General features: G+C 61.4%; 32 protein-coding genes and 1 pseudogene. 16 read left to right on the plus strand and 17 right to left on the minus strand.

Annotated features, from left to right (window positions below; all coding sequences use genetic code 11):
- The first annotated feature begins 104 nt into the window (after positions 1-104).
- Entirely contained in the window at positions 105-227 is a 123-nt protein-coding gene (locus E1958_RS21565) for a hypothetical protein (protein WP_279381372.1), read from the plus strand.
- 378 nt (positions 228-605) lie between these two features.
- On the opposite strand, the gene hisF is transcribed toward E1958_RS21565, so the two are convergent.
- Positions 606-2,228, minus strand: a complete 1,623-nt coding sequence (gene hisF, locus E1958_RS00780) for an imidazole glycerol phosphate synthase subunit HisF (protein ID WP_133510210.1) — start codon at positions 2,226-2,228, stop codon at positions 606-608.
- Positions 2,229-3,025: 797 nt separating this feature from the next.
- Between hisF and queC the strand changes: the two genes are divergently transcribed.
- The 7 genes from queC (at position 3,026) to E1958_RS00815 (ending at position 10,416) form a co-directional block, all read left to right on the plus strand.
- Entirely contained in the window at positions 3,026-3,727 is a 702-nt protein-coding gene (gene queC / locus E1958_RS00785; protein WP_133510170.1) for a 7-cyano-7-deazaguanine synthase QueC, read from the plus strand.
- The gene (locus E1958_RS00790; protein ID WP_133510171.1) at positions 3,724-4,818 is read left to right on the plus strand and encodes a 6-carboxytetrahydropterin synthase; all 1,095 of its coding nucleotides are present in this window, start codon (positions 3,724-3,726) and stop codon (positions 4,816-4,818) included. The genes queC and E1958_RS00790 overlap by 4 nt, the downstream gene beginning before the upstream one ends.
- Entirely contained in the window at positions 4,815-5,456 is a 642-nt protein-coding gene (queE, locus tag E1958_RS00795) for a 7-carboxy-7-deazaguanine synthase (RefSeq protein ID WP_133510172.1), read from the plus strand. Before E1958_RS00790 ends, queE begins: the two co-directional genes overlap by 4 nt.
- Positions 5,457-5,850: 394 nt before the next feature.
- Entirely contained in the window at positions 5,851-7,179 is a 1,329-nt protein-coding gene (locus E1958_RS00800; protein WP_133510173.1) for a porin, read from the plus strand.
- Between the two features lie 340 nt (positions 7,180-7,519).
- Complete coding sequence (locus E1958_RS00805) at positions 7,520-8,674, plus strand: AAA family ATPase (RefSeq protein ID WP_133510174.1); 1,155 nt, start codon at positions 7,520-7,522, stop codon at positions 8,672-8,674.
- A complete protein-coding gene (locus E1958_RS00810) occupies positions 8,671-9,264 on the plus strand; it encodes a hypothetical protein (protein WP_133510175.1) in 594 nt (197 codons plus the stop codon). The genes E1958_RS00805 and E1958_RS00810 overlap by 4 nt, the downstream gene beginning before the upstream one ends.
- Before the next feature lie 66 nt (positions 9,265-9,330).
- Positions 9,331-10,416, plus strand: coding sequence for a TRAP transporter substrate-binding protein (locus tag E1958_RS00815; RefSeq protein ID WP_133510176.1), 1,086 nt, complete (start codon positions 9,331-9,333; stop codon positions 10,414-10,416).
- Between the two features lie 177 nt (positions 10,417-10,593).
- Here the strand turns inward: E1958_RS00815 and E1958_RS00820 are convergent, their stop codons facing one another.
- On the minus strand, positions 10,594-11,190 hold the full coding sequence (locus tag E1958_RS00820) for a hypothetical protein (protein ID WP_133510177.1): 597 nt from the start codon (positions 11,188-11,190) through the stop codon (positions 10,594-10,596).
- Positions 11,191-11,624: 434 nt separating this feature from the next.
- Here E1958_RS00820 and recC point away from each other — a divergent pair, with 434 nt between their 5' ends.
- Positions 11,625-14,819: an exodeoxyribonuclease V subunit gamma gene (gene recC / locus E1958_RS00825; RefSeq protein WP_133510178.1), complete on the plus strand. Its 3,195-nt coding sequence runs from the start codon at positions 11,625-11,627 to the stop codon at positions 14,817-14,819.
- Positions 14,820-14,847: 28 nt separating this feature from the next.
- Here the strand turns inward: recC and ftsY are convergent, their stop codons facing one another.
- The 14 genes and pseudogenes from ftsY to E1958_RS00895 form a co-directional block, all read right to left on the minus strand.
- Positions 14,848-15,834 carry a signal recognition particle-docking protein FtsY gene (ftsY, locus tag E1958_RS00830; RefSeq protein ID WP_133510179.1) on the minus strand — a complete coding sequence of 329 codons (987 nt, stop codon included), beginning with the start codon at positions 15,832-15,834 and terminating at the stop codon, positions 14,848-14,850.
- 546 nt (positions 15,835-16,380) lie between these two features.
- Positions 16,381-16,849 (minus strand): annotated as a pseudogene (smpB, locus tag E1958_RS00835) (SsrA-binding protein SmpB).
- A gap of 860 nt (positions 16,850-17,709) precedes the next feature.
- Entirely contained in the window at positions 17,710-18,273 is a 564-nt protein-coding gene (locus E1958_RS00840; protein ID WP_133510180.1) for a hypothetical protein, read from the minus strand.
- A gap of 10 nt (positions 18,274-18,283) precedes the next feature.
- Complete coding sequence (locus tag E1958_RS00845) at positions 18,284-19,684, minus strand: hypothetical protein (protein WP_133510181.1); 1,401 nt, start codon at positions 19,682-19,684, stop codon at positions 18,284-18,286.
- A gap of 75 nt (positions 19,685-19,759) precedes the next feature.
- Positions 19,760-22,147 (minus strand): hypothetical protein, encoded by a 2,388-nt coding sequence (locus E1958_RS00850; protein WP_133510182.1) that lies wholly within the window; start codon positions 22,145-22,147, stop codon positions 19,760-19,762.
- Entirely contained in the window at positions 22,147-22,923 is a 777-nt protein-coding gene (locus tag E1958_RS00855) for a hypothetical protein (RefSeq protein WP_133510183.1), read from the minus strand. The genes E1958_RS00850 and E1958_RS00855 overlap by 1 nt, the downstream gene beginning before the upstream one ends.
- 87 nt (positions 22,924-23,010) lie before the next feature.
- Positions 23,011-27,201, minus strand: a complete 4,191-nt coding sequence (locus E1958_RS00860; RefSeq protein WP_133510184.1) for an acetate and sugar kinases/Hsc70/actin family protein — start codon at positions 27,199-27,201, stop codon at positions 23,011-23,013.
- A gap of 1,702 nt (positions 27,202-28,903) precedes the next feature.
- A complete protein-coding gene (locus E1958_RS00865; protein WP_165741764.1) occupies positions 28,904-32,770 on the minus strand; it encodes a VWA domain-containing protein in 3,867 nt (1,288 codons plus the stop codon).
- 270 nt (positions 32,771-33,040) lie between these two features.
- Positions 33,041-36,925: a vWA domain-containing protein gene (locus E1958_RS00870; RefSeq protein ID WP_133510186.1), complete on the minus strand. Its 3,885-nt coding sequence runs from the start codon at positions 36,923-36,925 to the stop codon at positions 33,041-33,043.
- 535 nt (positions 36,926-37,460) lie between these two features.
- Positions 37,461-40,634 carry a tubulin-like doman-containing protein gene (locus E1958_RS00875; RefSeq protein ID WP_133510187.1) on the minus strand — a complete coding sequence of 1,058 codons (3,174 nt, stop codon included), beginning with the start codon at positions 40,632-40,634 and terminating at the stop codon, positions 37,461-37,463.
- A 331-nt stretch (positions 40,635-40,965) separates the two neighbouring features.
- A complete protein-coding gene (locus E1958_RS00880; protein WP_133510188.1) occupies positions 40,966-43,242 on the minus strand; it encodes a vWA domain-containing protein in 2,277 nt (758 codons plus the stop codon).
- Positions 43,243-43,262: 20 nt separating this feature from the next.
- The gene (locus E1958_RS00885) at positions 43,263-44,642 is read right to left on the minus strand and encodes a hypothetical protein (RefSeq protein ID WP_133510189.1); all 1,380 of its coding nucleotides are present in this window, start codon (positions 44,640-44,642) and stop codon (positions 43,263-43,265) included.
- Between the two features lie 180 nt (positions 44,643-44,822).
- The gene (locus E1958_RS00890) at positions 44,823-46,835 is read right to left on the minus strand and encodes a hypothetical protein (RefSeq protein ID WP_133510190.1); all 2,013 of its coding nucleotides are present in this window, start codon (positions 46,833-46,835) and stop codon (positions 44,823-44,825) included.
- Positions 46,836-46,957: 122 nt separating this feature from the next.
- Positions 46,958-47,965, minus strand: a complete 1,008-nt coding sequence (locus E1958_RS00895) for a CAP domain-containing protein (RefSeq protein ID WP_133510191.1) — start codon at positions 47,963-47,965, stop codon at positions 46,958-46,960.
- A 674-nt stretch (positions 47,966-48,639) separates the two neighbouring features.
- Between E1958_RS00895 and E1958_RS00900 the strand changes: the two genes are divergently transcribed.
- The 4 genes from E1958_RS00900 (at position 48,640) to E1958_RS00910 (ending at position 50,773) form a co-directional block, all read left to right on the plus strand.
- Entirely contained in the window at positions 48,640-48,939 is a 300-nt protein-coding gene (locus tag E1958_RS00900) for a nucleotidyltransferase domain-containing protein (RefSeq protein WP_133510192.1), read from the plus strand.
- Positions 48,936-49,106, plus strand: a complete 171-nt coding sequence (locus E1958_RS20000) for a hypothetical protein (protein WP_165741759.1) — start codon at positions 48,936-48,938, stop codon at positions 49,104-49,106. Before E1958_RS00900 ends, E1958_RS20000 begins: the two co-directional genes overlap by 4 nt.
- Before the next feature lie 112 nt (positions 49,107-49,218).
- The gene (locus tag E1958_RS00905) at positions 49,219-49,857 is read left to right on the plus strand and encodes a c-type cytochrome (RefSeq protein WP_133510193.1); all 639 of its coding nucleotides are present in this window, start codon (positions 49,219-49,221) and stop codon (positions 49,855-49,857) included.
- Positions 49,858-49,981: 124 nt separating this feature from the next.
- The gene (locus E1958_RS00910; RefSeq protein WP_341534733.1) at positions 49,982-50,773 is read left to right on the plus strand and encodes an endonuclease/exonuclease/phosphatase family protein; all 792 of its coding nucleotides are present in this window, start codon (positions 49,982-49,984) and stop codon (positions 50,771-50,773) included.
- A 602-nt stretch (positions 50,774-51,375) separates the two neighbouring features.
- Here E1958_RS00910 and E1958_RS00915 read toward each other — a convergent pair.
- Entirely contained in the window at positions 51,376-51,936 is a 561-nt protein-coding gene (locus tag E1958_RS00915; RefSeq protein WP_133510194.1) for a hypothetical protein, read from the minus strand.
- A gap of 722 nt (positions 51,937-52,658) precedes the next feature.
- On the opposite strand from E1958_RS00915, the gene E1958_RS00920 reads away from it, so the two are divergent.
- From E1958_RS00920 to E1958_RS00930, 3 genes are all read left to right on the plus strand, one after another.
- The gene (locus E1958_RS00920; RefSeq protein WP_133510195.1) at positions 52,659-53,489 is read left to right on the plus strand and encodes a transglycosylase SLT domain-containing protein; all 831 of its coding nucleotides are present in this window, start codon (positions 52,659-52,661) and stop codon (positions 53,487-53,489) included.
- A gap of 204 nt (positions 53,490-53,693) precedes the next feature.
- Positions 53,694-55,589, plus strand: a complete 1,896-nt coding sequence (locus E1958_RS00925; protein ID WP_133510196.1) for an SPOR domain-containing protein — start codon at positions 53,694-53,696, stop codon at positions 55,587-55,589.
- A gap of 444 nt (positions 55,590-56,033) precedes the next feature.
- Positions 56,034-57,572 (plus strand): hypothetical protein, encoded by a 1,539-nt coding sequence (locus E1958_RS00930; protein WP_243725212.1) that lies wholly within the window; start codon positions 56,034-56,036, stop codon positions 57,570-57,572.
- The last annotated feature ends 99 nt before the right edge of the window (positions 57,573-57,671 follow it).

Raw genomic sequence — 57,671 nt, forward strand, 5'->3', positions numbered from 1 at the left:
TATGCCGGCCGCCGCCGTCGCCCTGGCCTGACCCGCCCTGCGGGCTTGCCGAGCCCTAAGCCCCCTCGCTGCGCTCGGGGCAAGCTCTCTCTCCCGGCGGGAGAGTGTCGCAAAAGCCCCTCTCCCGCCGGGAGAGGGGTTGGGGTGAGGGGGGAGGCGCCGGCAAGCCGGTGCCTGAGTGCATGCTGGACCACGGCCGCAACCGGCAACTGACCACTGACAACTGAACACAACTTGTTAATCGAAAAGAGATTAGCTCTTTATGGATTCCGGACTGCTTTAGAGTGCGCCGGCAAAGCGGCGCGTCCGAATCAAACCTCGACAACGGGGATATCAGCGGCGGTTGCCAGGAATCCGAGCACTTGAGGTTTCACCCGCGCCGCGGCGACGGCGCTTTCCCCCGGCCGCAGCGCCCTTACTTGGAACAGAGGTATCGCCAAATCCAAAGCGGCGGCGGGCTTGTGCCCCTTGGCCGACCCCCCGGTTATGCCAAGCGCTGTCGGTTCCGGTAAGCACTGGGGTAAGGTTGCCGCCGCACTCCAAAACGTCCGGTGGTACCCTTCCATGATCCTTGGCAGTCCGGAATCCATAAAGAGCCAAGAGATTTATACGCGCTTGCCCTGCGACGCATCGCGGGTCTCGATACCCCTGGCCTTCAGATGTGTCTTGACGGCTGCGATGGGGACCTCCCGGCGGTGAAAGATGCCGGCGGCCAGGGCCGCTTCCACGTCCGTGGCCTCGAAGACCTCGGAAAAGTGGGCGACCTCTCCGGCGCCGCTGGAGGCGATGACGGGGATAGTCACGGACCGGCTGACCGCTTCCACCAGTGCCAGATCGAAGCCGGTGCCGGTCCCGTCCCGGTCGATCGAGTTGAGCAGGAGCTCACCGGCGCCCAGTTGCTCGCAGGCCTGGGCCAGCTCGATTGCGTCCAGGTCCCGGCCTTCGCGTCCGCCCTTCACCGTGCATTGAAACCAGCAGAACTGCTCGCCGTTCGGCCCCGGGACCTGGGTCCGTACCGTGCGGTGGCGGGTCCGGTCCGGCGCGGCAACATAGACCCGGCGCGGATCGACGGAGATGACAACGGCCTGATTGCCATAGACCCGGGCGATTTGTTCGATGGCACTGGGCTCGATGGCGCTGTCGCCGGTCGCGCGCCCATGTTGCAGGTACTGCTCCACGGCGGCCACCGCATCGCTGCCGATGGAGATCTTGTCGGCCCCGGAGCGGAAGTAGGCCGCGGCCACGTCCAGCGCCGAATAGTGACGACCGTCCATGTCGGTGAAGGCGCGGATGCCTCCGCCGATGGTCAAGGGCACGAACACCTGCTCGGAGGTGCGTTCCAGGACCTCCAGCATCGGCTGATCCCCAAGGGGAAAATCGCGAAAGGCGGTGATGTTGAGGAAGGTGATCTCATCGGCGCCTTCCGCATAATAGCGCCGGGCCAGGTCTACCGGCTTACCGAGATTGCGTACCTGCCCCTGTTCGCGCACCTCGTACTGGTCACCCTTGGTAACCACCAGGTCGCCTGAATCGTTGGTGCGCACATCCAGGCAGGCGATGACGCGCTTGGCCAGCCGCGTCCGCTCCGGGCCCCGGTAGGGCGCGGCGGCGGTTTCCAGGGGCGCGTCCGACAGAAATCGATCCAGCAGGCCTAGCCCGACCTCGCCGCTCTTCTCCGGGTGGAACTGAACCGCCGCGACCTTGCCCTTCTGTACCGCGCTCAGGAACTCCCCACCATAGTCCGTACAGGCCAGTGACCAGTGCGCGTTGGCGGGCTCCGGCACCGCACGGTAGGAATGGACGAAATAGAGCTGCTCGCCGCGGTACCCCTTGAATAGAGGAGAATCCCGTTGGGGGCGGACCCCATTCCAACCCATGTGGGGGACCGAAAGACCACTCACGTCGAAACGGCGGATCGTCCCGGGAATGAGTCCCAGTCCGGCCACACCGGGAGATTCCTCGCTGCCCTCGAACAGGCACTGCAATCCGATGCAGATCCCGAGGAAGGGCCGGTCGGCCTGTAGATATTCCTTGAGTGGCTCCAGGTACCCCAGGGAATGCAGGCGTTGCATCGCAGCCCCGAAGCTGCCCACGCCGGGAAAGATCAGGCGTTCAGCCTTGAGGATGTCCTCGGGCCGCGTGATGTCGGTAAGCGCATAACCCAACCTGCCGATCGCGTTGCGCAGACTGCGCACATTGCCGGCACCATAGTCGATGAGGGAGATCATGTAGGTGCAGCCCGTCGGGTGGGAAAGTCGGCATTCTAATCCATCCGCCATTTTGCCTATGCGTTGGATCCTCGAGCGGACATTTGCTCGGCTTGGTCATTATTGACGATTGGCCACGGACTATGAAATCCTGGCCGGCACCGCAGAGAGCATGGTGCGGATCGCTAGGGGGCGTTCTCAATTAACAAATTATCCAGGGATAACAACCTGTTATGAACAACCCGCCGCCAGTTGCAGGGGCCTGATGTGCGTGATTCTCGCGAGCATTCGGCTCCATTGAGAACGCCCCCCAGGGGTGTTGACCTTCCGAAGGTCCGCGCAGCGGACCCTACTGACCACCTGATTGACTGTAGGGTCCGCTGTGCGGACCGCTGGGATGTTGCGGCCATCCAGCCTGTAAAAACCGTTGGTCAGTGCAGATAACAACCGGAAAGAGAACCACGGATGAACACGGATCGACACGGATGGAGACCAATCCGTGTCGATCCGTGGTTCGAGATAGCGAGGATTAGTTAGTTTGTTAATTGAGAACACCCCCTAGGCTGCGGATCCGGGTCGCCAAGTGTGTATAGCCTTTAACCGGGCAGCTTCTAAGTTTTGTTTTTGAAGCCTCTGGCTCCCACGCTCCAGCGTGGGAGCCAAATCCAGACGCTCCAGCGTCATGAAACCTTGTCCCGAGCGGAGCGAGAGATCGCGGCCGCTGGAGCGGCCACAACGGCATTCCCACGCTGGAGCGTGGGAATGAGCGCGAAATTTTTCGACAGCCTCTTAGTATCGGACTCAATGCAGGCGTATGTATGACCAAGGCAGTGGTTCTCCTCAGTGGCGGACTGGATTCCGCGACGACCCTGGCCATCGCCGAGGCAGAGGGGTTTGAGTCCTACGCCTTGTCCTTCAGATACGGCCAGCGGCACCGGATAGAGCTCGAGTCTGCGGCTCGGGTGGCACGGGCCTTAGCGGTAGCCGAGCACCTCATCCTGGACATCGATCTGCGCCGTTTCGGCGGATCGGCCCTCACCGGCGACCTGGCGGTACCGAAGGATCGGGGTTCGGAGCAGATGGAGGAGGGCATCCCGGTCACCTATGTCCCGGCGCGCAATACCGTCTTCCTGTCCTTTGCCCTGGCCTGGGCGGAGGTGTTGAAGGCAGGCGATATTTTCATCGGCGTCAATGCCCTCGATTACTCCGGCTATCCCGACTGCCGACCCGAGTACATCGCGGCCTACGAACACATGGCCAATCTGGCCACCAAGCTGAGCACCGAAGGGCACCGGGGCATCAGGATCCACGCACCCTTGATCCGGCTTACCAAGGCACAGATCATCCGTAAGGGTATCGGGCTGGGCCTGGACTATGCCCTTACCAGTAGCTGTTATGATCCGGATGCCGCCGGTCGCCCCTGCCGTCGGTGCGATGCCTGCCGGCTGCGCGCCAAGGGCTTCGCCGAGGTCGGGACCGCCGATCCCTTGCTCGTCGGATTCGGGATGTCTGCGCCGTGACGGCACGTCTCTTGCACTTAGCGGCCGTCCCGTTCGAGGCGGCGCGGCGGGTGTCCATCCTCCCGGAGGGGCACCGATCGCGGCGCCTGCACGGACACAGCTTCCTCGCCCGCGTGCGGGCCGAGCTGCCGGCCGGCTGGGCGCCGTTTCCGGGTGGCGAGACGGATGCGCTGAGAGACCACCTGGAGCACTGTGTCGCGGATCTCGATTACCGCGATCTCAACCAGTACCTACCGGTTCCCACCGATGAGAATCTGGCCCGCTGGGTGCGTGCCCGCCTCCGAATACCGGGTATCGAGTCGGTAGGTATCCGGAGCACCCGGGACCAAGGGGCGGACCTCGCCGGTTCGAACCAGGCCCATCTGTGGCGTCGTTTCCGTTTCGAGGCCGCCCACCAACTGCCCAATGTACCGGCAGGCCACAAGTGCGGACGTATGCACGGACACGGATTCGAGGTCATCCTGCATGCGCATCAGGACCTGGGGGACGACGACATGGGCATCGACTGCGACCGGCTCGGCGCGGTCTGGGCACCCCTGCATCGAAGGCTCCACCATACCTGCCTGAATGATCTGCCGGGACTCGCAAACCCCACCAGCGAATGCTTCTCGGCCTGGCTGTGGGAGCGGCTCAAGCCCCTGCTGCCGGCCCTGTCTTGGATCAGCGTCTACGAGACCGCCAGCGCCGGTTGTCACTATGATGGCCGGCACTTCCGCATCTGGACCGAGCAGCGATTCGAGAGCGCCTTGCGCCTGGTCCGGGCCCCTGACAGTGCTTCCAGGCGCCGCCTGCATGGTCACAGCTATCTGGTGCGACTGCACCTGAGCGCACCCCTGGATCAGGTCATGGGCTGGGTCATGGACTATGGCGATGTCAAAGCGCGTTTCCAACCCCTTTACAGGCAGCTCGACCATCGACTGCTCAACGAACTGCCGCGTCTCGGGGACGCCGATGCGGCGAGTCTGGCCCGATGGCTGCGCGCAGCGGTGGCGGCCGAGCTCCCGCAGCTCGACCGCATCGACTTGCAGGAGACCCCCGGCTGCGGGGTCTCGCTGTGCTGGGGCGATCCGGGTCCGGCCCTGCCGTCATGACCTATGCTGTCAAAGAGACCTTCTACACCCTGCAAGGGGAAGGCGCGAACACAGGCCGCGCAGCGGTCTTGTGTCGCTTTGCCGGCTGCAATCTCTGGACGGGCCGGGAGCAGGACAGATCCAAGGCCATCTGCCGGTTCTGCGACACGGACTTTCGGGGTACCGATGGCAAGCACGGCGGCACCTACCGGGACGCGGCCGAGCTGGCGGACAGGATTGCTGCGACCTGGCCGCGGCATACCGGGAAGACCACCGCCCCCTTCGTCGTCTGCACCGGCGGCGAGCCCCTGCTGCAGCTTGACGAAGACCTGATCGCGGCGCTGCATGCCCGCGGCTTCCAGGTGGCCGTAGAGACCAACGGGACCATACCGGCTCTCCCGGGTCTCGACTGGGTCTGCGTCAGTCCGAAGGCGGATGCGGAGCTTGCGGTACGGTCAGGCAACGAGCTGAAGCTGGTCTATCCCCAAGCGGAGGCACCGCCGGAATGTTTCGAGCAGCTGGCGTTCGATCATTTCTTCCTGCAACCCATGGACGGGCCGCGCCTGGAGCAAAACACGCGGGACGCATTGACCTACTGCATGGACCACCCCCACTGGCGGTTGAGTCTTCAGATCCACAAGCTGCTCGGTATTGCCTAGTATTATATTTCATCTTATTTTTCTTTATCAGGCCCGTAGGGTGGGCTGTGCCCACCAACAGCGTGCCTGGCTGGTGGGCGTAGCCCACCCTACGGGCTATATGCAAAATATTCAGAAACTGGGTGTCAGTTGCCAAGTCCAGCCGTGCCGAGGTCCCGATAGCATGGGTTCGGTTCTCCCATCGGGAATTCTTTTTGCCGCCAATGAACGCCAATCAGTCGCAAAAGATCAGATGCTCTTTTCCATCTATGGATGACGCGGATCCTCACCGCTGGTTTCGTTTTCGGTCTGTGAAAATCCGTATGACCCGCGGCCGGATCGAGGCGACCGGATCATTTTCCCATACTCAATCCGAACCTCTGCGGTTCCCCTTCTGAACAATGAGGAAATTCCTATGAGAGGGTGCAGTCGGGGGGCGCGCGCCGGAGCGGCCATCCTGGGTTCAGCCGTGTTGCTTTACGCCTTGCCGGCGTCCGCGGTCAATTGGATCATGCTCCAGGGAACCGAGCCGGCCACCGCGCCTGCCTATCGTCCTTTCGGATTCATCGGTATTGAGTACCAACAAACCGAGGGTTCGCGGATTGCGGCCGGTCCTTTTAAGGGGCAACCCTTGATGCCGAACCAGATCGTGCCTCGGTTGGAAGACACTTCCGAGCTGCAGATCTCTCATGTCCGCCTGGGACTGCAGGGACGCTTGTTCGCCGGCAAGCTCAACTACCGGATCTCGCCGCTCGCCGGCGACAACGGCATCTCCCAAAACGGCAGCCCCAACGTCAAGTTCACGGACCTGAGCGTCACCCTCAACCTGATTCCCCATGCCCGGATTCGGATCGGTCAGTTCAAGCAACCAGGCTCGGAAGAAGGCTTACAGCCCGCGGTCCTGCGTGACTACATTCGGCCCACCAACCTTTCCCGACAGCTGACCAACGAACGCCTCTTCGACAGCGACGGGACCCTGAAGCATGACGCCAACGTCTTCGACGGCCCCTTGAGCGGTTGGCGCGATACCGGCATCCAGGTCTTCGACGCCTTCAAGACCGGCCCCTGGGAGCACACCTATGCCCTCATGACGGGTACCGGAAGCGGGCTGGCCATCTACAACGGCTCCGGTGACGGCCGGCCGGACTGGTATCTCTACTGGAGCTCGGAGCTGATCTTCGGCGGCAAAGGCGCCTCCCGCGATGGTTTGAAACTGACCGGCTGGTATCAGGACGGGGAACGCGAGCTCCGTGTCGGCGCGGAACAAAAGACAGAGACTTTCGACCGCAAGCGTTACGGCCTGGGTACCGTTTTCCGTCGCGGCCCCTGGCGTGTCGCGGGCGAGTGGGTCAAGGCCGACGGTATGATCTTCAACGGCACGGACGGTGGCGCCGTCCCCGGTTCCGTCGGCAACCAGGGTAACGTGATCGCGGGTTTCAATGTCTTGCCGGACGACGAGGCCGACGGCTGGTACCTGGATGGGGGCTACCGGTTGTTCGACAAGTGGGAGTTGCGTGCCCGCTACGATCGGCTCAACCGAGGTACGAACAAGAAGGAGACCGAGCGCCGCTTCGAGACCTTTACCCTCGGCATTACCTACCGCCCTACTAAACAGGTGCGCGTGCTCGCCGATTACGAGTTCCGCCAAGTCGATGCCCCCGGCTTGCCCGGTGCTGCCGTCCCCAGCCGGATCCTAAGCGAGGTGGATGACGTTTTCGGCGCCAAGGTCTGGGTCAGATTCTAAAGGTTCAGCGTTCGGAGCGAAATCGACTGAGGAATCTCAGAAGCTGTCTGGTTAAAACGGATCCGAGCGTCGGGTTGCGTTACGCCGTGTTCGGCACGGTGCCTGTTCGGGTGCAATCCTGGGTTATTTGGCGTTGACTGCGGGATGCGGCTGGTAACAAGCAGAATAAGTTGAAATCAGGTACTAGGGATCAATGCAGAGTCCTGCGCACGGCACTGTGGGAGCATCCGATTTGTCCAGCGATTTTCCGCTCGGCGGAAATGATTCTCCGAAAACGCTATCTCCTCCGTACCTTTAGGATTAACCTCTACGGTAAGCCCGCGCAAGCAAGAAGACCCGCATGCGAATTACCCGCATCAGGCTGAAGAATTGGCTCAATTTCCGCGAGGTGAAGGTGGCTCTAGCCGAGTCGACCTATGTGATCGGCCCGAATGCCGCGGGTAAGTCGAACTTTCTCGATGTCTTCAGGTTTCTTCGCACCCTCTCCAGCCCATCCGGCGGTGGCCTCTCAAAGGCGGTTGCGGAACGCGGCGGCCTCAAGAAATTGCGTTGCCTGCAAGCGCGCCGTGATCCTGAGGTCCGCATCCAGGTGCGGGTGGTGAGCGGAGCCGGGGAATCGCAGGAAAACTGGGACTACACCCTGGGTTTCAAGAGCGAGGGTGCGGGACGTCAGCGTCCTGTGGTGACCGAGGAAAAGGTCGATCTGAACGGCGAGTACATACTAAAGCGACCTGATGAAGAAGACGACGCTGACAAGGAACGCCTGACGCAAACCCACCTGGAGCAGGTGGGTGCCAATGTCGGATTCCGTGCCTTGGCGGAGTTCTTTGCCTCGACCACCTACCTGCATCTGGTGCCCCAGCTGCTGAAATTCGCGGATCGTATCGGCGGCAACCGGTTGGAAACCGATCCCTTCGGGCAGGGCTTCCTGGAAGGATTGGCACGCACCCCAACCAACACGCGCAATGCCCGATTGAAGAAAATTCGGCAGGTCTTGGAAAAGGCCGTTCCCCAGTTCCAGGAGCTTCGCTTCATCCGCGACGAAATCACGGGTCTACCCCACCTGGAAGCGCGTTATAAACACTGGCGGCCCCAAGGCGCTTGGCACCGCGAGGATCAATTCTCCGATGGGACACTGCGTTTGATTGCCCTCTTCTGGTCGCTGCTGGCCGGCGATTCGATGCTCCTCCTGGAAGAACCGGAGCTGTCGCTCAACGACGCCATCGTCTCCCAAATCCCGTTAATGATCGATCGGGTCAGGCGCCAGGCGAAGTACCGCCGCCAGGTACTCGTCACCACCCACAGTGAGGCGCTCCTCGGCAATCCCATCGACGGTCGTTCGGTACTCTTGGTTCTGCCCACGAATGATGGATCCGAGATCCGTGGTCCAAACGCACAGGAATCGGCGCTCTTGGCCGAAGGTCTGCTACCTTCTGAGGTACTGTTGCCGAAGGCGCGGCCGAGGGAGGCGGAACACCTCGGCCTGTTTAAATGACCGCATTCGCAATCGCCACAGAAGACGCGCTCAGCGAAGCGGTCGCCGAGACCCTGTTGCACCAGGTGGGTATTTGCGACATTCAGGCCTGCCTGCGTAAGGAAGGCTTCGGCTATCTCAGAAGTCGCATCGCCGATTTCAATCGCATCGCCGAAAAGGCGACGCCGGTTCTACTGATCACCGACCTGGACCAAAAACACTGCCCGCCGGGGATGATCGCCGACTGGCTGCAAGCGCCCCCTAGCCCACGGCTCTTGTTTCGGATCGCGGTGCGGGAAACGGAATCCTGGGTGCTGGCCGACCGCATAGCCTTCGCCCGTTTCATCGGTGTTTCAGTCGCCGCCATGCCGACTACACCGGATGAGCTATCTGATCCGAAGGCCGCTGTGCTGAAACTTGTCCGCAAGTCCTCAAACCGTGAATTGAAACAGGACATCCTACCGCCGAAGGGGTCCACCTCACCGGTCGGACTCGGATACAACAGCCGACTCCGTAGCTTTGTTCATTCCCACTGGCGCAGTGACCGGGCAGCGAAACAGTCGCCGAGTTTGGCGCGGGCGTTGATGCGCGTTCAAGCGCTTTTAGCGTAATATCCATTGCGGATCTCCTCAGTTGGCATTGACAAAATACCTGACACCATGCAACGAGGATGGGAAATGCAACGTCGCGATTTTTTCAAGCAGGTTGGAGGTACCTCCCTGGTGCTCGGCGCCTCTACTTTCGGTGTCAAGACCGTCCGAGCCAGCACCGAGTACAAATGGAAGATGGTCACCGCCTGGCCGAAGAACTTCCCCGGTATGGGCACCGGCGCCAACCGACTCGCCGAACTCATCGGCGAGCTGAGCGGAGGCCGTATCCGGGTGAAGGTGTACGGGGCCGAAGAGCTGGTACCCCCATTCGAGGTCTTCGACGCCGTCGCCCAGGGCACGGCCGAGATGGGCCATAGCGCGGCCCTCCTCTGGAAGGGTAAGAGTGAGACGGCCCAGTTTTTCTCCACCGTCCCCTTCGGCATGACGGCCCAAGAGCGGAACGGTTGGCTCTACCATGGCGGCGGCCTGGCGCTCTGGACCGAGCTCTACGCCGGTTTCGGCCTGGTCCCCGCACCGGCCGGCAACACCGGGGTCCAGATGGGAGGCTGGTTCAACAAGGAGATCAAGAGCCTTGCGGACCTGGCGGGACTCAAGATGCGGATTCCGGGCCTCGGCGGCGAGGTACTCAAACGCGCCGGAGGCACGCCGGTCACTCTTCCGGGGGGCGAGCTCTTCACCGCCTTGCAGTCCGGTGCCATCGACGCCACCGAGTGGGCAGGACCCTACAATGACCTGGCCTTCGGCCTCCAGAAGGTGGCCAAATACTACTACTATCCCGGCTTCCACGAGCCGGGCACCACGCTGGAGGCCATTATCAACCAGGCCGTCTTCAAGACCCTGCCGGCGGATCTGCAATCCATCGTACTCAACGCCTGCAAGGTGGTGAACCAGGACATCCTGGCCGAGTACACCGCCCGTAACCCGGTCGCGCTAAAGGTCCTGCTCGATAAGCACGGCGTGGATATGCGTCCCTATCCGGACGATGTTCTGGTCAAGTTGCACCGGCTTGCCAAGGAGGTGGTCTCCGAGGTCGCGGAGCAGGACGCATTCTCGCGCAAGGTATATGCCTCCTACCGGAAGTTCTTCCACCAATCGAGAGACTGGAGCAATATCTCCGAGCTGGCCTACCTGCAGGCACGCAACCTGGGTTGACCCGACCGGCTGGTCCGACCGACTGGTCCGACCCGGGGGCCTTGCGGCGGGTCTAGATAACTTTAGGGTGGGTTTTCTCTCAGCAGAGTTAGAAGCTGTCTGGTTAAAACGGAGCCTAGCCCATGGGTAGTCCGGTCCTCCAAACAGCACTGAATCATTCGGGATTCCTTATGATGCTCAGACTACATCATAAGCAGTGTCTACTTCGCGAGGATGAAAAAATCCTTTGATGCAGTTGGGATTGCGGATGCAGATTTGAATATGATTCTTTTCTTTAAATCCGGCTCCCGGATAGATGTCATTTCCCTCCCAAAAAACGCCCCTGACGGAGTCGAAACGCTTCCGGTTTTCTCTTTCACGTTGAGAATGGAGAAAGTTGATTACCGCGCAATCAAGATCTCTCAGCAAGAGATCATCAGATGAAAGACCGCTGCCAGGCTTGTTGATCGGAAGTGGTTTTCCGAAGATTTCCAGGGTGTCTTTCAGTGCGGAATAAGAGGAGGAAAGGTATGAAAGTGATTCGCTGTCAGTGAAATCCAAGCAATAACCAAGGTGAAGTACGGCTCCTACAACAGCAGGCGATGTAATTGCTCGATCATGCGCGAATTGTACGGCTCTATACCAACTGTTCTCCCAAAAATACATCCCGTGCCCAAGCCAATCATAGCTATTTCCGCTCGGTGTGAAACCACCTGAATCGGATATCAGCTTGCGGGCGGTGGATTCCGTACAAGCATGAAACCCGAGGACTATGGTAGGCTTGGTCTTATACAATTAAAGAAGGGAGAGAGAAATTACTTGGCACTAAGCGGCTCTACTCGTTTTGGTGAGAAGACCGGCTTTTTTACCGGATAGGAGATCCTTGTAAGGACTGGCAACTCTGCCGGTCTTGGTGAGAATACCGGCTCTTTTAAGTGCATCGATAGCGGCTTCTTTGGAAGCAGTGACTTCGCGTTTGTATCTGCGCATGCCACGTATGCTTTCTGCGATTTCGTCGCGCGTCATTTTTCAACGGACCTTGAACGTGATAACTAGCGTCCGATCCTAGCACGAGCGATACGAAATTTGATTGTAATTATACATTGGTTTTCCTGTTTTGATAGAAGAAAAGAATCAGCAAGCTTGTCATGGTAGGAACGCCTCACAGAGTACCCTATCGTAACAACACCAATGAACATTTTATTGTAAGGGATAACTTCTGAAGGGATATGCTCCAGATCTACCACAGCAACCGGTTGGAGGCGCTGGTAGAGGAGCTGGCGCGGATCACCGCGGCTCCGCTTACCGATCCCTTCCGGCCCGAAACCATTGTGGTCCAGAACCAGGGCATGGCCCGCTGGATCGCCCAACAGCTGGTGCAATGCAACGGCATCAGTGCCCAGCTGGACTTTCCCCTGCCAGCGCGCTTTCTCTGGCGGGTACTGCAGGCCTGGCTGCCCGATGTGCCGGATGCGACCCGATTCGACAAGGATGCCCTGCTGTGGCGGGTGTATAAGCAGCTGCCGGATCTGCTCGACCGGCCGGCCTTCGCCCCCCTCGCCCGCTATCTCACCGATGACACTTCGGGGCTGAAGCTGTATCAACTTGCCCGACGCATCGCGGACCTGTTTGATCAATATCTAGTCTTTCGACCGGATCTGGTCCTGGGTTGGGAGCAGGGCACGGACCGGCATTGGCAGGCCGTGCTGTGGCGTGCCCTAGGTGCCGATGGTGACCAGGTCCATCGGGCGCAGCTGCTGGCCGAGTTGGAATCGGCGATGACGCGGGGCGAACCCGATACCGGCGCATTGCCGAAGCGGGTGTGTCTGTTCGGGTTGAGCGCACTGGCCCCGGTCCATGTACGCATGCTCGGTGCCCTGGCGAGCTGGATTCCGGTCCACCTGTTCTTCCTCAACCCCTGCCGTGAGTACTGGTCCGACCTGGTAGACGAGCGCGGCCAGGCACGTCGGCGGGCCCGGGCCCAGCGGGCGGGCCAGCCGGACCCGACCGGACTCTTGGACCTGGGCAATCCCCTGCTGGCCTCCCTCGGCCATGCGGGGCAGATATTTCTTGATCAGCTGCTCGAGCTCGGTGGCCTGGACCATGACTGCTTCGTGTCCCCGCGCGGCGACAGCCTGCTGCAACGGGTGCAACGGGATCTGCTGGAGCTGATCGATCCGCAGGGATTGGAGCCACAGGTCATCGCCCGCGATGAGCGATCGATACAGCTACACAGCACCCATGGTCCGCTGCGCGAGATCCAGGTCCTGCACGATCGCCTGCTGCACCTGTTCGAGGTGATCGACGGCCTGGAGCCGCGGGACATCATCGTCATGGCGCCGGACATCGACCGCTATGCCCCCTACGTGGAGGCGGTTTTCGGTGCTGCGGATGGACCCATGCGCATCCCTTGGTCCATTGCCGATCGGCGGATTGCCGGCGAGCGGCCGGTATTGGAGGCCTTGCGGTTCCTGCTCACCCTGCCGAGCAGCCGCTTCGAGGCCGGCGAGCTCTTGTCCCTGCTGGAGGTCCCCGCACTCCGCCGGCGTTTCGATCTCGACCAGCAGGGACTAGAGCGGATTCGGACCTGGGTGCAGGAGAGTGGGGTGCGCTGGGGTGAAGACGGGGCCATGCGCGCCGATCTGGGTCTGCCGGATGAGCCGGCCAACACCTGGGCCTTCGGTCTGAGGCGCCTGTTTCTCGGTTATGCACTGCCGCCGGACGCGGATGACGAGCCCTACGCGGGGGTGCTGCCCTACCCGGACCTGGAGGGTAGCGAGGCGGCCGATCTCGGGCAGCTGGCGGCCCTGGTCGAGACCCTCGGCGTCTGGCGCAGGCACCTCGCGGTCCCGCGGAGCCTGGCCGGTTGGCGGTCCGCCGTGAACGAGCTGCTGGCGGCCTGCTTCGCCCCCGACGATGAGGAGGAGGCCCTGTTGCAGCTGGTGCGCGATGGGCTCGACAAGACGGCAATCCTGACCGCGACGGTGGGGTTCGACCGGCCCGTCGGATTGGATGTGTTACGCGCCCTGGTCCGGGATCTGATGGACGACAACCGCGGCGCCCACCGCTTCCTGACCGGACGGGTCAACTTCTGCAACATGGTGCCCATGCGCAGCATCCCGTTCCGGGTCGTCTGCCTGATCGGCATGAACGGGACCGATTTCCCGCGCACTCAACGGCCCTTGTCCTTCGACCTCATGGCTCGCTACCCCCGGCGCGGCGATCGCTCCCGCCGCCGGGATGACCGCTACCTGTTCCTCGAGGCTCTGCTCTCGGCCCGAGACGTCTTCTATCTGAGCTGGGTCGGAAACGACGAGCGCGACAACAGCCTCAAGGTACCCTCCGTGGTGATCGACGAGCTGCTCGATTATCTGCGCCGGGGCTATCGGCTCCCCGACGGCGCGGACCTGGTCGAGCAGTTGGTCATGCGCCATCCCTTGCAGCCCTTCAGCCGCCGCTATTTCAACCCGGGCGACGAACGCCTGTTCAGCTATGCACAGACCTGGCTGGAGGCGGCCCGGACCCAGGTCGAAGGGGAGATCCCAGCCTTCTGCGACGCCGAGCTCCCAGAGCCGGGGGAGGCGTTCAGGACCCTCGAGCTCGAGGACCTGATCCGCTTTCTGCGCAATCCGGCCCGGTACTTCCTCACCGAACGCCTCGGGCTGAGCCTACCCGAGGAGGCCGAGGCCCTACCGGATACCGAACCCTTCGACGCGGCAGGGCTGGAACGCTATCGACTCGACCAGGCGCTGCTGCACGGCCTCTTGGAAGGGCGGGAGCCATCTTCGATCCTGGCCCGCCTACGGGGTGCGGGCATCCTGCCCCACGGCGCGCCTGGCGAGCTGCTCTTCGACGAGCTGTCGGATGCGGCAGGGCCCTTCATCCAACGGCTACAGGGCTGTCTGGCGGCAGCGGCGGAGCCTATCGAGGTGGACCTATCCCTGGCGGGCTTTCGCCTCCAGGGACAGCTGGGGAATCTGCATGCCGCGGGACTCGTCGACTATCGCTTCGGCAAACTCAGCGCCAAGGACCGATTGCGGGCCTGGGTGCGCCATTTGGTGCTGAATCTGCTGGCCCCACAGGGGATCGAGCCGATGAGTACCTTCGTCGCCAAGGACCGGATCTTGCGCCTGACGCCGGTCGCCGACGCAGGGGCTTTGCTCGCGGATCTGCTCGAGCTACGTCGGCAAGGGCTCACCAGGCCCCTCCCCTTCTTCCCCGAAAGCGGCTTGGCCTGGCTGGAACATGGATACGGCAGCGGCTTCGACCACGCCTGGCGCGGGCGCTACAACCCCGCGCCGGAGCGAGACCAGGCTGCGGTGCGCATCGCCTTCCGTGGCTGCGAGCCCATCGGTGAGGAATTCGAGCAAACGGCCCTGTGCATCCTCGGGCCAATGCTGGAATGGTCGGAGACCGGGGCCTGATAAAGAGGAATCCCTTGGATCTTCCGGTTTATCCTGCAAACAGGGCGTCGAGGAACTCCGCGGCGTCGAAGTGACGCAGATCCTCGATCTTCTCGCCGACACCGATGAACCGAATGGGTACCCGCAGTCGGTCGGCGACCGCAAACAGGATACCACCCTTGGCCGTACCATCGAGCTTGGTGAGGGTGATACCCGTTAGCCCTACGGCCTGGTCGAATTGAATCGCCTGGTTGAGGGCATTCTGACCCGTAGTCGCGTCCACCACCAACATCACCTCATGGGGGGCCTCCGGGTCGATCTTTTTCATCACGCGGGCGATCTTCGCCAACTCGTCCATGAGGTTGTGCTTGGTGTGCAGTCTGCCCGCCGTGTCCACAATGAGCACGTCCATCCGGCGAGCAGTGGCCGCCTGCAGGGCGTCATAGATCACCGAGGCCGAGTCCGCTCCCTGGTGCTGGGCGGTAACCGGTACCCCATTGCGTTCCCCCCAGGCTTGGAGCTGCTCCACGGCGGCGGCCCGGAAGGTATCACCGGCCGCCAGCATGACGTCGTTGCCTTCCGCTTGGAGCCGCTTGGTCAGCTTGCCGATGGTCGTGGTCTTGCCAACCCCGTTCACCCCCACCACCAGTATGACCTGGGGCCGGCCGGCGGAGGATTGACGCACCGGGGCATCGCAGCGGCGCAGGATGATCTCGAGCTCGCTCCGCAGGGCATCGATCAAAACCGCCGGGTCCGCCAGCTCGCGCCGTTTCACCCGCTCCGTAATATGGCCGATGATGCGGCTGGTCGTATCGACCCCCACGTCCGCGGTCAGGAGCTGGACCTCCAATTCCTCGAGCAGATCCTCATCGATGCGCTTACGGCCGCGGATCAGGTCGCCGATATTCGTGTTGAGCACCGCCCGCGTCGTCGCCAGGCCGTCCTTCAGACGCGCTATAAGGCGCTGGTGGCGTTCCTTGGGCTGCTCTTCGCCCTGGGAAGCGCGTTCCTGCTTTTTCTTGCCGAACCCGAACATCTACGCTGACTCCCGACTGTGGGCTCCCGGTGTGGGAAGCTGTTTGGTTAAAATGGATCCGAGCGTCGGGTTGCGTTACGCCGCGTTCGGCGCCGTGCCGGTCCGGGCGCGGTCCGGGGTTATTTGGCGTTGCTTGTGGGAAAAGATCCCTCCTGCGTCGGGACAAGTCCGGCGTGTTGGGTTACGGCGCGTTCAGCCTTGTCACTGGGCTTCGGGATCGAACAGCGCGCCTAACCCAACCTACACCCAAAGCGAGGTCCGCGCGTGCAGGCTGCGCGGGGGGTCATGTGGGTGTAGGTTGCGTTAAGACGCCGGCACTGACTTGGCAGACGATCAGCGAGCCTTGGTGCGTCGCAACGCAACCCGTCAAACCTTGTCCCGACGCAGGAGGGATCTTTCTTGTCCCGACGCAGGAGGGATCTTTTCCCCCAAATCGCACCGAATCATTCAGGATTGCTTTTAACCAGACAACTTCTTAATTATGCCGCGCTTGGCCTGACCTTGATGGATCCGGATCGGAAAGTTATACGCCCTCACCTTGGTAGCTTAGTGGTGCTTGAACAGGCGTTCCTTTTCCCGCTGCCAATCCCGGTCTTTTTCCGTCGCCCGCTTGTCATGGAGCTTCTTACCCTTGGCCAGCCCGATTTCCAACTTGGCTCGGCCGCGTTTCCAATACATGGCGGTGGGGACCAGGGTGTAACCGGCGCGCTCGGTCAGCCCGATCAAGCGATTGAGCTCGGCGCGTTTGAGCAGCAGCTTGCGGGTGCGCGTGGGATCGGGCGTGACGTGGGTCGAGGCCGCGGGCAACGGCGAGACGTGGGCACCGATCAGGAATGCCTCACCGTGCAGGAGCTTGACATAGCCTTCTTTGAGCTGGACGCGACCGGCGCGCAGGCTGCGTAACTGGGGAAGAAGGACCGGTCTCATAGCGTTGCTCGATATGATAGTCGTGGCCCGCCTTCTTGTTGAGCGCGATGGTAGCGCCGCCGTGCTTGGGTTGTTTGGTCTTTGCCATCGTGGAAGTGTAACCCAAGACGCTTGGCTGTTGCTTATCCCGCTGTGGTCGTTGCAGGGCGAGCACGTATAAATCTTCCGAAAACACGGTAGGGTGGGCGCAATACGCCCACCGCTGCTTCATCAAGAGGAACCTCGGTCGCATTCGCTTTTGAGCCGCAAGATTGCCCCAGAACAGGGTGGGCTGCGCCCACTGCCTGATCAAAACCACAGGGAAGCTGCGACAATCTGCCTAATCTGCGGTTGGGAAGATGTCGTTCGATTATCAGTCAAGGTTAAGCCTGGTGTAACGTTGGAGACGCTGGTAGGCGTTGCAGGGCGAGCACGTATAAATCTTCCCGAAAACACGGTAGGGTGGGCTGTGCCCACCGCTGCTTCTGCATCAGGGACGTGGGTGCCGGGTTAGATTACAAACACAGGTGGTGGTTAATATTTAAATGATTTGTTGGGCACGCCGCCGTCCAAAGATGCGGTTCGCCGCCGGGCGCGGGACGCGCCCGGCGGCTCACCACATCCTACCGGCTTTGCCCAACCTACGAGCTGTGGTCGTTACAGGGCAAATGCGTATGAATCTTGCTCGTTCCCACGCTCCAGCGCAATGCCATTAAGTTAAGCCTCAAAGCCCCTCTCTCCGCGGGAGGGTGTCGCAAAAGCCCCTCTCCCTTGAGGGAGAGGGGTTGGGGAGAGGGTGATCGAAGCCCGCGTAGGGCGGATAAGCTTGCGCCATCCGCCGTATGCCAGCCCCATCTGTCGGGTGCGGCCATCCGTGGTCTGACCCGACCTACAGGCCACCATCTGGCGGGTGACGGCGCGCCCACCGCCGCGGCAAGCGCGGCGCTTGGCGCACGCGCCTGACCCGCCCTACGGGCTCTCTTCGTCTGGCCCCTTGTGCCGCTTGTAGTGGATTACCCGACCGGATTGCGCAAGGTCCAGCGCTCGTTTGTCCCAATGGATGATTTCCCAATCTGCAGGGACAGCTCGATTGTGCACCTCTCCCTGCATGGATCCAAAGAGTCTGAGGAGAGTCTTGTCTTCTTGGTGCACGATCTGATAGCTGCCGCGTTCCACTGGCGTGCCGTGATCAAACGGACTGCGCGAATAGCGTTTTCCGGTTCTGAAATGCAACGAATCTGCGGTCGATTCCCAGGCACCCTCTAGATCCTTGATCTCGATCTTGTCAGGCGGTTCGGAGATCGGTGGCGTGTTGGACAGTCCGTTCCCATTCGTGCCCGCCGCTGTTTTCTTCGACCGGAATTTGTCTCGTATCCATTCTGCAAAACTTAGCAAGAGAAAGCCTAGAGCTAATACGAGCAAGAATTGAAAAATGATAATTATCCACGCATACCATGTAGGCATCAATTCGATGAACCGAATCTCCATGTGATAGACACGTCTATGTGCGGTGCTGATAAACTGCGCCGACACGGTTTTTGGTCTATCCAAATACAGAGGGATCGTCTAACACTATCAGACGAACTCTTTCATTGGATTTTAGCTCGTCCTTCGAGAACATCTCCCCATTCGTATTAATCCAGCCAACTTCCTCAATAGGGCGCTTGCCTGTCTTAGAGTCCACTTCGGCCAGCAAGCTCCAGTGTAGATTCACGGGTGGTTGGTCGCGGTTATCGACTGTTTTCGGGATTGCAATGGTCAAACCGGATCGATAGTTTTCCTTACGCTCGTCCTGTACATCGATGCTTAAGGTGAGGTCACTGATGAAGCGTTGCCCTTCATAGTAGAAGTCGATGGGCTCTGGACAACACATCGGGGGATAGAGTAGATGGTTCTGCACATCCTCGGCAATGGCATTGATCGAGAATTTAGTCGGTGAGAAATGCTTCTTGTAGGGTCCCATAATCTGCTTGTGTGTCGGTGGGCGTGGTTGATCCATAAGGCCCTCCACACGGTTATTCCTGGTCAAGGCAATGAGGTTTGCGACTACATTCCCATGGGAGTGATGTCGTATCTCCTCTTCAAGCGCCAACCATTCCTCATTGATCTTATTGATCCTTTCGATTTGGTCGCGATAGGTCAACTTGTTATCTACGTCGTGGATAAAATCGCTGAGGATTGTGATCACGACCACACGATCTTTGGCCAAATCCGGTTTCTTGGAGAAATAGTCAGGGTAATTGCGCTCAAATGCTCGGATGGCGGCGACAAAATCCGTGTTGCGCTCATTATTGGTAGACCCTTCCAGTACACCCAGCGAATCCTTGATATTGTCCCATGTAATAGATACCTCTTTCTCCCTGCTACCGTGTGCTGGGAACAGTGGGTCCGGATTGGTGCCCATGGTCCATAAGGCAAATGTCTCTCCAAGCGGCTGAGGCTTGGTATCCTCTGGACCGATACCGGCTAGCAGATCGGCCAGCCGTATCTTCGCCAGCTCAAAGACTGCCACCTCCTTTTTGACGTCGAATACCTCCCGATCCGCATACTTGTTGACACGTTCGATTGCATGCGGTAACCAGCGCGGGGCCAGTATCTTCCCTTGGCTTTGGGTCGATCCACTGACATCCAATAAGAAGAGATACAATGTTTCGGTTGCACCGTCATTTTCGGTCGTTGGGGTGGCCTTCGCTATTCTCGGATTCTCCGGCATATCCTCCCGGCACTGACCGAGTGGGCGGGTACCCTCCAGTTGCCTGCTGAGCGGTATATCAGGATTCAGATCAATAGACGAGCGTTGATATGGGAGGGTGAAAATATCTAGGGGATCGGTTACAAAATCCTCATATGGAATCAAGAATAAAGCCAAGCTGGTCGTTAGTACGGTGGTCAAGATAAGGGTGGTATTCAGGCGATCTCTTAGTTTTCGACCCGTGCGTGGCATTGGATTTCTCCTTGTTGGAACGATCGGGATTTGTACTCAAAGCAACCACAAATCCGTCGATTCTTGTTTATGAGGTCAGGATTTGGAGGAAAGCTGTTCGGGATTGTCGATAGTGTCGGCATCGGCTGAGCTCCACCTGCTGCCCGGCTCCTTTACCAGCAGTTGGCTCTTGGTCCCCACGACGGGCTTCTGTCCGGTGCCGGGGGATTCGATCAGGTCATAGCCCCAGGTCGCTATATCGCAGAAGGTCGCTTCCTTCGAGGACGAGGGCCGGATTTGGTCGCGGAATGCCTGATCCAACTCTAGTGCCTGGTCGATAGTCGAGCCCCTGGTCTCTTCTACCCAGTCCCTGCGTTCTTCGATCCATTGCCAGTCGACGGGGAGCCGGAGTACGTGGGGTGCGATGCCGTACCTCTCCAACAGTATTGTTGCCGTGGCCTGGGCCTGTCGTAGCCGGAGCATCAGTTCCTTGTCGGCTCCCTCGGGCCAGTAGGTCTTGATCAACAGGAGCGCCCGATACAGGAGTTGCAGTGTTTCATGCCATTGTCCCTGCAGGGCCTCCTTGGGCGTCTCGCTGGTGTAGAGGGTCTTGAAATTCTTCTTCTCTCGAAGTTTGTTCAGTAGCTTCGTCAGCCCTGCCGGCCTGAAATAGGGCAATCCCTGTATCCGAGAGGTTTCCAAATAATCACGGAGGGCGGTTAGGCTACGGACGTAGCCCATCAACTCCGAGCGATGCCCGGTATCCTGGGAGGCAACCTTGATGGCGTCCGGGAGGTGCTCGGAGAGCTGGGGGTCCTTCAGATCGGTGCCTGTATCGAGATACCCTGCCGCAACCAGATCCCTACTCAAATAGGTTTCATACTCCGCTTTGAGCTGGGTTAGCGCTTTCTCGTTGTCCCGGGTCCTATTCAGCTCGTCCTTGATCTCACCTAACTCCTTGTGTACCTGATCGATGGTTCTCCGATGTTCTTTTTCGCGATCAGCGGCGCAGCGCATTTCATCGCGTATCTGATCGATGGTTCTCCGATATTTTTCTTCACGATCGGCGGCGCGGCGCATTTCGTCGCGTGTCTGATCGATGGCTCTCCGATGCTCTTCTTCACGATTAGCGGCATTGCGATCCACTTCATCGATCAAATCCCCCAATTCGAGCACCCAATCGGACAATACGGGAATTGCCCGAACACCTGCATCGATCTTTGCGACCTGTATTTCCAATGCCTGTAAGTAGGCTTGATCAGGATCCAAGGCATCGGTCTGGGGGTGGTATTGCTTGGACAGGTTTCCAAGCAGCTCTCTGAAGGTGTCTCTCTTTGTGGGAACTAGCCTGCCATCCGTGTGGCCCCGATGCGAGACCACACCCATTGCCCTCTTACCGCCGATTGCTTCAATGCGATGGAAGATTTGTTGGAATCTGGATTCGTTGTTTGTCAAGTCGCGAACAATATCTTTGGATTGCCGGAGCAGTCCATTGAGTGGTGCCGGCGCCTTCAGGGTCGGCTGCAGCGCAGCTTCACGCACCTGGACCTGTTTCGCACGTGCAATCTCTCCTCTCACACCGCGGACCCGGTGTTCCATATTGTCCAATCTGTTCCGGACCTTCTCATTCTGACGGTTAGCAAGCCAATACTGAAAGGGATAGAATGCAATGATAATAAGTGCGAGTGCGATCAGGAGTCCCGTCAACCAGTAGAGGAGCGACAATTTCTTGTCCAGTAGAGGCTGAAGCTCCGTGTTTTGCTGCCTTGTTTGCTTCTGCTCTTCGGTTAGCTCGTGAATCTTGGTTTCTAACTGTCTCTGCCCTTTCATCACCTCGATATAAAGGTCACGGAGGGCGTTAAACGAACCTGAATGGCCCTCTTCTTTTCCGGCATGGGTGGTATCCGTCGGTTGCTCCTGTGGGTTGTTGATCACTTCCAGGAACCCTTCCCAGTCACGAAGCTCACAATCTCCAAACAACATCTTCACCAAATCGTCCTTTTTCTTGAAAGTGGTTCCCTGCTTATCGTCCCATTTCACTGATACATAGGTTAATCCCTGATCTTTGATAGCTTTCTCTGTGTCCTTGGGGTGGCCTCCCCACTTGTCGATACCGGGCAATGGATAATCCTTCTTAATACCGCTCTCTTTAATGAGGTTGCCGTACCCTTTAGTACCGGTTTTCGGGTAGATCGAGCATATTTGCTGCCCTCCGAGGTTGGCGTAAACGGCCATCCACCAACCCTTCCCTTTCGCGAAGACCAGGCCGTCCGGAAATCTTGCAGCCTCTTTCTTAACCTCCGACGACGCCTTTTTGTTTGCTGCAATCGCCTGCTTATCTATTTGATACACATGGACTGTATGCAGTTGTTCAGTGACCTTGACATTCCGCTGTTTCATATAGCGAATATCCGCCGCGTTTGCGCTGAGGCCGATCAGGGGCCAGATCACCAGTGCCAGAACGAGTGCGATATGACCGATCATCAGGCGGTTTCTCCTTCATCTCCCATGAGCTCCTCCGGCGTCATTTCATGGAGCCTGGCCGTACCGAGCGGCCAGGGCCGGCGTTCGTAGGCCAGGGTCGGGATGTTGGTGAGTTGATTGATGCGGGTGCTGTTGCCGTCACTATTGGTTACCTCCGCCTCCAGATAACCGGTCTCGTCATAGTCGAGCTGGATGGTCAGTTTCGTGTCCTCCGCATAATAGAGATCCGGCAGCAGGGAATAACAGAGGTGAAAGCCATTGTTGGTTCGAAGCCCGATCTGGACCTCGCCGGCGTTCTGCAGGTCGAAGGATTTGCGCTCGCCGGATCGGGCGTAGGGGGCGAATTTCCAGTCGCCGGCACGGGGCTCATAGCGGACGCCGAAATCGCCGATCGTCTGCGGGGTCTCGATCCCGATGTGGCGCCATCTGAACTCGCGCTCGATGACACCTAGGACGACGGCCTGCTTCAACTGATTGGCATCGCTACCGAAATCCACCCAGTTGGCGATGGTCCCCAGGGTCGTGCGCAGCCGCTCCCCAAAGCCCGGCCAGAGTGAGGTACATCCGGAGAGGATCAGGGTATCCAGGCCGGGTATTCGGCCGCCGAAGAAGCGTTCCACCTCGATCCGGGTGCCCCGATCGATGAAGGTGCGCACGCAATCGCCGTCCAGAATACGCTCCCGTCCGGGCTCCCAGAAGACCTGGCCGGTCTGGGTGGCCCGCAGCTCCGAGCAGCCCTTATAGAGGCCGGGCGTGTCCTCTCCCTGGGTTGCCACCAGCCTGGCGGCGGCTTGCTCGGTCGTCGAGAGCTCCAGGCTGGGATTGGCCTCGCCCTGGCTGAGCTGGATCTTGAGCCGATGGATCTACCGGCGCAGTTCGCCCATGCGCCGCATTTCGGCCTCGTCCATCGATTTGCCTTCGGTCGTAACGACAATCGGCATGAGATAGCGCTCCCTGTCGAGCTCGGCTGTGAGGTAGGTGTGCAGATCGCGGGCGATGCACTCGTCGAGCAGATCGCCGGCCTTGGTGACACCGCCACGGCGGCGCACTCGGATCTGCTTCGGGGTGTAGTCGCCTGCGTTCGTCGTCTGCCAATCCACTTCCAGATAGGTGAGGTCGAGGGTACCGGCGCCGATGTCGTAGACCAGGATGCGTTCGCGGTCCGGCACGACCGTTCCGGGGGCCCGCAGCCTGTGGGCGTGGATCAGATAATAGTAGGCCACGGCATCGGACTCGCTGACGAAGTGGATATTGTCCGGGTAGACCAGATTCTCGTCCCGCGCGATGCCGCTGAAGACCTGCTCCACCAGATTCTGCAACCGCCGGACGTGGTTCTGGGTGTAGCTGTTGGGGTGGGTCACATAGACGTGGGAATAACCCTGGTTGGATTGGTCCAGGATCGGCTCGATGAAATCGCGGACCAATCCCCGATAGGCACCGGCGATGACCTGGTCCAAGGGTGGGGAATTACGGTGCTCTAATTTTCCTTCTTGGTTGAGATAGGGGTATTGTCGCGCATCCAGCGGTAGCTCAGTAAATCCGGCCGAGATCAGGGCCTTCAACGACGAAAAACACTTGTCCGGGTATTCGTAGACAGCGGGTTCCAGCAGCGGCAGATCTAGGAAGTCCGGGGCGTCTGGTCGGGTGCGGGCGAGCTGCTCGGGGTCAATACAGACATTGAGCTCGGAGGCCAGGAAGTGGGAATCACGCCCAGACAGATCGTCCCGACGACGGAACTTGGTCTCGGCCTCGATCTCGGTCAGGCGCCGGGGCAGGGGTAGCAGCTCGATGCCGCTGGGGCCAGCGGCATGGGCGATGGCCAACGCCGAGGTACCGAAGTCGATGGCCAGGACGTCCCTGGGGGGCTGGTGACGGAGATAGCAGATGACCCGGGCGCTGTTCTCGATCCGCTCCGATGCGTTCGGGTGCCCGAGTTCCTTCTTGTACAGGGTCCAGATCACTGTCACCCCGATCTCCAGCACGGCGTCGCGTTGGGTGAAATCCGCCTGGCCCAGATCCAGCTCCACGCCCAGGTTGATCTCGCGCGCCGCGCTGTCTGGGCTGTCACGAAGGGTGCCACTGTCGGTGGGTTGGCTACGGCGATCCACCAGCCGCAGGGCCTCCGTGGGGAACTGTAGGCCACGACGGATCTCGACCTGGAGGCGTGCCTGCCAATCGGCATGGCCGTGACCGTTGCGACAGGCATTGGCGAGCCGGATGGTGAACAGCCTGGCCTGGTTGAGGGTGGTCTGGGCCTGGGGCATGATCGGCCTGGGGTGGCTCTCGGTGCCGATCGGGAAGGGCGTATCGAGCCGGCTTCTGGCGGCATTGAGTCTGACGGAATGGTGCCGCTCGTTCTCCAGTATCAGCATCGAGACCTCGGTGCGCTGGGTCGAACGCTCCACGATCAGGTTCCACTCGTCGAGGGTCTCCCAGGGTCCCGGCGCCTGGTCGTCCGTAGCCCCTTGGTCCTGGTTCTCACCGTCAGGCCTCGCGCTGTCGTTGACCTTGCGCTTCAGGATGCTGACCCGGTAGGTATCCTGATCGATGGGGTTCGCGAGCCGGGTGAAGTCCACGAGGACCCGGATCTCCTGGGGGTCTTGGTAACGGAGATAGAAATCCACCCGATCCAGCGGTTGGTCGTCGGCGATCAATCGCACGGCAGCGGCGAGCGGCCGGCTACTCAGGTCATGGACCAGGACCTTGAGCTCGCCCTTGACGGGTCGGCTGTAGCGGTGCTTGGCCGAGCTTTCCAGTCTGTAGGTGCAGAGCGGCTCTTGGTGTTGTCCCGCCTTGTACTCGATCCGGCACCGCCGGTGTCCGTCCGCGTCGAGCTCGATACCATCGCATGTCTCTTCCAGGCGACCGGTCTCGGGCAGGATCTTGACTCGACAATCGAGGGACAGGGTCTCCTTGCCCGCGCGGTGGGCATCCAGGTCGATCTCGGCCGGGAGCGCGAAGACCGCATCCGCGGCCCCGGCGATCTGGTCGAGATCTCGGATCTCAGTAGGATCGAAGAAGACAGGCAGCTCTCGACCCGAGGCTGGGCGCCGCTCCTCATGGCGGTACTGGTGCGGTCCACCGAGCCCGAACGGGGCGGCCTCGCGTGCGGACTCCGCGAGCATGAGCGCCTTGGTATCGGCATTGGCAACCGGGCTCGGGGGCAGCGCACGCAAGCCTGCGGCGATGCGCTTGAAGCCCGCGGTATAGGTGGGGTTGCGGCGCAGATTCCGGAGCTGAACCATGGCGACCAGGACCGTGCGCTCGTGGGTGCGGTCGTTGAAATCCAGTACCAGCTCATCTTGGACGAGCTGCCTGACCGATGCCTCCAGCTTGCGACGGGGCCAGGCGAACCAGAGCCCTGCCGGAACGGCCAAGAGCAGGAAATAGAAGAGTCGGGAGGCGGAATTGAGACTGGATTCCTGTTCTTCGATTCGGTCCTTCTTGGCGCGGGAAATCCGAGCCAGCATCCTGGGTGTCACCACCCCCGGTTCGGTCTGCCAGTCTGCGGCGAGGGTTGTGAGTTCCTCGGTCCAGGTCGGTGCCTGTCGTTTGAGGATCTCGGCGTCGATTTTGTGCTCCGGGAATTCTTGCATGCCGGTCGGGAGCAGGTGCTTGGGGTTGAGCCAAGACAGGGTCATGGACTCGGGATCCCGGGGGAGCTCGTAGAGGGTCTCCTCAATGGGTGCGACCTTCAGGGTGACGGCTGGGAGATCCACCCAAGGCAGGCGTCGCGCATAAGGGTAGAGCGGTGCCTGGTCTGGCCGCTCGGTGAAGTCCATCAGGTAACGGGCGCGATAGCTCAGGGTCTTGGGGATCGCATCCCGGCCGAAATCCAGCTTCGGACCACCGCCGTTGCAGTCCCAACCCTCCGAAGTGTCCGGCTCCGGCTGGGTGCAGGCCGACCAGTCGTTGTGGTCGCTCCGCCACTCCATGGCCTCCGGGATCAGTTTATAAAGACCCGCCGGGTCCTCGACGCCGTTGGCATGGATCAGGTTGGTGCCCCGTAGGCGAACGGCGGCAGCGTCCAGCTTATAGATAGTATCGAGCGCGACCCTGGTCTTCTCGGTGCGGGCCAGGCCAGCCAGGGCCGGGGCCTTGGGTACGACGGAGAGATAGGAGATGAGGAAACCCTTGCCCCAACCTTTGACTTTATCATAGGCCCCGTCGGTGCAGTCGAAGGGGCGATCGAACCGATTGGGTTGGTTATGGGTCGGGAAGGCACAATCGACACTGGTTGCGCCGATATCGAAGACGCTATTGATTCGTTTGTTCAATTTACGGTGGGCGGCGAAGCCATCATCGGTGCCGGATGCGGCAAGACCCTGCTTTTTACGAAATCTGGCGGCTGTATTTGCGATCACATTGTGCTCGTCTGCGCCGCTGGCCTCGGTGTTGTAGTCGCCGTCGGTAATCCTGATGATGTAGGTGTTGTCCACCGGCTCGGTAGCGGCGCCGTAGGGCCTGCCCGCGCGGCGGAAGGCATCGGCGAGGAACGGCAGACTGGCCCCGGTAGCGGCGATCAGTGGGGAATGGCCGCGAAAGACTTCCTTCAGCTCGATTGTGTCGCCGGCGACACCGGTGCGGGCCGACGCGTCGAAGCTGAGATAGGACGATTGCCTCGGCAGGCTCGGCACTTGCAACAATGATTCGTTGGTCAGGAACAACCGCTCCGGCCGATAGGAGGGGTTATACAGATCAGTATGGAAGATCAGGAAGGAGAGGATATCGCCGGCATCCGGATCGAAGCGGCGGACCCCTGGTCCCATCTCAGCGATCGGCATCTCCTTGATGGCCTTGTCGACGAATTTCCGGACGATACGCGCCATGACTCGGTTGTTGCCGGTTTTGCCCTGCCACAGGTTGTCGCGACCCGCGTGCTGCTTTTTGACCGACCCGCTGCCGTCGAACAGCAGGATGTAGTGATTGACCGCGAAAGCGGGCGGCACCACCACCGCTACTGCCGTGATCAGCAAAGGCCCCAGCCAGCGGACCAGGGTGCCTCGGGTCCGCGCGGTTGCGTTCCGAGGATCTTTGCTCGTATCTTCTCTCATTAGAGTTGTTCCCTTTGTAACATTCTTTAAAATCAGTATGTTACGAGGACCATTTGGCGTCTAACCCTTTGTTTTCTGGTCAACGACCACCGTATCGGCCTCATGTTCCAATATAACCGATTGATTTTTAAAGACTCACATCGGGAACAACTCTATTGTAATCCTACTTCGTCATATCTATTACAACCTGGAGCATGGGAACGGGTGGTGGTTTTCCTATAGGAAAACGCGGCTTTTGAAGCCGGGTACATTGTTGGTGGGTACAGCCTACCCTTCACTGCCGGTGATTGACACGCCCGCCATCCCAAAGATGCGGTTCGTTGCCTGTCCCATCCTTGGGGAGGGTGTCGCAAAAGCCCCGCTCCCGGTCTCTGGTTCCCACGCAGCGCCTGGGAACGAGAACACTCAGCCTGACTGATGACCAGTTGGACCGGCAACTGGGCATTCAGGTTTTACCCGATAGCCGGAAGGGCCAACGAAATATCGGTAGTCCCGGGAGCCGACAACATGTCGGCGATCCCAGGGGCCAACAAGATGTCGGTGGTCCCAGGGGCCGACAGGATGTCGGCGGTCCCGGGCCGGCTGGGACCGCCGTCTTTCAGACGGCTTACGGACCCCATCACCAGCTGGCGGCAACGGTCAGAGCAGACGCCTTCCGGGCCACACCGGATAACGCCGGACAGCCGGCAGGTTTGGCTCCCGTGTCTATACCCGTCACCCGTGAATATTTCGCCGCGATGCACGCCACTCGCATCCGCTAGCCACGTTGCGACTCGTCGCAATAGGGCCTGGCTATTCCTCCTCGCCGTGCCTTGCGCTCGGGCACGATCGGCACACCTCGCTTACCGAAATATTCACGCGCGACGGGTATCCGAATGCTGGACACCGGCCTGATGCTCTCCGCGGCGCGGAGCTGCCACCTTCCCACGCAGCGAGACTGTGAAAGTATTACTGGATTTTCGGAGCCATAGGGACAGCACAACATAATTATCCTACTTTAGGCCGAAAATACTTCTCTTAAATCCTATATGAGACAGAATTTAGTATGAAATATGGTGGCTTCATCCCACCACTTCCGGGGAAAACGAATTCTTTCACAGTCTCAGCGCGTGGGAACGAGAATGACCGCGTCGGGCGTCACCTTTTACGACACCCTCCGGCAGGAGGGGGTCAGGGAAAGGGGGTCAAAGGCTGAAGTATCCCCACAAATCAGCCTCTGGCTCCCACGCTCCAGCGTGGGAGCAAATCCAGACGCTCCAGAGTCATGAAACCTTGGCCGCTGGAGCGGCCACAACGGCATTCCCACGCTGGAGCCTGGAAACGAGCCATGAGGGCATCGTGGCCGCTCATTCGCTCCATAACTCGTTGTTTTAGATTGCAATAATGTGGGGATACCTCAGGGTCAAAGGGCGAAGATCAGTGCCTTTTGCGACACCCTCCTGGGGCGGTAGGCAGGCGCTTACCACACCTGATGCGGTTCGCCGCCGGCCAGGTGTCCATCGATGCGGTTCGCGCCACCCGGCAGTGTCATCCTGAGAGATCTCCCACGCTCACCGCATCCTACGTCTATCTTACGGGCTTTGCTCAACCTCCAGTTTCCCCTGCCGGTGCCGGCTCGTGGGCACCAGGTCCGGATTATAACCGAGGGGGTTGTAAAGCGCGGGCAAGCCCGCGCCTACCGGATAGATCGGGCGGTCCCGACTCACTGCCAGCGTAGCCACCCCCAGAGCACGGCGATGAGCTGTTCGTACCAGGGGTCGTCGCTGATGGCACGGGCCAGCTCGTGGCCGGCGATCCGGTCCGCCAGGGCGGTGGGGGCCAAAGTGGCGGGAGCAGACTCGGTGAGTGGCGGGAAGCGGCGCAGTGCCGGTTCGTCCGCGCCGATCCAGCCATTGACGACCCGTTGGAAGCGGACCAAGGGGTCGGCGGCGTCCTGGGCGAGGTCCCGCTGATCCAAGCCGTCGATGCCCTGCACGCACCAGATGTGGCGCAGGCCAACGTCCCGGGCCCGGATCCGGCCCCCGGCGAGCCCTTCCAGGGCGAAGCCGAGCAGGGCCTCCGGGTCTCGGCACAGGCCGATCAGGGTTGGGGCGAGTGGGGCCGGCTCGTGGTTCTCGGTCCGGCAATAGGCATCATAGCCACGGTAGGCATGATGCTCCTCGGTAAAGACGAAGGGCGGTACGGTCGGGGTTTCAGGTCTGGGCCACAGGTGATCGCCGGCCAGGTGCTCCTCACAGGCGACGATGCGGGCCTCGCGGCGGTCGCAGGGCGTGAGCTTTATCTGTTCCACATGGGCGGCGGCCTGGAAGGCGCCCTCGCCCTGGATCAGATAGCGGCCACGGGCGCCGGGGTTCAGCTGATCGGAGCGGGGGCGTCCGACGCGCAGCTCGGGGAGGGTCGCGGGGTCATGGTCCGCGAGCCCCCAGGTAGCGAAGGCCGGGCTGAGGTCGGCGCCGATCCGGAGCAACACGTCGGCGAGCTCACTGATGGCTACGCCACCAGGGTCCAGGTCTTCCGGGGACCAGCGGCGTGCCGCGGCGCCCTGTAAGTGCAGATATAGATGCATTTGGGTACCGGCCCGCTCGATGCTCCAGCCGATGCGTTCCGAGAGCCGCTCGCTCAGGTCGGGCAGGAGGCGTTCTGGCAGGGCAGCGATCTGCTCCCAGCTCAGCGGGAGGCGCGGGGAGCGGGGGGTGGCGGAGCCGCAGCCGGCGTCGCGCAGGGCCTCGATCTCGCGGTGCAACAAACCGTGGCGCTCGTCCAGCAGTCGCATCACTCCGCTGCCTTCGCTGCCTTCTCTACCTTCACCCAGGCGGTGGTCCCAATCGGTAAGGCGGCGGACCATGGTCTCGGTCTCGGTAAGGGCCTGGGTAGCGAGCTCGACGACGGTTTCGACCTCCCGTCGCACCACCGGGGCCGGCGAGGAGGCCATCAGCTGGGTAGCGATCGCGCTTCCCGCGTGCAGACGCCGACGCAGCTCGCGCAGGGCATGGATACAGAGGGCCAGCGCATGGGGCCTGCAGATGCCCTCCGCACCCTGATTGAGGGTATCCACCAGCCAGCTGTCGAGGGCGGCGCGTACCAAGCGGCGTTGTTCATCGAGGAGCTCGTTGCGGGCCAGAGGCGAGATACCGCCGCTGATCTCGGGACCGGCACCGTGATTGAGGCTCTGTTGCAGGCGAGTCGGGTCTTCCAGGGTATTCAGGGCGTTGAAGACCCAGGGATAATCGGCGTCCTGGGGGCGTGCCTCAAGCCAGGCCTGCACTAGGGCCGAGACGCCCTTGGGTGTGTGGGCATCGGCGCTGTACTCCAAAGGTCCCCCTCCACCCTGCCCACCCAGGCCCCACAGCCGATCGGCCAGGGTGCGGCGCAGGGTATCGACGACCAGATAGGTATGCAGACTGAGGGGATAGAGATAGTGCGAGCCCGGCTCGATGCGATGGACCAGGCAGCGGCCGAGACGGCGGGTGTAGTCATTGTTGATGGCGTCCTGAGCAACGAAGTGGGCCCGTAGACCCTGCTGCTCGCCGTCGGCCAGCCAGGCGAAGACGGCCTCGGCGGTCTTGGGGTACAGCACCTGCTCGGCCCGCCAGATACCGAGGTCCGCCGGGCCGATCCAGAACACGCGGTCGAACCAGCGCCGCAGGGGTGTCAGTCCGGGTGCCGGCGCCAGGGGCTCGCCGCGCAGGGTGGAGAAACGGTCCAGCTCCCCGAGCAGGGCCAGGTGGTTGGCCTGACGCATGGCACGCTCTTCGGGACGCGCAGCGATAGCCTGCTCGGCATGGGGGGCGGATAGGAACAGGGTCGTGGAGCTGTCGCCGTACCCACGCTGGTCCAGCAGATAGCGCACCAGCCAGCACAGATCCAGGAGGCCCCCGCTCCCGGTGCCGCCGCCGCTGCCGGCGGTGATCAGGATGTCGATACCCCGGTCGTCGGCGCACGCAATCAGGGCGTCGAGCAGGGGGCCGATACGGGCCTCGAGGGCGGTGCGGTTTGCCAACAAGGCCAAGCGACCCAGACTGCGCTCATGTCCGGTGCCGCGATGCAGATCGGGTCGCGCCCCGCCGGCCCTCAGACGTGGGGCCTCGAGCCAGGGGTAGTCAGGCTCGGGGGCATCGGCCGCAGCGGAGATGATGGGCTCCAGCGGGCAATCCAGGGTCATGCGCTCGTCGGCCTCCAGCCTCACTAGGCCCACATGGGGTGAGGGGAAGAAAAGCTCGTCGGCGGTATCCAGGGCCAGAAAGCGCAGTCGGCCGAGGTCGAGGCGCTCACCGCGCTCCCAGGCCAGGCGTTTGCTGTGCACCAAGGTCTGGATGCCGGCATAGCCTAGGCCGATGATGAGGGTAGGCCGGACAGATAGGGTTGGCTCCGGCGACCGGGTCGGTTCCAGCAGGGGCGGCAGGTCGAGCGCCTGGGGGCGTGGTGCCACCGGCTCGGGACGCAGGGTCACTCCCTGCTCACAGCGGAATAGGCGGCCGAATAACAAAAAGAACAGGGGGTTCAGGATCGGCCACAGCAACTGCCAGCCGGAGACGCGCGGCAGGATCAGGACCCGCGGCCCGGCATTCGATGGGGTGTTGCGCAGGTCGTCGGTTGCGATCTTGGCGTGCAATAGCGCCGGTTGCGGGGCTACGGGCTGCCAGCCCGGACACAGGGCCTCGACGCTGTACTGCAGCGCTACCGGGTGCTCTTGGAGCGTGGCGAGCAGCCAGGAGAACTCACCATCCTTCAGGCTGAAGGCCGCCGGCCGCAGCTCGCCCCAGCCGCGCAACCCGAAACGCCCGGTGGCGGAGAAGTGCTCGGAGACCTTGACCTCGGTGGCCTCCCGGCCGGTAATCATGTGCCCGATCTCGGAGTAGAGAGCGGCCAGTTCGTCGATTCGATCGGCATGGAAGCAGTGGTCCGGGGTACTGGCGAGGCGGCGCAGGAGGGGCATATCGGCGGCCCCGATGCCGACCGTGATGAGCCGCAGATCCGGATCGCGCTTGAGCTGGTCGGCCGCGGCGATGGCCGGATCGGCCGCGCTGCCGCCGTCGCTCAACAGCACAACTGCGCGCCGCCGGCCGCGGTCGCCGGCCGCGGCGCGTTCCATGGATTTACCCGCAACCTCCAGGCCACGGGCGATATCGGTTGCGCCGCCGCGGCCGATACCTTTGACGGCGCGGATCAGGCCTGGTTTGCGGTCCGTCAGCGGGCAGACTTCTTGGGCCTCGTGGTCGAACTCCACGACCGCAAAGCGGAAGCCGCCGGGCGTGGTGCGCACCAGATTGATGGCGGCCTGGTGGGCCTCCTGGAGGGCACTGCCGATACCCGAGCCCATGCTGGCAGAGTGGTCGATGATCAGCACCAGGTCCCAGGGGGGAGCGCTGTCGTCGATTTGGGGCCACGGCAACCCCGTGGCCGAACATCTCAGGGTAACCTCGAGGGTATCGCCGACCAGGCACAGCCTGCGGTCGATGCTGCGCGTGAGCGGTCGCTTGTCCGGCTTCGGGTTAGGCCCGACCAGCAGGTAAAGTGCGACCCCGATGAGGATCCACAGGAAAACCAAACTCAGAATAAACAACAGCATCTTCATGCCCCAAGGCTAGTACACGGCGGTGCAAAACATAAAGCGATTCAGACTTGTGGGGATACTCCTGTTTTATCCGCAAATGAACGCAAATAAACGCAAAGAGGATCCGCTCTTGTTCCCCCTCTCCCCAAACCCTCTCCCGGAGGGAGAGGGAGTGCGGCTTGTAGCGTGCCCAACACACTTGCTAGTGGCGATGTTTCCATTTAAACCCTAACCACTACCGCGCGATCACTTTCTATTGAGTACCACCGAGTAGCGGATCCCGGTCTATTGCTCCGCCAGCCAGGCCAGATAGTCGGCGAAATCGTCATGCCCATCGTAGGGGTCGGGCGCGGTGGATCGTGCCGGGTCGACCGGAATGTCCAGACCATGACTGACGTAATAGGTCGCCGCATCGGCCAGGGTTTGGGTCTCGATCCGGGTCAGCTGCGTCAGGTGTCCGGGGTCGCGGACATACCAGAACCCGTCCATCGGGTGGCGGAAGACCTGGCCGTTGCGATAGAGCTTGGCGAACCCGCGCAGTCGGTCCGGGTCTGCGAGGGCGATGCCGGTCGCGGCGGGTAGATCGATGGTTGTGCGGCCCAGGGCCTGGGCCAGCTTTCGGGCCGCGTGCTGCAGGTAACGCTCGGGGTGATGCAAGGTGGGGCCCGGTGGCCCCTGCTGGTCGGACCGGAGCAGGGGCAAGGTTTGCAGCACACTGATGCGATTGCGGTCCCGGACCGAAATCACGCGGACCTGCTCGGCGGCATTGACGGTGAGCTCGGTCAGGGTCTTGGTCAGCTGAGTGCGGAAACCGTGCAGATCGGGATCATTGATGCCATGGAGCTCGGGCACCGTCGCCAACAGGCCGCTTTGCTCGCCGCGCAACGGGCCCTTGAGCCGCTCGACGAAGGGGACCAGGGCGCGCTCGTGGTCTTCTTGGGTAGCGGCACGCAGCAGGGACAGGATATGGAAGTCGTGCGAGCGGTCGATGACCGGGGTCGCCTCGTCGTGCAGGTCGGCCTCGAAGCGCCGCAGCTCCGATGCGCTCGGGGCATAACGTCTGGTCCGGGCACCCCGCAGCACCAGGTCGATGCCCATGGGCTGACCATTAGAGCCGGGGACGGTAAGCTCCCAACCGCAACGTGCGGCGAGGGCCTCTACCTGATTGGTGTCGGTGGGGTCGGTGTCGGTGGCGAGCCAGCGTTGAATGAAGGTCTGGAGCAACCGGTCGAGCTTGGAGTCCAACTGGTCACGTTCGGCCAGATCGGCGGCGGATACCGACCCAACCAGGGTGCGTGAGCTGCCGCGAGCCCAGGCTACCAGGGCATCGACCACTTGCTCTGAAGCGGCGGAGCACTCCGCCAGCAGTCCGGTTTGCCCCGAGATGACCGGGTCCAGGCCGAGCTCCACCAGGGCCTGGCTGCCGAAGAAGTGCTCGATCCAGGTTAGCGCCTGCCGGCGTATGGCGGTGCAGCCGGCGGCCAGCTCCGACACAAGTGGGCTGTCACCGAGCGTTCCGGCACAGGCCGTGAGCCGATTGGCCAGGGTACCCGCGGCGTCGGCCAGGCCCAACAGGCCGATCTCGCGGTCGCGCAGACCGCGATTGGCGTTGGCGATCAACGCCAGACGCACGGCATTGACCGCTTCGCGCAGGTCATCTTGGTTGGGGGCCAAGGCCCGTAGGGCCTCGCAGTTGCCGCCGGCGGCTTTGCCCAGGGCTGCGGCGACGCCGAGACCAGCGGCCTTGACGTCGCTGGAGCATAGGCCCTTGGCGTCGACCGGCTGCTTGCCGAGCACCGGCGTTCCGCCCTCCGTCCGCAATTCCGGGAACAGCACTTGATGATGGCCGATCAGGTTGGTCAAGCGGTTGAGCAGCAACTCGCGGAAGAAGCTGCGTGGAAAGACCGCATTGTGAATGGCGATCTGGGTATAGCGTTCGCGACCTTCGGCAGCACGTCGCTGGGATTCGGTCCCCTGGAGCGCCTGCAACCGCTGGGTCAGCTCGATGCGCCGGCGCCGGTCGATCAAGAGCATCAAGGCATCGGCGGCGGCGGGATAGCTGTCCTCGGCCTGGGGATCCCGCCGCGGCAGTACGAAGACGGTATCCTGGGGGCGTCTTGGTACCTGGCCGTCCAGGATCGCGGCCAGTGGGTCCACATCCCGCCCGGAGGCCCCGCCTTTCGGTTTGGCTAGACGATGACGGAAGGGCCGGCTACCGGCGGCGGCGAGTCGGTCCAGCTCGGCGAACAGGACCGGCGCCTCCATGGGTACCAGATCGCCGCGCTTGGGTCGTTCGTCCCCAAGCAGCAGCACATTGATCTCCACCGCTGTGCCCGCGGCCTCGTCTGTGGCGACCAACCGCCGCATCAGGATCAGCAAGTCGGTCAGCCAGCCGGCGCCGACTCCACCTTGAATATTGGCGATGAGCACGATTTGGCGGGTCCGTTGCTCAGGTGCGATCCGACGCCAGTCCTCCAGGGCCTGTTGCAACCGGGTGAGCAAGGCGCTTGCGGCGCCCTCGGCCAAGTCGTTCAGCAGGGCCAGACGTGCCAAGGGCGGCTGGCCTTGGGTGCCCTTGGACAGGCGCAGGGCATCGGCCCCCATGCCCTGGTATGGGGTCAGGTCGAGGGCCGCGACGGGATCGTCTCTCGTCTCCCGGGGTTGGTGGACGGCCTCATGGAGGGCAGCCTCATGGAGGGCAGCGGCGCTCGGCGGCAGCAGGAACACCTGATCCGCTGCCAAGGGCTCCAGGCAGCCGGGGAAGGGTTCGCCGCGGCCCTCGGTCAGCTCGTCCCGGGCCAGGTCGAGGCCGAGCAACAGGGGCCGGGTCTCCGCCCGGTCGAAGCTGTCGGCAAGGTTCTGCCGGGCATGGGTCAAGACGGCCCGCCCGGAGCGTCCGAGTCCGATCACAAGGCTGGGCGTCCAGTCGATGCGCTGGTCGTCTACCGGAAAGCGCACCGGCAGCGGGGGCGGCGGGCGATGCTCGGTGTGGCGTGGTTCCGGTTCGAGCGCGGGGATCTCGGCCCGTGGACGCAGCGGCCAGGCGAGCAATGCGGCCAGCAGGTAGATCAGCGCCGGCAGCATCAACATGAACAAGAACAGCCAGGTGACCACCAGGACCTGAGGGCCCGAATCCCTGTGGGGGCGGACGCTGAAAACCTCCGTGCCTGCCGTGTAGCGGAGCTCGGGGGGGGCATAGAGGATATCCAGGATACCGCTGAGCTTGGGCTCCAGGGGAAGGCGCCACTGATAGGGACGCGCAAACAGGGCGGGCATGTGGAACCGCTCCGGGTCCTGGGTGGAGGGGGCGAGCAGGGTCCGGGCCGCATTGAGATCCGGGGCTACCTGTGGCGTGCCCCAGTCCCAGAACGGCTCGGTCAAGGGTAGGCGCAGGTTGACGTTGCGGCCCCGGGCATTGCCGATGCGCACCGCGACCTCTTGGAACAGGAGATCGATGACGCCGGTGTCGGTGGCCGAGATGATATAGCGGGAGGGGTCATCGGTCAGGCTGTAGAAGCTGGCGGGGTCATTGGCCCCGGTGCCGATGCCGACCAGATACAGCTCATGACCGGACGGCTTCCAGCGGTTCTGGAAGAACTGGGCCAGCGATGCATTATCTTCCCCGGCCCCGCTATCGGTGAGCATGATGGTCGTTCCGTGGGTTGTTCCGGTCGCATCCAGCATCGCCAGGGCCTCGGAAAGCCCCGCCAAGAATACCGTCCCGCCCCCGGCCCCCGGCCATGGGGCCCGGAGTCTAGCCGCAAGCTCGTTCATATCGGCCGTGAATGGGCTGACGAGGCTGGCAGTGCTGGCGAACTCTATAACCCCGATGCGCAGCCGATTGCCGCTCACGGCGAGGTTGCGCTGCAGCTCGAAGACGGCGCGCTTGGTGTCCTCGAGATAGCCCGCCATCGAGCCCGAGGTGTCGAGCAGAAACAGGAGCGTCTGGGGCGGTGGCTTGCCGGGCTGGACTTTGCCCTCCGCGCCACTGTAGTCGATCCAGAGCTCGGTCTGATCCCAGGGCCAAAGGATGTCCTGGGAGACGGTCGCCCGCAGGGGATCCTCGGCGCCGGGCTGGGGCTGGGTCAGCTTGACCCAGCCGGCCATCAGCGCCAGCACCAACAGGCCCAGCAGGATCAATAACAGCGTTCGCAAGAGGGTCTTCAGCATCGCGTACACCTGCGTACAACATCTGGATACGACTTCAACCCGAGCATGGCAAGGTCCTTAGAGACTGTCTAAAAAGGGACCCTAGGCCGTAGGCTGGGTTGCGGCCAGGGACGGCCAAAACCCAGCAATAACCAAAGCTGGGGTTCGTTCCTCACCCCAGCCTACCGATTTAAAATCAATGGGTTAGTTTTTAGACAGCCTCTTAGGTTAACCACATTCAATCCGCAGATTACGCAGATTTCCGCAGATGAAGAATGAAATAATCTGCGGAAATCTGCATAATCTGCGGATAAAAAGACGGCTTGTTCCCATGCTCAATCCAGCCTGGACTGCTCCATAGCCCGTGGGTGGGCCGCAAATGAGGAGAGGGTGTCGTTAAAGGCACCGATCTTCACCCTTTGATCCCCTCTCCCCAAGTCCCCTCGCTACGCTCGGGGCAAGCATATATGGCGGGTGGCGCCGTCCCTGGCTTACCCGCCCTACCCCATCCCACGGGCTAGGCTCGGATCAATGTCAACAGCCCCTAGCCCGATAGTCAGCCCTGGGTCCCGAGATAGGCACTCAGATGGTGGTTCAGGATCAGGGCCAAAAAGGCGTCCTTGCCGATCTCGGCCCCGTCAGGTCCCTCATCCAACCGCAGCTCGAACAGATCCGGCTCGGCGTCCTTGAATGCCAGGGCCATCTCCTCCAGGGTCTTGCCCGCGGCGGTCAGGGCCTCCTCCATCCAGCCCTGGATCCGGCGCAGATCGATGGCGCCGCGGATGCGGCGGCGATCATTGCGGTCCATGGCGAAGGTGACCAAGGCGCGCAGGAGGTCCTTGGGTTCCTTGTCGTCGTCCGGATCGTTCAAGAAGATCAGCCGCTTGGGGTCCTGCTCCGTGACCGGCCCGCAGACCCAGAGCTTGCCGCCGGTAGCCGCCGGTTGGCCGCGGACGACACCGGTCACCAGGGCCTTGGTAAAGGTCTCCACGGATTTGGGGTCATCCAACAGCCGGCACAGCTGGCCCGGAATCTCCGGGAAGTGGGTGTCGCGGGTCTCGACCACCTGCTTGTGTTCCATGCGCCAGGCCTCCTGATCGCAACGGAAGATGTGATAGGTCTGGGCGCGCCATTCCGGATGATCCTCGTCGCGGACCGCCAGGTATTGACTACGCATGCGCTCCATGACCCGGATCTCCTGGTAGGGGATGGCGTTGTCCACCATCAGTACCGCCAGGACATTGGGGTCCTTGAACAGGTTGATGCCCTCCGCGCCGGTAAGGTTATGGGTGATCTTGCCGGCCATGTTGGCATCGCCGGCTAAGGCGTTGTAAACGACACCGAAGGCGTTCTCGCCGTCGCGCTGGTTCCAGGTATCGCCGTGCAACAGCAGCAACTTGCGGGTGGCCGAGGTGGGGCGTTGGTCCAGGAATTCGCTGGTGACGGTCCGCAGCCGGTCGGCCAGGCCGATTACCGGATCGCGCTTCTCGTCGCGCAGCCATTTCAGATAATTGGCCATGCCCTCGAACTGGCCCACCCGCTCGGCGATACGGCGGGAGAGGTCGTCCTCCAGGGTCTTGGCGAAATCTCGGGCCACGAGCAGCTCCCGGTCTGGCCAGCCCTCCAGGGCGAGATCCTGGGGGCGTTCGCCGGGGCGCCAGGTCAGCTTGTGCAATAGGTCATCGACGAATGAACCTTCGGTCTGGGGATCCAGCAGGCATTTCCCGCGCAGGGCATCCCGATAGCCATCCATGGTGATGTCGTTCTTGAGTCCCATGGAGGCCGACCTGACCTTGGTCTGCCGGTCCAGGCGCTCGGCGATCTCGTTGCCCTCGTCGGTCGCCTCCTGGATCACACCCAGGATTGCTTTCTGCCAATGCTCCATGCCCTGGAGCCAGCTCGCGAGGTGTCCATCGGCGTCTTTGATCAGCTCCCGCATGAGCTCCACTAGGCGTTCCCGCTGCTGCCATTGGTTCACCCCGTTGACGGCGTTGAGATATTCCTCCTCGGTGTCGGCCAACTGCCCCTTCCAGCCGACCAGCCGCTTCTCCAGTGCCTCGAGCGCCACCTTGGCGTCTTTCTCCCGCCCGCGGGCACGCTCCAACCGGGCACCATCGTCGGCGGTGATCTGTTCCAGGTTCCGACGCAGCTCCGCCATCGACCCGCTGAGATTGTGGATAACCCGATTGGTACGGCCCAGCCCCTCCTCTTGGGCCCGTTGGCCTCCCAGATGTTTGCGGATGCTGGTGTCGATGGAGGTGTGGATCTGCTCCGTAATCAAAGGTTTGACCGCCGCCAGCGAGGCATTGAAGCTGTCCTTGCCGTCTCCCTCATAGTCACGTCGCCGCACCACGACCTCGGCCTGGACCCGGGTCTTGGAGTCGTCGAAACTCTCCTTGAGCTCGCGGATGGTCTCGATGTCTTCGAAGATATCGGCAAACAGGCGTCGGGCCGCGCCTTCCCTGGCCTCGCCGATAGACTGGCCGAAGACGCCCGCTGGATTGGCGAAGCCGAGCATCTCGTTGACGATATAGGAGGCCTTCATCTTGGCGGACAGGTCCCGACGCTCCTGGTCGTTGCCTGGCGCCTGCAAGATGCGGAACAGGGCGAAGAGCTCCTGGCTCAGGATCTGTTGGGCCTCCATACGTCGGTCGTCCCCCGAACCGACGCGCAGGGCCTGGGTCTGCGGATCCCTGGGGAGCAGCCCATTGGCCAGGGACAAAGCGGCGTCGAGTACGAACTGGCGCTCATAGAGGCGGATGGGCAAGAAGATCCGATGCGAGTTGAAGGAGGTCGCGGCCCCCTCCTCGGCGTTGATCCACTCACGAAAGATCTGATCGCCCGCGGTCTCGTCCAGGAGCAGATTGAATCCATCGGCGATCTCCGAGAAGTAGGATTTACGGTCGTCGTCGCTCTTGCACTCCCGGTTGTAGAAGACCAGGTTGTCGAACAGCTTGTCGGTGAGCCGGACCCGAGTCCCAGCGTCATACTCCACCGCAAAGCGGATGCCGTCTTGGTGCTCGCTGAATCGGCCGCGATATTCGTTTGCGACCGGGGCCTGAAAGCGCTCCAGCTCGCGGACCACCGCATAGGCCCGGGCGCCGTCGATATTGACATCCTGGTAGGCATCGGGCAGTACCGCCGCGCCGATGATCCGGAAGCGCAGACGCAGCTCTTCGGCCACCAGCCGGGCGAGCAGGGCGAGATCCATATAGAGCCCGGCGCCGGTGCCGCCGGCGACCGAGCCGACGATCCAGATCGGCAGCTCGCCCTGGCCGCCGGCGCACTTCTCCATCGCGTGGCGCAGCATGTTCTCCAGGCGCTGCTTATTGAGAAAAACGCCCATGCGAGCGAACTGGCGGTGCTGGCCGGCGCCGCGGACCAGGTTGTAATCCGCGGACGGCAGATTCTCCTGGAACAGATCGGCCCGGTACCAACGCGCCATCTCGGCGACCGATTGGGGGTCACGGGCGACCTTGCGGGTGAGGTCCAGGAAGGTGCCGGGCGGGTCGTCCTGGAGCTGGAGGTATTCGTTGCCGGCGATGGCCGTGGCCGATCCCTCCCCACCGAGCCGGGCGCCCTGGTTCTTGCGGTAGTCCTCCGCCTCGGTATCGATCAACCGGAACTGGAGGGTATCCGGGAGTTCGCCGGCCGTGGCATAGACCTTGTCCTTGAGGCGGGCCAAGATCTCGTCGCCGGTGCCGCCGATGCCGATATAGAGACCACGCATAGTCTTCTCCTGGTCTGTTGGGGTTGTATCCCGTACAGCAGTACCGAAATACCGACAACATGGGAATCATTTTTTTGCCGCAAATGAACGCGAATCAACGCAAATTGATTGCAATCGGCTCGCCATCATCGACGGCTCTTAATCCCGTTGCATTTATTTGCGTTCATTGGCGTTAATTTGCGGCTAAATCTTCCTTGAACAGCCTGCTCGCTCGATGTTATCGGTAGTTGAGAGCATGTGTACTGGAAACACAGGGTGCCGTTATCAGCGCCGTCAGCGAATCCGAGTGTTGTCACGTCCATGAAACCCGGCCCCCGTCGCAAGCTGTTCATCACTGGTCCGATTTGCCGAGGAACAAGATGAAATCCGCGGCCTGATTGCCCGACAGGCCGATGATATGATGCCGCGCCCTGTCCACTCCATTGTCGTTGGTTGCCTCCAGTCTTGCCTTGGTAACGCCCTTCTTCTCACCCAGGGGGCGATATCGGAGCTCGACCGCGACCTTGTTGCCAGGGCGTCTGAGGCGTTTGATCCGGAACTTCTCAATGGACCAGGTGTTCTTATCGGCGAGTGTTACCCGTTGCGGTTCCGTCTTGATTCGAACCCCCTTCAATTGCCACTCGTTGGATCCCTGGGTGGGGTTGTGGGGGGGCATGAAACTGAGCCTGGGTGCACGCTTATATTTTTTATCGCTACGCTCGATCAGCCAACGTGCCAGGAAGAACCGCCACAGCAGCATCAGACCGGCGATCAGACCCAGGAGGACACCGGCTAGGATCCAGAGGACCCGGAGGCTCTCCTTGATCCGGAGCTCGGGTCCGAGCCAGAGGTCCCCGCTCCCCGCAATGCCGAGATAGTGGATGCCGTTGCGCCAAGGATCGGGCACCGAGGGGGCGAGGTGCAGTCGGATGCCGGTGGTCCGGCGTAGCAGATCCCAGCGGATGCGGTCGAAATCCACCGGGAGGGTTGCCGTCAGCTTCGTGCCCTCGGCGATCAGATCCACCGGGCTTGAGGATGACCATTGCTCGTCACTCTCGGAGAGGTGATAGTCGATGCGTAGTCGGTTGCCGCCGGCCAGTACCCGGCCGACCGGCAGATCCGCGCCGGTATGGCCGTGGCGGAAATGCAGCTCCACCGGGACATCCACCGCCCCGCGCCACAAGACCAGCTCGCCGCCCGCGTCCGGGGTGACGAAATGGGCCTGGACCGGGGTCGCGTTATCGACCCGGAGGTTGTCCTGACTGCGATAGACCACGGACTCGGTACCATCCTGGGCCTTGGTCTTGCCGGTAAAGGTGAGCCGGTAATTGCCGGGGACATCGAAAGGCTCGGGGGCCTGGCTGATTACTTCCCTGCTGCCTTGGTCGTAGATCATGGGGACGCGGCGGGTGGGACCGTTGGGTGTCTGGAGCTCGACCGCGAAGTGCACCGGCGGCAGGTTGGCCTGGGGGACGAAGCGCCCGCCGGATCCGCGACCCTCTGGCTGGTAGCGGATGCTCTCCTCACTGTATTGCTTCACCGCCCGCACCGGGGCCGTAAGATGGGTCAACTCGTAGACGGGCAGCACATGGGCACGATAGGGCGCGTTGGCCGTGCGCAACTGGTACTTGCCGGGCGCCGGATAGGGCAGATAGATGGCGGCGGACTGCTCGCCGCGGTCGGTCAGAGTGAGACGCTTGCCGGCCGGGTCGAGGACCCGGATCTCACTGGCCGGCAGGTAGGGCCGGAAATAGTCGATGGTGAAGCTCAGCGCCTTCAGATAAGCAGGGGCCGTGTAGATGTCCCCGCTGGCAGTGGTGGCGCCTGGGGGGATCAGCTCGGACAGAACCTCCCGGATTTTTCTGACCGGGTCTTCGTGGCGATCGATCAGAAAGGCCAAGCCTTCCTGTGACTGGGCATCGCGGCTGGCCTTGCTGAGCCAATAGGCGCCCCATTTGTTATCCCAGTAATTGGATGCGTCATTGAAGCCGAAGACCAGGAACTTGGCCAGGGTGGGGTCGCGCTCGATGCGCGCGGTCCAGTCATCGATCTCGGCGCGCATTTGCGGCTCGGCTACGCCCTTGGCATATGGCGCGCCATCGGTAATCAGCACGACGATTCGGTCACGCTCCCCGGCCTTTGCGCCCGGACCCGGAGCCGGCGGATCGCCCCGGAAGAAATCCAGCTCTTGCTGTGCCAACGTAAGCGCGGCGGCGATATCGGTATCGCCGCGAAATACGACTCTGATGGGGGACAACAACGCCTGGATCCGCTCCAGGGTCTTGCTGGGGTTCTGGCCCGAGGGCACGGCCGGGATCTCTTTGCGCGACAGGGTCACCTGGGGTTTGGAAACATCGTAACGGGCATTGCGCCCACCGAATTCGATGACCGAGATGCGGTTGACATAGCCGGCCATGGCCGATTGCCACAGGTGGAAGTCAAGCTGTTTGATCGCCTCGATCCGCTTTCCGAGCTTGTCGTTCGCGGTGCCTTTCAATTTTCCCTTGCCTATCATGCTGCCGGACTGATCTATCAAGAAGATGAAATCGGTCCCCGCTGCCGTCATGGCCGCCCCTACCATCGGGCAGGCGGACACTAGGGCGATAAAGAGCAAGGCAGGCAATCGCATGGTCTGTCCCCTGGCGAGGTTCACGCTGGTGCGCGCTCGGCCACAAATGCTTGGTAGGCGCTGCCGATGGTCGGTGCCGCCTGTGGATTGGTCAGCTGGGTCTTGATCTGCTCCACGGGCCGGCTCAGTGATTCTACCTGATGCAGCTCCTCCAGGTATTCAGGGGCGCCGTCCGTCTCCAGCAGGCGTGCATGCAGCAGCGCAAAGCGGTCGATCTGTTCCAGGATCCGACCATAGCTGTCGCGCAGGGCGGCGAGGTCTTGGGGGCGATCCGCTTCGGCCTCGATATACATGCGGCCCTCGTGTGACTCGGACCAGGCATCGATCAGGGCGACCCAGCACCGGCTCTGCCGCGCCTGCGGGAGGTCCCAATGGAGATGGGGGGCGGCCTGGTCTATACACTCGATCCAGCGTCGCAGCAACGCTTGAAACCCGGCCCAGGGCCCGGCGTCGGTATGAAAACCGGTAAAACGCCGGTTGAACCGCTTGTTGAAGTCATTCCATGCGACCTCCAGCTCATCCCAGGCGACGATCCCCTCTATCCGTTGCTCGATGGCCCGGTGCCAGCCACGGACATCGCGGACCGGCGGCGGCAGGTAGCCGAGCTTGCGCTTGGCCGCTTCCAGGGCCGGTCGCAGGGCCCGGTCCCAGGGGTCCTGGCGCTGGAAATCCCGGATGTAACGCTCCACATCGCTAGCCACATCGACCATTTTTATAGTACGCGCGTCGATCAGGCCGGTCCTGATCAGGTCCTCCAGCTCCTGTTCCAGCTGCGCGACCTGGGTTGCGGGGTCCGCGAGCCGGGCCTGGATGCGCTGATGCTCGTGGCGCAGGCGTTCGGAGATCTGCTCCACCGGTGAGGGCTCGCTACCCCAGAGGCGGGTGCGACTATCCGCGGGGAGAGATTCCCACAAACGTCGAACAGGGTAGTAGTTATGGGGTGATTGTATCAAGTGGCGCAGCAGACGGGCATAGAGGGGCTCATCGACATTTTTCGGCGGGGTATCGATGTCGGCGGCGGCCCTGGGGTCCGAGAAACAGGCCAGGATCGATCTCAGAGATGTCTCTTGCGGGAACCAACGCGCCAGGATGGCGAGGTCCTGCCTGTAGTCGCCGTCGGTCGTACCGCGCACCAGCCGCAGATAACGGGCCCTGGGTTCTTGGTGCCGCATCAACACATCGCTGAGCTCACGGTAGAGCGCGAGCCAGGAGTCATCGGGTGCCCGCTCACGGCGCAACCGGCTGGCACGCATGGTGGCAAGCAGCTCGCGTCGCTGCCCGAGATCCAGGTAGGCATCCAGGTCCGGGGCCGATAACTCCGCCTCCGCCGCCTGCCAATCGCCCTCGATGCAGGCCCGATGGATTCTCAACCCTCTGCGGATAGGCTCGATGGTTTCCAACCACCGATTCACGTCTACCGGATGGAGCTGCGGCAGACTAAGAGCCTGTCTAAAAATTAAGATACTGATTTTAGGGCATAAAATCTGTAAATTTCGCACTCGTTCCCACGCTCCAGCGTGGGAACGTCGTCTTGTCCGCTCCAGCGGACTCAGCGCCTCTGTGCTAATAGGCGTTGGCTGTTAGCCTACCGAGGTGCTTAATCGACGCTGGAGCGTCGGGATCTGCTCCCACGCTGGAGCGTGGGGAGCCAGCCGAAACAATGTATTAGTTTTTAGACAGCCTCTAAGTCCTTCAGTCAAGTCTATGACCTGCTTCTCCAGCGGCTTCAATGCCGCTGCGTCCAGCGGTGGGTAGTAGGAGGCCCGCGATTGCAGCCCTTCGATTTCACGCTCGGCACGCCGGACGATTCGATCCCGCAGTTCCTGCCGGATGCGTTCGAGCTCGGCCCGGTCGCTTCCGTTCAGCAAGGCATCAGTGGGGGGTTGCTCCCCCAGCAGGCCCAGCAGGGTCCGGGTGAATCTGGTGAAGCCCTGCTCGCGACCGTCGCCCCCGGCCCGTCGGTGCAGCGCCGCAACGAAATCTCGGCCCCGGAGGCTCTGCTCGTAGAATATGCGGGTCTCGAGACCCGCCCGGTCGAGGTCGGTTTTCGCGATCTGCTCGAGCTTGCCCCGCTTGATCGCCATCTGAATGTGATCGTCATGGATGGATTGCCGCACCTCTTCCCTCAGCTTGTCCGCACCGGGAGAAGCACATTGCCCGAGGGTTTCCAATGCGTTCCGGGGGTCGCCGTCGCGGAGCTCTTGCCGGGCGCGAGCCAGCAGCGGGAGCTCGCCCTTGAGGAGATCGAGTCGCTTGCGATACTCGGCATATCCGGGTGAGCTTCCCCATTGGTCGCCTAGCGATTCGAGGTCGCGGCTCAATCGATCCAGCCGACCATCGTGTAGGGTTCCCGTGTCGCCGTCCTCCCACCAGGTGCGCAAGTCGCTATCGATAGATGCCAATCTGGCGGCATCCTCAGTAAACTGCCGTTGCGCTTCGACCGCGAATCCGGCGAGCTGCGGTAGCTGCGGGTGGGCGTCGCGGGCGGCCAGCAGGGAACGCTGGTCCCGGAATTGGTCCCGCAGCGCCTGCAGCCAGCCGGATACCTGTTCTTCCAGCTGCCCGCGCAGCAGCCCCTCGGCCTTGTCCCATGCAGGTGCTTCCGGGAGCGGCCCGAGGGAATCCGGCCATTGCCTGCGCAGATCCCTTATGTGCTCCAGTAATTCCGGCGCCGGCAGGTCCCGCGCTGCGCACAGGCTCTCCCGTGCATCTGTGCTGAGTCTGTGCAGAGCCTTCCGCCAGGCATCCAGATCCTGCTGCGCGCCCCATTTCTCCAGCCCTGTGCGTACCGCTTCGATTTGCGCCAAGGTGGTTGCAGGTTCGGTGTCGATGCGCTCCGGTGGGGACCAGGGAAACCGGGGATCGGCACAGAACTGGTAGGTGGAAATCAACCCCAGTAATGCATCGAAATGCCGTTTCCAATGATGGTACGACCTCGCTTGAGCCAAGGCCATGTTGATGCGATCGATCTGCGCTTGCGATTGGGCGGTCTCCTGTATCGAAGCCGCACAGGTCTCGACCTGGGTCCAGCGCTCCGCCGTTCGTTCCTTTTCCGCCCGGTCGAGGGTGTCCTGCAGGGCGAACAGCGCGGATTCCGCGACCCAATTCTTCAGCGTCACGGCGTCCGGCGGCGTTGTCATCCCTTCGAGTTGCTTCAGGACTTGTGCGAGGAACTCACGATGCTTGGTCAAGAACCGCCTGCGGGCATCCTGCCGAGTGCTACGGAGCCGATTCCCGAAGATATTGATCAGGGCCTTGGTGAAGGCGACGGCGTCGGTAGGATCTCCCGGCTTTGCGACAATGGCCTCTAGCTCCTTCTGCCACGCCTCGTCGTCCGGGTTGGTTAGCTCACGATAGCGTCTTGATAGGTCCGGCCCGGAGACGTCGCGGCCAAATTTGGCACGCATGCTGGAAAGCCTCCAGGCAAGGTCGCCCTCGGGTATCGGGAGTCGATAAAGGATCTCCAATGCACTGGGGTAGCGGCGGTCATGGCGGTTGTTCAGGATACGAGCGAGACAGTCCAGCGTCTGCGCAGGGTCGGACTCGAAGTGGCAGTCTATTTCCCGCATCCGGCGTTCAAGCGCTGCGTCCATCGATCAGCTCTCACCCTGACACCGCAATGGGATCACCGCCAGAGGGGCGCCGCAATCCGAAGCCTCGATAAGGTAGCAGGTCGTTTTACAGGACAAGCCCAGGGGTCCCTGCATTCACATCGCTACCGAACCCGCACATAGGGCCCTGGAATCACACTGAAGATGCCGGCGCTATCCGACGGCACCTGGATGCTCAAGCCATAGAGACCGGGTGGACCCACGAGTTGCAGCTTTCCTTCGGCAACTCTGCCTTGATTCGTGAGCTTGCCGGGCATAGCGTTCGGTACCGCTCGGTCGGTCCGTAGATCGGTCTGGACGATCGCGGTCGGCAATGGCTGCCCGGGTTCGACGATCAGGCGGAGGAAGATGTGGGTACCGGCATCGGCCTCCTCCGGAATCGGTGTCTCGGCGTGGGCGTAGGACTGGGAGAACAGCTGGGTGCACTTGCGTATGGTGTTGGGTTGCGTATGCGGATCAGGTGCATCCCAACAGCCGACACCCAGGTGGGTATTCTCCTGAGCGAGGATATTACGGCGGTGGCCCAGGCTGTTCATCCACTGGGTATTGAACCGGCTCGCAAGCTCAGGTACCGGGATCGGGGTGGAGCTGTACAGGGCGACGTTCTCCCGCGTCAGTCCGAATAGGGTGCGATGGAGCTTGGCGACGCGCTGGGCCGGACCGTCACCATCCGGTGACACGTGGGCATGATAGTCCCGGTCCACCATATCCTTGCTGTGGCGTATCGCGATCTTCGCGAGCTTCGGGTCTTCTGCCAATGCGGTGAGCTGGCGCCCGGTGCGTTCCTGGTTCGTGAGGGTGAAGATGTCAGTATCCAGGGCTGTCATATCGAGCGTGCCGGCGATCGGATCGGTCCAGCGTGTGGGCGTATGGGGAGTGCTGAGGCTCGCTGGAATAGGTGGGGGCTTGATTGGTACCGCTGGCGGCGGAGTAATCAAAGCCAGGTCCGGGCGAGGTGGTCCGGTATCTACTTGCGGGCGAGAGATGCCGAGGGCGTAGTGCAGGAACATGAGCACCGGTGGACGCGCTAAGTAGAAGATCACCAGGGCCCCGAGCAGCAAGAGCATCAAGCCGAAAAGGTCGGACTGTTTTCTTGAGTCTGTTTCGGACATCGCAAAGGATTCCTGCAGGATCGTGATAAATGCCACCCCAACTCCGTGGGACCGACACGAAAGTATTCAATGATACATTTCCCCGGAAAGGAGTAAAGGCATACGGGACCTGACATCAGGGCGAGCGCGTATAAATCCTCCCGAAAACATGATCTTGTAGGTTGAGCAAGGGCCGTAAGATGTGGTGAGCGCAGCGAACCGCATCTTTGGACGGTGTGCCGTGCCCAACGAAATGTTGATGTTGGGCACGCCGGATCGTCCCTGATCCGGCTTTGCCCAACCTACGAACCGGCAGGATGCCGGCGTTCCCGGCTTTGCCCAATCGACACGGCTGGTAGTAACTTGTTAATCAAAAAGAAATTTATACGCGCCCGCCCTGGACCTGACATAGCCGCTGGTCGCTAGGCTCGCTTGCCTGGCCTGCTGCAACCCCAGGGGGCCGGTCTAACCTGCTACCTGCCGGCGGGCAGAGGTAGACACCAAGCAGGCAGGTCCGTCAAAGCTATGTTTTCAGGGGAATTTATACGCGTTTGCCCGGTAGGGCCACCGGTAATAATCGCTGTTGAGACATAAGGTTGATATCGAAGGCATCTGACCGCATCAGGATCGGCCCTGCCGGTATACTGAAACCTGCCGCTGTCGGATTTCCTCTTGTTAAGCTACTTGTTGGCAGGATGCGCCTGACCCGAGACCAGATCGCCGCTATCCGGCAAGCCGCGGAGGAGAGCTTTGGTGAAGGCTCCCAGGTTTGGCTCTTCGGCTCGCGGGTGGATGACCGGTGTCGCGGGGGCGATATCGACCTGTTGGTTCGGCCCGCGCAAGCTGCTTGTGCCCCGGATCTCAAGCGCAAGGTCCGCTTTTTGGGCAGGCTGGAAAGGTCGCTGGGGGAGCGCAGGATCGACGTGCTCATAGAGACCGCAGGTGATCGCCGTCCCATCGTTCGGTTGGCGCACGAAACCGGGGTGAGGTTATGAAGGCTACCGCGGAGATTCTCGCCCTCAGGCAGATCCTGGCCCTCTGTCGGGGGCATGATGAGGTACTGAACGATGTCCTATATGATCTCTCCCGACGCAGGCTGGACACCCAAGCGCTCGAGCATCCGGGCAAGGAGGACCGTCGCCTCTTGGACCAGTTTGCTTAAAGGTCGATTTGACCAATATGCGGATATTCTGATATACATCCGCGTGTTTTCCGCAGAGGGCGACCGGGCGTTGCCGCGACAATTTACGAGCAAGAAGCGGGCGATACATACCATGAAGACTTGGCTGATTTCGATTTCGGTTGCAACGGCGCTCATTTCCAGCGGTACCCAGGCAGCGGGCGAGGCCGCGGCAGGTGACGCTACGGCGGGCAAGGCCAAGGTGGCGGCTTGTATGGCCTGTCACGGCCCGAACGGAAACGCCTTGGTTCCGACCTGGCCCAAGCTCGCCGGACAGCATGCCCAATATATCTATAAGCAGCTGATGGATTTCAAGAGCGGTGCCCGGGCAAACGCCCAGATGGGTCCCCAGATGATCCCCCTCAGTGAACAGGACTTTCGGGACATCGCTGCCTATTACTCCACCCAGCAGCAGACGCCGGGGACCACGGATCCCGCAGCGGCGGAGCTGGGCGAGCGCATCTATCGCGGCGGTAACCCGGCCACTGGAGTTACTGCCTGCACCGGCTGTCACGGCCCGGCCGGCGCCGGTCTGGGAGCGGCCAAATTCCCGCGCGTCGCCGGACAGCACGCCCAGTATCTCGACTCGACCCTCAAGGGCTTTCGTACCGGGGCCCGTGCCAACGACCCGAACGGGATGATGAGAGATGTGGCCAGCCGTATGAGCGACGAGGAAATCGCCGCTGTGTCCCAGTTCATACAGGGCCTCACCGACTGGCCGACCACCGACTAGCTGACCGGTGTGCAGCAGGGCATTCGCAAAGGGGCCCCTATGGGTGCCTGACCGCGTAGGGGGTTGGGAACCGCCTGCTTTTGCGCTAGGCTGATGGCATGTCGGTCCTATGTGGACCCTACCCATGCCGGTCCCAGACCGCCGGGTCAGCATGCAGCAGCTGCATCTGCTCAGCTACAATATCCAGGCAGGTATCTCTACCCGTCAGTACAGCGAGTATCTGACCAAAAGCTGGAAGCATGTACTGCCGCACCGCGAGCATCTGCCCAACCTGAGCCGCATCGCGTCCATACTGCACGAGTATGATTTCGTCGGTCTGCAGGAGGTGGACGCCGGCAGTCTGCGTAGCGGTTTCGTCGACCAAACCGAGTATCTGGCCTATCACGCCCAATTTCCCTATTGGTATAAGCAGGTCAATCGAAACCTGGGAAGGCTTGCACGGCACAGCAACGGCGTCCTGAGTCGGGTGCGTCCGTCCGCAATAACCAAGTACAAGCTTCCGGGATTTCCGGGACGGGGGGTGGTGGTCGTGGAGTTGGAAACTACCGACGAGTCCGTCCTAGCCGTCTGTATCCTCCACCTGGCCCTCGGACGGAGGGCCCGCCGCCGCCAGCTCGACTATCTTCGGGAATTGGCCGCCCACTACCCCTATGTGGTCATGATGGGGGACTTCAATTGCGATTGCGACTCCCGTGCGTTCAAGGATCTAGTGGCGAATACGGACCTCCGCGGGCTCGACTGTGAGTTCAAGACCTTTCCCAGCTGGTACCCGCGGCGCAACCTGGATCATATCCTCGCCTCCGGGAACCTGCGTATCATCGGGGTAGGGGTGCGGGTCCTCGACCATTCGCTTTCCGACCATTTACCCGTGAGTATGAAGGTTGCCCTCCCTAAGGGGGTCCAACTTGCCACCTGAGCTTTCTTAAGAGCCTGTCTGGCTTACACGTTCGTAGCGAGGGAGCGAAGGGGCGAGGCAGATTTTGCGCTCGATTGGGGCGCAAGCTTAAGAGGCTGTCTAAAAACTAACCTATTGATTTTCTACTGGCATTGATTTTCGGCTGGCTCCCCAGGCTCCAGCGTGGGAGCAGACCTGGTCCCGACGGAGGAGGGATCTGACGCTCCAGCGTCGATTAAGCGCCTCGGTAGGCTAACCGCCAACGCCTATTAGCACCGAGGAGCTGAGTCCGCTGGAGCGGACAAGATGGCGTTCCCACCTGTCTGCGTGCGGCACACACAGGCAGGCGCTGGAGCGTGGGAACGAGCGCGAAAGCCTATTTAATGAGGTAGTGGTTAAGATTTAAGTGTAAACATAGCCAATAGCCGTGGGTTGGGCAGGCCATGCGCTGCATCCCCTCTCCCGGTGGGAGAGGGGCGAAGCTCGTAGGTTGGGCAAAGCCGCCAGGGACGGTGGCGTACCCAACAAATCATTTAAATATTAACCACTACCTTTAACGAAACCGAGCGGGAAATCTGACCGGCTTCTTCGATTCCGTAGTAGAACAGCCGTATGCCAGACTCTCAGTCGTCCTGAATGTAGAAATGCTGCCATTTGCATCCGCTGGAGCCTTCGAGCAGCCCCATCAGCGCCAGCGTAGGCGTGGCCTCTCCGGGAAAGACCTCCTCGACTCGGATGAATAGGCGTCCAAATCCCGCCTGCCCTTTCCAGTCATAGCCCCAAGGCGGGCTCGCCTCACCGCAGGCGGGGCAGGTGATTTGCACCCCAGCGTTATCCCGATCGGACAAGGCTTCCCGCCAACTCCGCAATCGGCCGCGGCAGCTGCGGCATCGCGGCGGGCGGGTATTACGGCCGCTCAAGAATACCGGCTGCCGGAAAGGACCGGTGAACCGGATATGGCAGAAGGGAGCCTCGCCTATGGGTGAGGGTTCGATCCGGACCGAGCAACCCGCAAAGATCACCAGCTGCAGGAAGCGCTCGCCGACGGCGAATGCCTGGTTGCGGCCTTCCAGTGGAGTCCCCAGAAGACCGGCTTCGGATAGTGTAGCCGTCAGGGGCGCCCGTTCCGGGAGCAGAAATGGGTCTTGCGGACTCAGTAGGAGACGGCCAGTGTGTGCGGACATACTGCGCGAAGAGATGATCAAACGGCCCGAATTCTAACAAAACCACCGGATGCGGCCAGGGTGGTCCTGGCGCCGCCTAGGGTGGGCGCGTATAAAATTTTCATAATCAATGATTCCAATTGGTTGTAGATCAAATATGATAATAAAGTTTAAATATAACTTATTGATTCATAAAGACACGCTCTCGTCCTGTGGCACCGCCCCAGGGCACCGAGTAATAAATCTATTAAAATCAATAAGTTAAAGCCGTTATAAATTAAACCTAACAGTAAGATTTAATTTTAAGTTATTGATTTAATAGGTCATTCGGTTGTTCTGGGGCGCCGTCCCGGACGAATGTGTATAAATCCTTTTAAATGTTAAGATAGGTGATTACATGAGCTAATATTTCCGGTCTCTTGTGCGTTGCATCAATACCGTTTTTGACCGAAAATACACTTTAGTTCGTGTGGCTGGAGGAAGCGCTGACCTGTGGGATCATCCTATGGTTGGCGTCAAGGCTCCTTAAGATTTAAGGATATGGAGGTATCAAAGGGTATCGCAGACAGGGCCGTTACTGTTTATCTACCGCGCGAGAATGGAAGATATGGACGCACTTCGAAAAGGGTGGACAAAAGCACGGATAAAGGCTAACAACCCCTTCGGGGCAAACCGTGAAAAGTGCTGCGCGTTTCCCTTGGCCCCCGAAGGCGAGTGATTGAGGTTGTCGGGGCATCGAAGATATGCAAACACAACATACAACAAAAGTCGCCTTTCTGACCCTATTGCTGACCGTTCTCGCATTTTCCTGCGTCGCCGCCAATCAAGGGCCGTCGTTTGAGCAGATCTATGCTTCCAACGACAAGCACGAGCTTACGGCCTGGGGGCACCGTTATGCGCGGGGTGTCGGTGTGGCTAAGGATACCCATAAAGCTATTAAGCTCTTCTGCAAGTCCGCTCGTAAAGGAGACATGGACGCCAAGTTCGAGCTCGGCCAGCTCTACGCGTTTGGACAGGGCATAGAACGCGACTGGGAGCTCGCCACCGCTTGGTACCGGGAGGCGGTCAAGGACAAGAGCCGCAAGGCCCAGGCGATGCTCGAGATCCTCAAGATGCAGGACAGGCCCCAGCGTGCGGTATCCTGTCCATTGCCCACCGATATGCAGGTTGCCGACCATATCCCCCCCTTCTCTGTTTCCAAAGAAATCGACCGTATGGTGCGTTCCATGGCACCGCAGTATCGACTGGATCCGAACCTGGTGTTCGCCGTGATCGAAGCCGAGTCCGGCTTCAACCCCCAGGCACTCTCCTCCAGGAACGCCCGGGGCCTGATGCAGCTGATCCCAGCGACGGCAAAACGTTTCGGGGTCCGGGATATCTGGGACCCGGAGCAGAACTTGAAGGGAGGTATGGCCTATCTGCGTTGGCTACTCGACCATTTCGATGGCGATGTGAAGCTGGCGTTGGCCGGCTACAATGCCGGCGAAAGGGTCGTGGAGCGTTATCAGGGCATCCCTCCGTATGCGGAGACCCAGGCCTATGTCAAGCGCATCATCAAACGCATCGGTGGTTAAAGTCCGGCCAGTCGTCCGTTCTGCGGCTTGGGTCATCAGCGATGCAGGATGACCAAATCCGCGCGGGCGCGATTGCCCGCCGAGCGGTGGGCTCGCCGCCCCGGAATAATCTGCCCTTCATCGCTTTGGTAACATGGGAATTGGCTCACTGGTCTTAAGCTTGCCGTAACCCTGTCGCCAACCGAACCTGAGGAAAATCGAACGGTGAAAAACGCGAACCAACCCCACAAACGGCAAGCACCGAATGGAGACCCCTCCGCTGCCAAGGCGCAGCCGAGCGGGCCCGAACGGCAGAAGGCTGAGCAGTCCAAGCGTTCCCAGACGACAGGATCGAAAAAACAGCCTGTAGATCGAGCCGGCCTGTCCGATGAGCTCGAGGATTACCGCACCCAGCTGCGCGATTATGAGAAGGTGCTGGTGGAACGCATCGCGGACGTGGACGACGATTTTCGGACAACCACGTCCCGACTCCAACGGGTCCAGCAGACCCAGCACGATGCGCTCGATAAGCGTTTGCAGCGCCACGCCCGGCTCCTGGGCGGGCTGATGCTGTTCGCGGTCCTCTTCGCTATCGCCCTCTTCCTGGTCTATCGTCAGCTTGCATTGGAGTCATCTCGGGTCGCCACAGAGGTTTCTGAAATTCACCAAGGGCTCGCGAGCCTTTCCGAGGGGCAAAGGAGCCAGGGCCAGGTGCGGGAAAGGCCCGATCAGGTGACCACGCAAGTCGCAGAGGTTAGGGCCGCGTCGGAGGGACCGGATAAGGGTGAAGAGCCGGCCGCACAGGCGTCCTTTGCCACCGAGCGGACCCCTGGTGAGCAGGCCGAAGGCCGCCTCGCAGTGGAAACACGACGCCCCGATGCAGCGCGGAGGGACCGCGCCCAAGACTCGGCGACCCCCCAGCTCACGGATGCCGGTCCGGCCACGCCCAAGGTTGCCGCGCAAGTCGCAGAGGTTAGGGCCGCGTCGGAGGGACCGGATAAGGATGAAAAGCCGGCCGCACAGGCGTCTTTTGCCACCGAGCGGACCCCTGGTGAACAGGCCGAAGGCCGCCTCGCGGTGGAAACACGACGCTCCGATGCAGCGCGGAGGGACCGCGCCCAAGATCCGGCGGCCCCCCGGTTCGCGGATGCCGGTCCGGTCACGCCCAAGGTTGCCGCAATGTCCACCACGGATGGGGCTGATGGTACGGAGAATGCCGGCAGCGCGCCGGAGAAGCCTGAGGGAAGTCCGCCGGCGATGGAAACCTTGGGGGTAAAGCGTCCGGAGGCCATAGGCAGCAATCTTTCCGTGGCTGCCGGGACCGACGCCAGTGCCTCGGACCTCGGGCAAACCCATGTTGTCTCGGAGAACGGCTATGGCCTCCAGCTGATCGGCTTCTTCAACCACAGGACACTGGATAAGTTTGCGGCCCGGAAGGGATTACCCGCGCGGGTCTATGTTATTCGCGAGACCTATCGGGGACGTTCCTGGCATACGATCATCCATAGCCTGCACCCGGACTATGACGCGGCTAAGGAGGAGCTGTCTCGACTGCCAGCAGATCTGGTGGCACTCAAGCCCTGGATACGCGCCCTGCAGAAAGGGGCCAAGCTACAGGTTATCGAGACAGGATTGGAGTCATCTGCGGCCACGCCCGAGGTTGCTCCAACATCCACTCCGGATGTGTCTGATGGTACGGAGAATGCCGGAAATGGCGAGGAAAGCTCGCCGCTAGTGGAAGCTGCAAAGGTGAAGAGTCCGGGGGCCATGGGGAGCGATGTTCCCGCGGCTGCCGAGACCGACGCCGGTGCCTCGGGCCTCGAGAAAACCCATGTTGTCTCAGCGGGCGGCTACGGCCTCCAGCTCATCGGCTTCTTCAACCGCAGGGCACTGGATAGGTTTACGGCCCAAAAGGGATTATTACCCGCGCGGGTCTATGTTATTCGCGAGACCCATCAGAGGCGTCCCTGGCATTCGATCATCCACAGTCTCCACCCGGACTCTGCCGCGGCTAAGGAGGAACTGTCTCGACTGCCGCCAGATCTGGCGGCACTCAAGCCCTTGGTACGCCCCCTGCGGGTAGGGACCAAGCTACAGGTTGTCGAGACAGGGGTAGAGTGATTGCCGGCAGTCGCAGCAATCCTGAATGATTTGGCGTTGTCTGGAGGGAAAAGATCCCTCCTACGTCGGGACAAGGTTTGACGTGTTGCGTTCGATGCCCAAAAGCTCGCTGATCGTCCGCTAGGGGGTGTTCTCAATTAACAAACGATCTAATCCTCGCTATCTCGAACCACGGATAGACACGGATCGACACGGATGGAGACAAATCCGTGTCGATCCGTGTTCATCTGTGGTTCTCTTTCCGGTTGTTATCTGCACCAACCAATGGTTTTCACAGGCTAGATGGCCGCAACATCCCAGCCGTCCGCACCGCGGACCCGACACATAATCAGCGTGTAGGTTGGGTTAGGCGCGCTGTCCGATCTCGAAGTACAGCAACAAGGCCAAACGCACCGTAACCCAACACGACGCGAGGATCCATTTTAGCCAGACAGGCTTCGAGCCGTGAAGAATCCAGTTTTCTTGTCTCTCCTGTTTGCCGTCGGCCTGGTAGGGACCGGTTTATCCCCAGCGGACATACCGGCCACTCCGGTGATGACGCTCTACAAGTTCAACGGCAAGCGGGACCTGCCCTATTACGAGATCGAGTCGTTTCGCAAGCAGGGGCCATCCTCACCGGCAGGGACGTTGGCTCAGGGGACCTCGCTCATCCCCTGTTTGGTCATCCGCGACGGTCAAGCCTTGACCGACGAGAAGGGTACCCCCTATGTGGGATTCCGGATCCTCGTGGATCCCCGCAGGGCCGTGCCGACCGCGACGGACAAGTTCAAACGCGCCTTTGCGCAGCGCAAGTCGATGCGCGTTGCAAACCATCACTGCGACGGTCGGGTCAGACATGTGATCAGGGTGCGGCAGCTGTATGCCCTGAACAAGGCGCCTTTCTTCGATCCTCCAGGCTCGGGACGGACCGGCCGCATACAGGGGGCCCGCAATAAGCTGGACGAAATCATTCGCACCTTTCACGACTCGTCCCACTGCGCCGATGCAAACCGCAAGCTCAGCGGACGCCGGCAGGCCCTGAACAGTGCCTGGGGCCGATTCATCGCCGACCATCGGAATCAATGGTCGGAGCAGACCATAGCTCAGGCCAAGCACCTGGATTACACCATGCGCACGGCCATTTACGAGGGGCACCTGGATCGGGGCTGCAATACCTATGGTGCCTGCGAGCGCAACATCATCGCCTTGTCCATCCGCAACCGGGGCCGGGCCGAGTCCTGCCTGAAACGCCAAGGTTGCCGATTTCCGGGAGATTACCAGGGAGTTTCCTCCAAGGTGTCTCAGTACAACATCTGGGACGAGTATCTGACCCAGATCTCCGGCCTTACCTCCTGCTTCCTGCGCTCGGACCTGAGCAGCGGCAAGGGCGCCGATTATTACGCCAAGATTCGCGCCATGTACGAGCAGAACCTGGGCGATGTCCAGCGCATCCTCTTCGGTAATGATCGGGACTTGCAGGCCATCTTTCACCAGGCGTCCTTGAGTGATGTCAAAGCACTCCGCCACTACTATCACGCCCCGGCCATGGGCAAGTGCTTTCCCAACTACCAGCGGGTCGAGTACATGTCGGGCGCAGTGGCGAGAAAAGGAACGGATTTCGCCCTGATCGCCAACACCCGGATCCAGGTCGGTAACCAAGGCAAAAACGGCTACAGATTCCGGGAGTTTCTATTCGAAGAGGCGTCCGAGAAGGACCTGATCCGTATCCTCGACAACTATCCGGGCTTCGAGGTGGATGCCCGCAAGGTCTCTCTGAAATCCCCCTCCGCCTGCCCCCCCTACGGGATTCCCCGCGGCTGTAACCATCGCAGCGTTGGCCGCTACCGCCGTACCCCACCCTGGCTCGAATCCGGCAAGGCCCTGGGGCTCCAGTGCAAGATCCGTGATCGTGGAACGAATTGCCGCGGCAGGGAAAATCTGAAGGCCGTCACCGTGGGCGGTACCTGCGATACCCAGATGCGGCCGGTGACACGGGTGCACTAGCACCGACGCAATCCGGCCGCAGCCGGAAGCTAGTACCGAAGTACCGATAACATGGGAACCGTTTTTTTGCCGCAAATGAACGCAAATCGGTCGCAAAAG

Source organism: Candidatus Thiosymbion oneisti (assembly GCF_004359955.1).
Classification (GTDB): Bacteria; Pseudomonadota; Gammaproteobacteria; order Chromatiales; family Chromatiaceae; genus Thiosymbion; species Thiosymbion oneisti.

Coding starts and splice junctions, on each gene's coding strand:
- hisF (WP_133510210.1), bottom strand. CDS start 2,228: ATGATCTCCCTCATCGACTATGGTGCCGGCAATGTGCGCAGTCTGCGC.
- queC (WP_133510170.1), top strand. CDS start 3,026: ATGACCAAGGCAGTGGTTCTCCTCAGTGGCGGACTGGATTCCGCGACG.
- queE (WP_133510172.1), top strand. CDS start 4,815: ATGACCTATGCTGTCAAAGAGACCTTCTACACCCTGCAAGGGGAAGGC.
- E1958_RS00800 (WP_133510173.1), top strand. CDS start 5,851: ATGAGAGGGTGCAGTCGGGGGGCGCGCGCCGGAGCGGCCATCCTGGGT.
- E1958_RS00805 (WP_133510174.1), top strand. CDS start 7,520: ATGCGAATTACCCGCATCAGGCTGAAGAATTGGCTCAATTTCCGCGAG.
- E1958_RS00810 (WP_133510175.1), top strand. CDS start 8,671: ATGACCGCATTCGCAATCGCCACAGAAGACGCGCTCAGCGAAGCGGTC.
- E1958_RS00815 (WP_133510176.1), top strand. CDS start 9,331: ATGCAACGTCGCGATTTTTTCAAGCAGGTTGGAGGTACCTCCCTGGTG.
- recC (WP_133510178.1), top strand. CDS start 11,625: ATGCTCCAGATCTACCACAGCAACCGGTTGGAGGCGCTGGTAGAGGAG.
- ftsY (WP_133510179.1), bottom strand. CDS start 15,834: ATGTTCGGGTTCGGCAAGAAAAAGCAGGAACGCGCTTCCCAGGGCGAA.
- E1958_RS00845 (WP_133510181.1), bottom strand. CDS start 19,684: ATGCCACGCACGGGTCGAAAACTAAGAGATCGCCTGAATACCACCCTT.
- E1958_RS00850 (WP_133510182.1), bottom strand. CDS start 22,147: ATGATCGGTCATATCGCACTCGTTCTGGCACTGGTGATCTGGCCCCTG.
- E1958_RS00860 (WP_133510184.1), bottom strand. CDS start 27,201: ATGAGAGAAGATACGAGCAAAGATCCTCGGAACGCAACCGCGCGGACC.
- E1958_RS00865 (WP_165741764.1), bottom strand. CDS start 32,770: ATGCTGTTGTTTATTCTGAGTTTGGTTTTCCTGTGGATCCTCATCGGG.
- E1958_RS00870 (WP_133510186.1), bottom strand. CDS start 36,925: ATGCTGAAGACCCTCTTGCGAACGCTGTTATTGATCCTGCTGGGCCTG.
- E1958_RS00875 (WP_133510187.1), bottom strand. CDS start 40,634: ATGCGTGGTCTCTATATCGGCATCGGCGGCACCGGCGACGAGATCTTG.
- E1958_RS00880 (WP_133510188.1), bottom strand. CDS start 43,242: ATGCGATTGCCTGCCTTGCTCTTTATCGCCCTAGTGTCCGCCTGCCCG.
- E1958_RS00890 (WP_133510190.1), bottom strand. CDS start 46,835: ATGGACGCAGCGCTTGAACGCCGGATGCGGGAAATAGACTGCCACTTC.
- E1958_RS00895 (WP_133510191.1), bottom strand. CDS start 47,965: ATGTCCGAAACAGACTCAAGAAAACAGTCCGACCTTTTCGGCTTGATG.
- E1958_RS00900 (WP_133510192.1), top strand. CDS start 48,640: ATGCGCCTGACCCGAGACCAGATCGCCGCTATCCGGCAAGCCGCGGAG.
- E1958_RS20000 (WP_165741759.1), top strand. CDS start 48,936: ATGAAGGCTACCGCGGAGATTCTCGCCCTCAGGCAGATCCTGGCCCTC.
- E1958_RS00905 (WP_133510193.1), top strand. CDS start 49,219: ATGAAGACTTGGCTGATTTCGATTTCGGTTGCAACGGCGCTCATTTCC.
- E1958_RS00910 (WP_341534733.1), top strand. CDS start 49,982: ATGCCGGTCCCAGACCGCCGGGTCAGCATGCAGCAGCTGCATCTGCTC.
- E1958_RS00915 (WP_133510194.1), bottom strand. CDS start 51,936: ATGTCCGCACACACTGGCCGTCTCCTACTGAGTCCGCAAGACCCATTT.
- E1958_RS00920 (WP_133510195.1), top strand. CDS start 52,659: ATGCAAACACAACATACAACAAAAGTCGCCTTTCTGACCCTATTGCTG.